Source organism: Chromobacterium aquaticum (genome assembly GCF_021129195.1).
GTDB classification, from domain to species: Bacteria; Pseudomonadota; Gammaproteobacteria; order Burkholderiales; family Chromobacteriaceae; genus Chromobacterium; species Chromobacterium aquaticum.
In genome coordinates this window covers 1-52,996 of sequence record NZ_JAJOHW010000089.1, presented here as the reverse complement: position 1 = coordinate 52,996, position 52,996 = coordinate 1, and the positions used below count along the sequence as shown (strand labels likewise).

Genomic DNA, 52,996 nt, shown 5'->3' with positions numbered 1-52,996 from the left:
AGGCAGGCGCGAGGCAGGATTGGCGTACCGAGAAACAAGGAATCGGTGAGCGCTAGGCGCTCTCCCACCACGCACCCGCCAGCCATGCATGAAGTACAGACGCAAAGCGGGTACGGATGAAGGCGCAGATGCGCCTTCATCCCCCTGTTTCGAACGGGACGCCAATCCCGGTGCCGCTAATGACAGCACCCGGCGATTGTTACCGAGTGGGGTGGCCGGGTCAAGCTAGCGAGGCTTGCACCAGATCTGGTTCATAATCTTGGCTGGGCTTGAATCCGCTGCGCGGATGATGGTTTAGGGCCGGTTCCGCCCGGCGAACGGAAAGGGGAATTTGCGCGGCCAAATTCCCCTTTACCCCAAAGGCCGCCCTGCAAGCCTGGCCTTCGGCTTCCCGCCGGGGCCTGTCAGGCCCGAGGCGCGGCTGAACTCGCACCGCGCTAATGTAACGCGGCGCGCTATTTGGCACTCATTTGCACAAGATTTGGCACCGGCAAATAGCGCCGATAACACCTGAATTTGCAGTTTGATTGTCACCAAAACCGCATAAAGCGGGATGCTACATTGTGCAATACAAAAGGCCGGGCGAGTGCACAAGCACCGACCGGCCTCACCCTATCGCATCTATTCGCCATCCTGCACAGATGCAGGCGTATCCGGCCACGTAACCGATGTCGGGAAACCGACCTGCGCAGGAACATCACGAAGGGCTTGGCGGTACGCCTGCAGAATCGAAAACTGGCTGGTGCTCAGCGTGGTGGGCTTCGACATTTCGATCTCGTCGCGGTGACGTTGTACAAACCACTCGGTCAACTGCAGACGTTGGTCTCGTTGCGCTCGCACCTGTTCCGCCTGCTGCTCGGCGCTGGGCGACGGATTCTGAATGACCTTAGCCTCGTCGTCGGTGATCTCGACACTCCCTGCCGGCAAATACACATCGCAACCGTTCGCAAGGTCGCTTTCGGAAAGGAAGTGCAGCCCACCGGCCGTATCTTGAAAATATGGCATTGCCTTCTCTCCTTATCGGGTTTCAAACCAAGTAAAGCTGGGACCGGCCGGGCCAACAAGATAGGATTGACCTGGCGGCACCACCGCAGAAAACGAGAGGTATGTTGTTAACCCGGTATTGTTGAAGTTGGTTTGCGTTTGCGAGCCATTGATTAGCAAGTTCATGCTGTTGCCAGAACCTAAATAGACCGCGACTTGAACAAAGATGGGTTTGTTCGTCGTGTTGTAGTAGGTCGTGTTCAGCGCCCGCGATGCGGTAAGGTTTTGGAGGGTTTGCCCAAAGCCAAATGATTGCAACGAGGCCAGCCCCTGCCCTCCAAGGCCCTGCACCAAGGAAGGTGCCGTTGCCCAAGTACCGGCAGTGGCTTCGGTAACCTGGACGAAGCCCACAACACGGTATGGGGAGTTTGCCGAGACCGCCGATGCAGAGTAGATCGTGCCGGCTGACGTCGCTCCACTACTAATTGTCGCGGGGCTGATCAGTGTGGTCTCACTCAGATCTATACCGCCGGCAATGTTTGCGACGCATGCGACGGGGGTGCCTCCGTTGTACGCCACAATCAGGGCTAGCGTGGCCGCCTGGCCATTGGCCATGCCCAGCGTTGCGCCGGATGGCACGGTTATGGACAGTGCAGAGCCGATAGACGTTGACGCATTCACAGCGCCGCTTGTCAGCGTCGCAGAGCGGAAATCCAGCGTTGTCGGGTTCAACGTCAACGTCAGCGCATTTGCGCTAACGGCAGCAGCGAGGGGCTGGATTTTCGACGAGACAACGGTAGGTAACTGGCCGAGCGCAACGGCTTGACCAGCCTGGGTTGCGTTGCCTACGCCTGCTGGGCCAGGAACCGACAACGCGCCCGTTGCGGCATCGTAAACCAAGCCATCTACGCCGCCAGTCGCCGAGAACACGATTTTGGACCCTTGCAGTTCGAGACGAGAAAAGCTGCCTCCGTCGTCTCGCGCCATCAGTCGCGATCCCGGCCCAGTGTTCGGGGCCAGCACTTCGATGTTGTTGTTGGCTGCAATGTGGACCTTCAAGCCAGATGCAAAGACCGGGCTGGCAAGAGCCGCTTTTTGCGCAAGCACCGCCAGTAGAAACGTCTTGACTTGGTCATCCTTTGTGGGATCGATTGAGCCACTCAGCCCGGTAACCAGGTTCGCCAGTTCGCCCTGGATGGCGTTGAGCCATGCCGCGGTAACAATCGTTCCCAACTCACCGGTCGCAGGGTTGCCGTCATGGAACTTCTCATCAGGCGTATTGATCAGTTGCATGTCTAGGCCTCTTGATAAGCAAAGTAAACAAAGGTGTGTGCTGGCTTCAAGTCGTTAAACACCTCTTCAATGATGGGGTCACCAAATGTCGTCAGCCGCTCGCCAGCCGCGGACAAGCCGGCCTGAAAGCGAAACACTCGTGCCGCGCTATCGCTTTGAACCACCACTCGCCACACCCAAATCACATCCGCGATCCACAATGGGTCGCCTGCCCGGCTCACTCCAGCCCGAAACGGCTGAGGCTCATTGATGGTGATCTGGTAGCCCAGCCCGGCCGCCAAGCGGATGAAGTACGGGATGGACAAGCCGCCGATCTCCGCCAACTTGGCCAGAACGGCCTGCAGGCGCTGCTGATAAGGGGCGCTGGCCGGCGGGGTGATGCCGCAGACGCGCTCCCAGTTCGGCAGCAGTTGCTGTGCCAAAAATGGCGTCACGCCGCCCAGGACATAGCGCGCGCTGACCTGCGCAGCATCCAGCGCCTTGCCTTCCGCGGTCAGCTCAGCTTGCAAGGATCCGCCACTGGGCGCATAGCTCACTGGCGGCAACAGTAGGGACAACAGCTCATTGTGGTTCATGGCATCGCCGTCACGGTGACGGTGCCCACGCGCACCCATTCCACTTTGGTTTCATCCACCACCGGCACTACGTTGGCCGCCGGCAACGTCACCGCGCGGTCGACTACCCCGGACAGGTCGGAGATCAAGGCCTCCATGCGGCTCTTGATTGCGGTCTCTCCCGGTGCCAGCTGGTTAAAGTAGACGCCCAACGCCGCCTCAATCTGCACTTGTGCGGCGGCCAGGGTGATACCGGACAACTTCACCTGGACGGCGACGTTGGTCGTTTTGGGTGTAGGGGCCAACACCAGGCAGTTCTTGGCCGTGACTGGGCGCAGGTCGTCGATGTAGTCCTGTACCGCGTCGATAGTGGCCTCCGACGGCAGCGCGCCGGCCGATGTGATCGCCACGTCGACGGTGCCGAGACCACGGCGAAGCGGATAGACGTAGGCAGCGGTTACGCCCGGCACCTCCATCGCCCAGCGCCGGTAATCGTGGCGGTTGCCGCCGGCCGGCGGGCGGCGGATCAGTTCCAGCAGCCGCGCCAGCAGCGCCGCGTCGTCCTCTTCATTCACTCCGCCGGTCATGGTCACGATGCTGGCCGCGCTGGTGACGCCGGACGGCGCGGCGGTCAGCTCCAGCGCTGCATTGGCCGCGGCGTTGCCAACGGTGCCGGCGGTGTTAGCGACGGCAGTTACGGTGGCAATGCCGGTGCCGTCGATCACACCGGCCGACGTGGTGGTGTACACCTGGTCGCCCAGCTTGGCGGATAGACCAGTCGGCACCGACGCGCCCGGCATGCCGTATGCCTTGATCTGTCCTTGGGCCGCCACTGCAGCCTTGCGAGCCAGGCCGCGCACACGGGCATGCAGCTCCAGGTACTCGCGGTCGGCGGTGTCGGGGAATATCTGGCGCACGATCCACGCCTGATGCTGATACAACCCTTCGACGGCGCTGGCGACGGAGCTGGCGCGGATGAAGTAGTCGCTATCGGGGCCAGTGTCGGCATCCGGCAACTGGTTCTTGATGTCCCGCAATAGATCGTCGCGGATCTTGGCGAATGCGGGAACGGAGAATGCCATCACGCGACCCTCACCGGGTGCTGAAAGCGTTGAACACGGCCGCTGATGTCTTCGACCTGGATGTGCAGCTCAAGCCAGCCGGGTTGCTGGCGAGACGTTGTGGCGGCCACGCTGTTGGCGCGACCGTCCTTGATCAGCGGCGCAAGCGCCTGCTCGGAGTATTGGCGGGCCAGCACAGCCACGCGACTGACGTCCTTCTCGCGCTGCAGCTCGTGCAGGCGCGACCCCAAGGAGGGGTCGGCCCACCAGCTGCCCAGCGGCGTCATCAGCCGTAGATAGACCGCGTTGGCCAGGGTGTCGGTGCGGGATCCGGCGTAGTCGCCGGTTTTGGGGTCAATTAAAGCGTCCATGCCCCGCAGTGTGCGGGGCATGGTGGGGATGGTAATGTTTGATGGGCTTCAGTTACTTAGGGCTTAGGAGCTTTACTCTTCGTTATCAAGCTCTTCAGGCTCCTCAATGTCACCCACTGCCATGATCTTTGCGTTCTTCACCTGGCCGTGATGCTCTTTTGCATTAATGTGGAGAGTAATGACCCTTCGTTTCCACTCTGCACGTTGCAGCTTGTTCATCGCATCTATAGTAAGGCTGGTTTCGTCCGCTTGTGCGACAAAGTCTTCTCCAGACTCAAGGCTCAGGACCTTAATCTTGAAATCCGTTCGTAAGGAGCTGTCAACACCGAGAATTCTGAACCGTCCATCGAGACGTATTTCATTTGAACGACGTCTTGCGTTCTGAACTAATAGATGTGCCTGCTCACCACTCAGTGCAACCCCTTGAATTTCCCCACTATTGGTTGACTCCATGCCCTTGAGCATGTCCATGTTCATGTCGTAGGCAGTACGGTAAATATTGTCTACCTTCGCGTTTTCTTTAATGAGACCTTGCATGACAGTCATGCGCTTGGTCTCCTCACTGGACATGGACTGCATGACCGTGAGCTGCTGCTTCTGCACCTCTGTACCAAGTTCTTCAGATCTAACTTGGCGGCGGTGCTCTAGGATGCTCTTGATCGCGAAGTGGCCAAAAAGCAGCAACATGGCCGCAAGGATTACGATGAGCATTTGTTCGCCGGTCATCTTTCCCATCGCTCCATCAAGAAATTTTTCAGCTAGGGCTTGAAAATCGACATTGTAATCTGAAGAGCCTCCATCAACACGAACCTGAATCTCCAGGTCTTCCTTTTCCTGCTTGGTAAGGTTGTTGATGTTCGGTGTGTTGTACTTGCTTATAGCATACGATCGATAAACTGCAGCTTGAAGAGCCAAGAAGCTTTTCATCATGGCAGGGGTAATCGACTGATCGTACTTGCGACCTTTGGCATACACACGCAAGTTTGGCCACCCTTCAAAGTGGACATTCAGATCCTCAATGTCCAACTTGATCGTGCCATCAACCAGCTGCGTCAGATACCGATATGCGTCATCTTCACTGCGGATGAAAATTCCTGCCTCGCCCATAGCTTTACTTTAAATTCTTATGAAACCCACATAATGCCAAACGAATTGAAGGCAGTGCAACCTGATATTTGACACTAGAGGGGTTCACCCGTCACCCCGCCCGAGTCCCCTGGATGTGTATGATGTGCGCCGCTCTTGCCGCCAGCCACCACATCCTCTGTCGCCGTCAGCGTGCCGTCCACGTGCGCGCCGCTGCCACCACTGATCGCCATCCCGCCGCTGCCGTTGATCTGGCCCTGGGCGTTGAATACCCCGCTGGCCGTCAGCGCCGGGGTGTTGAAGGTGGCGTTGGCGCTGGCGTTAACTTCCCAGGTCTGGCAGTTGACTTTAAACACGTCACAGTCGGTCTCGATCAGGCGGCCGCGCTTCAACACGATCTTGGCCCCCTCATCGGTATAGAGCGCCACCTCACCGGGGGCCAATGACTTCAGCCGGTAGCTGCCGTGCTCGGTGGCGATCACGATGCCGTGAGCGGTCTTGCCGCCCACCGGCAGGATCACCGCCATAGTGCCCGGCGGCGGGTTGCTGGTCAGCCCGTAGTGCTGGAACAGCTCGTTGTCCTGCAAACGCTCGCCGGCCAGGCCGTCAGCTTGGGCCAGTTGCACCGCCGGGCCGCTGCTGACGCGTGTCAGTACACCGCGGAACGCCTGACGCACGCTGGACATTGCCCGACGGATGCGTTTGTCGATTTCGTTGATCATTTGCTCACGTCCACGGCTTCCAGCCCCGCCGATCCATTCTTGCCGCGGCGGTGCTTGCGTTTATGCGGGTGGGCGTCCAGCACCCATACCTTGTCTTCCTTCAGCGTCAGCGTTGTGACGGTGCCCTGGCCCCGGCCGCCCTGGAACTTGCGCGCCATCAGAAAGAAGGTCGCATCGATGCCGTGGGCGTCGCTGATCACATGAATGCGCTGGCCAGGCTGCCACAGCACGCCGCTGCTGGTGCGGTGCCCGGCCACCTTGGCGGTCAGCGTAAAGCCCTTCAACCTGGAGTCGGACAACAGCTTGCGGCCGCGAGCGCGCGCCGCCTCGGTGTTCTCGGCCTCGTGGTCGACGATGATCTTGGGGCGGTAGATCTTGACGTCGGGATCCCGCACCGTGCTCTTGAGCGCGTGCTTGCCGTTTTCCGTGGCGGTGCCATGGCGTTGGCCCAGCACCGTGAACTCGGAGTAACGCTCCGCCATCGAGCGCACCCGGCTCAAGCTGATCACATTGTTGTCCTTGCCCTCGCGGCGCATCACCAAGCTGGCCACCGGCGGGGTGTTGTAGTCCGGGCCGCCGATCACCAAAGTGCCGTCCGGCTCGAACCACGGCCACAGCCCGTTCGCCTCAGCGGCATGGACCAGGGTTTCCCAGGCGGTGTCGCCCGGCTCTACGTTGATTTTCTCCGACGTCATCGACCGGGCGGCGTCGATGCGTATCTTGCTGATGCCCAGCGGCTTGACCACATTGGCCACCACCTCGGCCAGCGTCGCTTGCTTTGCTGTGAAGATGGGGCTGGAGCAGTCCACCAGCACCGCCGCACCGTCGCGGCCGGACAGACTCAGCGTGTGGCTGTTCTTGTCGATGGGATCGGCGATCTCGTCTATCTGGCCGGTCAATACCGTGTCGCGCCCAACCCGAACCACCACGCTGGCTCCGGCTTCCACCAGCGGCGGAAACTCGCCCTTGGGCAAGCCCAGCGACACCTGCCACGCGTCGGCCGGGATCATCAAATCAGAGTCGATCTCGTAGCTGGTCCATTGCTGGTGGACCCGGCCACCGATCAGCACGCTGACCGCGTTGTCCCCGGAGGGGCGTTGGTAACGGCTATCGGGCGTAGGCATTGAGTACGTCTCCCACTTGCAGCGCGTTCGGGTTGATCAAATGCGGGTTTAGCCGCGCCAGCTCCTGTGCCCGCGTGTAATCGCCATACCAGCGGAAGGCGGCCAGGTGCAGATTGCCAGGCGCCTCGACGGTCCTGGTGATCAGCGGCGGAAGCGCCTCAATCACCGCCGAGGCGGCGTCCTGGGTGCCCAGGGCGGTGTCTTTCAGCGCCTCGGTGACGGGCCGGAAAACTTCGACGGGGAACAGCTGGCGGTGTGTTTCAATGGCTTGCTGAATGGAGTCACGCACGTCATTGGCAATCCGTTCGATTTCGGGCGGGGATAGGGTTGGCTTCTCCGCCTCGGCGGCCAGGATCTGGCCAGCCACCTCGGCCAGCGTGGTGGCCACCGTCGTCTGCACCACGGCCGTCAACAGCGCGACATCTTCCGCCTTCGCCGGAATCGGCTTGGCTTCAGCCCCGACACTGCCGCCAGACTCTCCGCCACTCCCTGCCGTGTCTGCGGATCCCGACGCCACCGCGCCCGGCAACTGGACAACATTGTTGAGTTGACCCGTCAGGCTTTTCCAATCCGACATGATCACGCCGGCATCGAAGCTGCGCAGGTCCGCCATGCCGCTGACCAGGCTGACCACGTCGCTGGCAAAGGCGCGCGGATAGTCGATCAGATCCAGCGTGGTGCCGATGATGCTCTGCAGCTGGCTGCGGATCGCGCCCAGCGTGCCCGTCATCACGTCGCGCAACGCATTCAAGCGTGACAGGCTACCGGTGACGCCGCTCAAGGCAGAGATAGCCGAGGCGAACACATCGATGCCATTGAAACGGGCCGTTTCCGCCAGCATGCTGACCGCTTCGGCCTTTTGAACCGGTAGCTGCTGGACGAAGAAAGGGTTGCCGGGCGTAGCTTCGACAAAGGCCAGCTCCACCGTGCAGTAATCCGGGCTGTCGGCGTCGTGGCCGATTTCGTAGCTGAGGAGCTGGGCCTCCTTGATGCTGCCGAAAACAGGGTGGATCAGCTCGCCGTGGCCTGGCTCGTCCAAGACTTTCAGGAAGGATTGCAGACGGTTTTCGTAGTCCTTGCCGAAGAACGCGGCGGACATCGTAATGCGTCGGGCCTTGCGGCCCAGGTCTTCCACGTCCGCGCCGTCCAGGTAGGGGTATTCGTGGCTTGCCGAGTCGCGCTGAGCGCTGTCCACGGCGCGCATGCAATCGAAGGTCACGCCGCGGAAACTGGCGTCAAGCAGGGTGTCGGCCCAGGCCATCAGTTCCTCCTCGCTTGTGTGCTGTTGCTTTGGTTGACCACTGCGACCAGGTCACCACCATTAACCCTGAATTCACCCGTCAACTGGATCTGCATCGGTTGGTTGACGGCCTGCTGCATTTTCTGTGCCGCAACATCCAGTTTGGTTGCGGCGTTCATGGTGGTCTGAAGCATGTTGAGTTGTGGGATTGGAGCAGCAGAGCTTGGGGCATTGCGTAGGTCAATCGGCGGGGCTTTGGCACGAGCCTCGTCTTGGGCATAGCGTTGAAGCCATTGCTCGTTCTCAGCCGCATAGCCTTTACCAAATTGATACCAAGGCTGATAACGCTTTCGTGCGGCGTCTATCTGAGCTTGCGAGTACTGGGCACGGAGCCGCTTCCAGCGCGCATCACCATGTTTAAGCTCATCGTCTTCTTGATCCGTGGTGAAATTGGCCAGCGATACTGCGGTCAAACCGAGGCCAGCGCCAGCGACTGGTAGGTTGCGCGCTGCTGGGCCTGTCTTCGGTAAAATCCCTCCAGGTAGCTTTGCACCGCCGCCGCCCTTACCCAATAACAGCATGGGTAACGCCGCTGCACCGGCCGCCGCGCCAAGAGCACCTATGGCTACCGTTGTCCCTGCAAGTACCGTGGACAACCCTGGATACTCTTGCGCATAGTCCGCCAACTTGCCGGCTACATCTCCAATCGTGCTACTCAGCCCATCAAAAGCCTTCTGCTCCGCAATCGTTTTCTCATTCCTTGCACGCTCAGCTTGAAACGATGCGGTGCCCTGTATTAAACCGAAGTTTGCATCCCCAGTACCCGCAGCATTGGGCAGCTTTGCCACAATGCCATTGACGTACTCTCTATTCCCCATATACCCGACCAAGGCCATCAATGCTTGTCGGTCTTGAATGAGGGTGCCAATAGCCGAACCTTGCAAAATATCAGCTTGGGAGTCCAAAAGAGCCTTTCTTTCATCCCCCTTTGCCGACTTTAGTTTTCCTTGAATGCTCTGATATCGTTTGTCATGAGCGACAACTTTATCGACCAACCCAACAAAGGCGTCTAGAGAATCCATTCCTTTCTCTCTTGCAGCCGCCAGCGTTCCAGCAAGGTCAATTCCTTTTTCCCCCTTTTTCTTTGCTTGAAATGTGGTGGAACTTATTTTTGAAGCGTCTTTAGCCGTATCTTGGCTGTTGATTTTGGCAAGCAGATTGACCACGTTGTTGCCGGCCTCATCTTTAGTGCCCGCAGTAATCACGGCAGCCTGATTTAATGCCAGCAGTTTCGCTGCACCAGACATCCCGTTCATGCCAGATTGTTTTGCAGCCGCCATCTGCTGAGGTAACCACTTGGCCATGTCTTTCAGCTCAAATCCGCCGGCTTGGCCGGCCATAATTGACATATCCAGCAGTTTCGGCAGTTCATGCTCTTTGATTTTGAACGTCTGCATGGCACGTATGGCGATATTGCCCAATTCATTGGGGTCCGCCCCTGTACCCGTCGAGTACTTCTGTAGAACAGGCAATAATTTAGTTGCTGATTGCTGGCTCATAGCACCAGAAGCGATCAGATTATCCAGGGTCTCAGCGGCTCCTTCTCGCGAGCCTCCGCCAATCCTTACCGCCTGTTGAATCGCTCCGTCCAACTCTCGCATACCAGCACGCCGCCCCCCGATATCACGCTCTGCGTAGGCCGTATTGGACATCATCGCCAGACGACGGTCATAGTCCATGGTGCGCTTCACCGGCTGCCCGACAACATAGGCTCCGGCCGCAACACCGCCAGCAACCGCCGTCAACACTTTGGCCCCTGTCGATAAATTGCGCTGCAATTCGCTGACACCTCGCATCTCGCGGCGCAGTTCTTTGACCTGGTCCCGCATGGCGCTGTAAGCGCGGGTTTGCTCCCGCGCCGTCATGGTGCCGCTGCTTGCCAGGCGCTTGTAGGCGGCCTCGGTCTGCTGGATCTCACGCTGAATGGTGCGCTCCGACCTGACGCCCAGTTGCTCCCGCGCGGCGGTCATACGCTGGCTTTCGCGTGACAGGCCAATGACCGCTTTCTCGGCGCGCTGGGTGTTCTTCTCAAGATCCTGCATCGCCCGCGCAATCGGGCGCGAGGCTTCGTCGCGGGCCTTGAGGGTTAGGCCGACTTCAGGTTCTCTTGCCATGTTTAACCGGGCTTCCTTTTGCGCTTGGATTTAATGCTGCGCTGCTCAACACTGCCGCGCTGGCGTGTCTTGCCGCCGTACAAACTATTGACGGCGGCAAGGTAGCCTTCAAACTCGACGGCGTTCAGCTCCCGGATCCGGGACTCGGGGATGCCGTGCCGGCCGAGGACGACGACGGCGAGTCGGAATCCGCTGAGTTGCTCTTCGGCCGCATCCGCTTTTTTTTGAGACGATCCCTCGCCTCGGTCATCACGTCGTAGTCGTCATCAACCATTGTGCCCAACAGCTCGTAGGTGATCGCCTCGCGCGGGATGTCGCCCAGCTTCACCAGGCTGGCCGCCAGCATCATGGTGTTGAGACGCAAGTTGGAGCCGCCGCCGCTGGTCTCGATTGCGTCGATGTTGTCGCTTACCGTCGGCAAGCGCAGCTCGAATGCGTAGTGCATCTGGCCGGAGCCGGCCGGATACTCGACGCCGTACTGCAGTTCGCCTTTTTCGGTCATTGTGGTTATTCCTTCACGTGGCGCAGCGCCTGCAGCTTCAAGTCGCGGCGTGCTTCGTTGTCGACGGAGTACTTGTCGCCGGTCTCGGTGGTAAAGCAGTCGAGATAGCTTTCCCGCTTGCCGCCGTTGCTGTTCGGATAGATCGTCAGCTTTGCGCCTTCAATCGCCTCCCAGTCCAGGTCGCCGCTCAGCGGGATGGCGACGGTCACCGACAGGTCGTATTCGGCGATGCCCTTGGCGAAGCCTTTGGCCCGGCCGGTCTTGTTCATGGTCTTGACCAGCTTCCGGCCGGTCTTGGTGCTGATGCTGACGTCGATGACTTCGACTTCCTTGCCGTCGACTTCCAGCACGATGGCCCCTGCGTATTCCTGAAGCGCCATGATGTCCTCCTGGTTGATGCGAGGCGGCCTGCGCCGCCCCTGGGTGTTTACAGCAGCAGGTCGATGCGGCCGGCGAACACGTGCAGGCCGTTGACCACGTCCACCGGGATCTTGGCGTCCAGGCGGTTCACGTCCTGGCTGTCGCGCTCGACGATCAGGCCGTCCTTGTTGGCCTCCACCGCTTCGACGATCTCCAGTTCTTCCAGCTTCAGCAGCACGTCGAACAGCTCCGAACGCACCTTGTCCGGGGTGCGCTCGGACAGCTTCTCGCGCGGGAAGCGCAGCGAGATCCGCTCGCGGCACGCCTTGCGCACGTAGTCCAGGGTGCGGATGGTGGTGATGTCCAGCAGCGCCACGTCGTCGACGCCCTGGGCGTCCTTGGTGTAGGTGCTGATGGCGCGCACGATCTGCACCCGGTCGCCGGGGCCGATCTCCAGCGGCGTCATGCCGTTGTAGAGGGCGTTTTCCTGCTCGGTCCGGGTCGGCCGCTGGTCGATGCCGGTCACGTCGATGCCCGCCAGCTCCAGCGTGTTCAGCGGCCGCGCCGGATCCTCTTCGCTGGCCAGCACGGCGGCGTAGGCGGCGGCGATCTCGCAGGGCAGGCGCAAGGCGCCTCGATGCCACGCGCCAGTGATGCGGCCGCTGTTGATCTGTCCGGCCAGGGTGGTGCCGCTCGCCAGCGAGCCAGGCCACCCAAACACGCCGATGGCTCCACGTTGCTCCATCGGCCCGGACACGAAGTCAAGGTGACTGCGGATCACGGTCAGCTGCGCTTGACTCGACAGCGGGGCCACGATGATGTTGTGTCCGCCGCCGGCCATTGCCGCCAAGGTGGCGGTATAGTCCGGGTCCAGGGTGCCGCCGGCCAGGGTCACCACCGCTACGGAGAGGCCGGGCGCGGTAGCGCTGGCCACCAGCTTCAGGTCATTGCCGATGGTGCCCTTGTGGACGCACGTCACGGTGACCACGCCCGACGCCACCGCGCCGGTTGCCGGCAGATCCGTCCGGGCGGCCAGCGCCGCGCCCAGGGCCGTCGCCACGGCGGCGGCGGTGTCGCCGCTGCTGACCGCGACATCGACCCGAGTCGCGCCGACCCACAGCTTCAGCACGCCGCTGCCGGTAGCTGTGCCGGTCAAGGTCACTGTGCCAGAGGCCGCCACACCGGCCGGATCCGCGATGGCGACGGCGGTCAGCTGCAGGTACGGGTAGGCCGTGATCGCGGCGCGGGCAATCAAGTGCAGCTGAGAGCCGCGGCCAAACAGCTGCGCCGCCTGCTCGTCGCTGAACACGTCGGCGGGCACCATCGCCGCCTGGGTGCCTGCGGCCAGTTTCTGGCCCAGCACCAGCACGCGCTGCGGATTGCCCGGCAGCGTGCGCACCGCCAGCTTGGTGTTGAATTCGAAGTACTTGCCGGGCTTGCGGATGCTGGCCGGGATGCTGTCGAAGCTGATATTCGGGCTGGCCATCATTCACCCCCTTTCTTTGCGGTGGTTTTGGCGCTGTCGGCGGCGTCGATCTCGATCAGATCGCCATCGGCCTGGATACGCAGGTAATAGGCGCTGTTCGGCACGTCCACCGTAGCGGCGTCGGTGATGAACTCACGCGGTTTGTCTTCCCTCGGCACCTTGATGCCGGGCGCGGCTTTCACTTTCATGGATCGCTCCTTGTGAGAATGTCCGAGGCGTCGGGCTGGCCGTCGTCCGGCATCAAGTGGTAATTCAGGCCGGTGCGCAGCCAATCCGGATCCGGCTCGCCGGTCTTGCCCTGGTAGCCGGTGAACACCGCGTCCGGGTCGTCAACCGTATCCGGCGCGCCGGCAGCCGGAGGCATCGGCCAGCGCAGCTGCGGCAGGGCTTCTTCCATCCAGAAGGTCGAGAACTCGCAGGCGAACACCGAGAACGCGTCGTTCTCCAGACGTGAGTTGAACAGGGTGCGAATCCGGCCGGGCTGCAGCGGATGAATCGGCAGGCCCAGGTCCTGGGCCGATAGCAAGCGGCGCACCGCGGTGACCAGCCGATACGTCCCGACTTCCGCCACGGCAGCGCCACCACGGCGGCTCGCTGCTTCGCTGCGCACGCTGCGGTCGCCGACCATCACTACGAAGCTGGCGTCGGCTTTGTATTTCCACTTCGACGCCGAGTACGGCTCGGTCTTGGGAACGCCGCCGAAGGTCACCCACGCTGCCGGGAAACGCCGGATCGCTTCCTCCAGCCCGTCGTCCAGTTCGCCGCCATAGCTGCCGACTTCGCGGACCATGCGGCCGAGGCCCAGGCGCAAACGCGCGATGATGGCCTCTTCGGTTCTGGCGATGATCATCAGAATAGCCCTCCGTCGCGAGCGAACACCCGCGTGCCGCTGGCGAACTGCACGGTGTTGTCGGTTGGCATGGGTGCGCCGTCCGGCATGCCGCCCAGCGTGACCTTGCCGGCGGCCACCAGCTCCAGGAACCTCACCGCATCGCGGTAGCGGTCGCGGATGTCGTCGGTCACCCGCGTGCCGCTACCGCAAAGGCGATAGCGGGCGATATCGCATGCGTAACCGGTGAGGATCTTCGGCGGCAGACCCAACGGCAGCCGGTAACGGCTGCTGATGTAGCCGTCGATCTCGACGCCGGCCGCTTCCAGCGCACCCGCCAGCACCGTCTCGTCGACTGCGCCGGCAAAGGCGCGGTCAGTCAGCGCAATGACTTCCCCTTCGCCGAAGCGCGCCACCATGTCGTCGCGGGTTGCGTACATCATTCGCCCCCGCCGACGCGGAGCAGCTGCAAGGACAGCATCGGCTCCTGGCACAGCATTTCGAATTCGGCGACGGTCAACTCGCTCAGCGGGATCCGGGTAACTTCGCGAGTAAACAAGCGGCCGGCGCGGCGGAACTGTTCGCACTTCGCCACCACCTCGACGGTGTCGGGGGCAAACATCCCCGTCACTTCAGGCGGCAGCGCGGGCGGCTGGTCTGCCGCTTGGGCGTCGGCCTGCTGCAGATCGCCTTCGGTCGCAGCGCCAGATTCCTGGATGCTCGGCGGCAACTCCGGCTGCAGCACGCCCGGCGGCTCCACCGCCTGGGCGGCGGGCGGCTGCAGCTTCTCTTCGGCCGCCCCGCTCGGCGCGGCCTTGGTGTTGGTTTTTGCCATAACGCCCCCTTAGGCCACGCTGCCGTCGGAGCCGTAAGCCAGCTGCCAGAATCCGTAACCACCGGCCGCGCGGGCCTCCGCGCCGAACTTGTACTTGCGGCGATTAAACACGTCGTCGGCCTGCGGATCGGTCTGCTGGACGAATACCGGCTTTTTGCGCTCCTGGTAGATGAAGGGCTTGACCGGCTTGGTGGTGTCGAGCAAGAACCAGGCGTCGTCCGAGGTCAACCAAGGCACCACCACCAGCTCGGCCGTACCTTTGTATGGGTTGGTCTTGCCATCGTCGAGGCGGTCGTTGCTCAGCAGCGCCCGGGCGATGTCTTCCAGGGCCGGCGGCACAAGCAACACGTTCGGGGTGATGTTCAGCGGGCGGCCTTCGTCGTCCTTGAACTTCTTCATCGCCGTGCGCGCAACGCCGTAGCTGGCCTGGGCGGCCGCTTGCGACGCGGCGGACAGTTTCTTGGTGCCCTTGTTCGATACCGAGGCATCAGCCACCGGGTGATCGACGTCGAAGAAGTACTGACCGTCGTAGCACAGGCTGTTGAACGACTTATTGACCAGGTCGAACACGATCTCGTCCGGCAACTGCTTGGCCGAGAAGCCGGCCATCTGCGCTTGCGGCGCGTAGATGCCGAGGTTGTCGTCTTCGATGTCGTTGCGGTCCACTTCGACGGTGGTTTCAAAGTCGTCGTTGGTGATGCTGTAGCCGAAGGCGGACAGCGCTTTGACCGCTTTCTCGCCGATCCACTTCTGCATGCGCGGGAAGTTGGCCAGCCACTTGTAATCGTTGGAACGGGCTGTCGACGGCACCAGCATGGCGATTTTCTGCCACTGGCTCGGCGCGCTGTCGAAGGCTTTGTTGAAGGTGGTCTTCAGGTTGACGAAGATCGCCTTCAGCGTAGCGGCGTTGATGATCATGGGGTTTGCTCCTTCCAGTCGCTGGGGTTTAGATGCCCTGGATTTAGATGACCCACACGCCGTCGACGTCGACACCGAGTACGGTGCCGGCTTGCGAACGGGTGTTGGTGCCGTTGGTTTTGGCCACGGTCTGGTTGTCGACGATGTAGCAGGCGCGGCCGACGCTTGCTTGGGTGACGGGGTCACCGGATTCGTTGGCCCACTTGAACGCCTTGCCGCGGCGGATCGTCATGCTGATCGCGCCGTCGGCTCCGGCGGTGTTGTCGGCCAGCACTTCGGCGCGGCCGAGGTAGGCCAAGGTCGTCGCCGTCGCGCCGTTGGTGGCGAATCCGGTCGCGCTGGCGGCAACCAGCGCCCCGGCCGGGATTTTTTGGCCGGCGGCCACCGGCACCACGATCAGCGAGCCATCCTTCATCGGGGTGTTACGGTCTTGAGTCGTAGCGGTCATGACGTGCTTACTCCTTCATCGCGGCGGCCACGGCGGCCGGGTCGTTGCCAAACATGCTGCAAACCGCCAGCGTATCAACGTCCAAGCCGGTTTCCGGGTCAGCCGCGGGCGGCTTGCCTTGGGTTTGGGTAGACGACAGCGCGGCGATGCTGGGGGCGCTGGCAAGATAGGACTGCAGCGCGTCCAGATTGGATTTGCCCAGGCCGCGCGCCCATTCTTCCTGTACCGGCAACAGCCGGCCGTCGGACAGCGCCACCGTCACCAGGTCTTCGACGACGCGGCCTTGCTGCTGGGCAGTCAACGCGGCGACTTGCTCCTGCAGTGCGCGCATGGTCTCCACCGACACGAAGCGGGCGGGGTCGACCTGGGTTGCCGACAGCGTAGCGATGCGTTGCTGCTGGCCGGTGAGCATGCCGAGCAAGTCAACACTGGCGGCGGCGGTGCCTTGGCCGGCGGACAAGTGGTCAATCAGTTTCTGAAGCTGTGCTTTGGTGTCTTCTACCGTTGCGCCTACCGGCAGATTCAACATCCAGCGCAATTGCTCCAGCAGTTCGGCGATATCCATGGATTCCTCCTGGATGGTTGGGGGGAGAGAAACTGTCGCTAAGAGCGACAAGGCGGCGACCGACAACTCCGGCAACTCATCGAGCGCCGGGTTATTGGTCAGAGCGACATGCAGCAGGCCCGTGATGCGGCCTTCCTTGTCGTATTTGAAGACGGGAGAGAGGTAGCCATACTCATCGGACTCGAGCATCGCGGCGGCGGCCGTCGTCCATTCGACGTCGATGGCGTAGAGTCCATCGTCCCGCCACTCCAGCGTGCGGAACCAGCCAGCGGCAGGCGCGGGCTTGCCGTTCTCGATGCTGCGCAGGGTTTGATGCTCATAGTCGATTACATAGCGCGTCCTCCGGTCGGTGGCTGCGGCAATCAAAATGGCGGCCTGTACGCTATCCATCTTCCAGGCGGGCACCTCGGCCGGCCGGCCGTCACGGGCGCGGAAACTACCGGCCGGGATCAGCTTGACGACGCGAGGCGCCTTGCCTTCCGTTCCGGCTTGTTTGAGGTCGACCGTCAGAGCGGCGATGAAATGTGTCAGGTGTGGCATGCCCCCATTTTGATGGGACACTGCGAGAGGGCTTAGCTGAGGGTCTTCAGTGGAAATTGATGCAGCGCATTGACCGGATCCGGCGGCGTGTCACAATACAATTCCCATTGTCATAGGAGAGTATTAAATGAGAAGAAGTAAGACGGTGATCAAGGCCATGTTGCAAGGTATCGTCAAAGCAGAAGGTGGCAATGAAAAGGAGGTACGCACGTTTATTGCCGAGAAGACTGGAGCAGGAACCGAAGAGCAAGACTTTCATTTTGCTTTATTGGAAGAAGCTGGTTTTTTATCCAGCCGTGCAGACGGTGATCGTATGCGGCTTGTCATGGGTGTAACTTACACACTGACTTGGAAAGGGCACGACCTACTTGATGATCTCGAAGCAAGTCCACTTTTCTGATGTGACCTGGCAAATATCACCCAACAGGCTACCCTCCAATCCCGCTACAGGGCGTTTAAACCCTGTTTAATTTCAACGATGCGGGGTTTCGGTGCATCACCGCACCACCAGCCATACTAAAAACGCGCCAGAACGGCGCGTTTCGTTTTGGGGTCAACCGCCCGTGGCGGCTCTCAGATAGTCCTCCACCGTCGCCTCGATCTCGCGCATGTCCTCGTCGCCCAGCACAAGAAAGGGTCGCGCCGGGATCTTGCTGCCGGGGTGGTTGACCTTGCGCACCGGATGCCGGCCGCCTGCCCAGGCCAGCGCGCGCTTGTTGCGCGGCCGGATCTCGTGGGCCTTGGTTTGCCCGCCGAACTGCTGGATCGCGGCGTACTTCACATTGGTGCCCACCACCGCGTTATCGTTGCTGCTAACTTGCGTGATGCTGCTGGCCAGCCGGCCGGACGCCTGCAGGATTTTGCCGCCGCGCACCTTCTTCTCGAAGCGCGCCGCCGATACCTGGCCGCGTTTTGTTAGTGCTCCAGCACGCGACATCCAGGACGCCGGCTTCAATCCCTGCCAGGCAGGCCGGCCCTCACGCGCGAAGTTCTCTTCCACCGCGCCGGCCATGATGCCGGCGATGGCTTGCATCAGCGGCACGCGGTGCGTGACCGCTTTCTCAAGCCGCTGCAGCGCGGCGAGAACGCCGCTGTTGTCCACCTTGATGTCTATCATGCGGCCTCCTTGTACTTGCGGTATTGCTTCGCCAGCTCCGGCGGGTATCGGCTCAGATCAGGCTCATAGGCGGCAACGCCAGGATTGAAGCCGAAGCCGGGATCCGCGACGAAGCGCTTGCCGGTAGCCGGGTCGTTGAAGGCGATTACCTTTCGCGTATTGCCTTCGCGGTCTATCGGCTGGTCCACTTCTTCCAGCCGCCCCTCGCTGCTCGACGCCAGCAGCTCCAAACGCTCCATGTCCCGCGCGCTGCGAGTGCGCACCCTGCAGCGGCAGTTCCAGCCGTTGGGCGGATAGAAGCGGCTCCAGAACGGGTCGTCGTAGCGAAAGACGCGGCCGTGCAAGCTACGGTGCGCCGGCCGGGTGCGGTTGTCCATGACGGCCACGTACTCCCAGTACGGCCGCAACTCGGCGCTGGCCAGTTGCTCCTGGAAGCGGCCGGCCATATAGGACGACTGCAGGTTGGTGCGGAAGATGGTTTCGAGCCGGCGCGGGTTGAGCCGCTTGCCCAGGATCTCGCCGGTTGCTTCGTCGACGATGCGCCCCTTGCCCCACCAGCCCTTGGCCTCCAACAGCGGCTGCAGCCGGTTTTGGAAGTCGGCCAGGGTTTCGCCATTCTCAAGCGCGGCCGTCAGCGCTTCGCGCACATCGGTCAGCACGTCCAGCCGAGTGATGCCGGACACGGTAAACGCGCGCGCATGCGCCTCGGCCCAGACGTCCTGCCACTTGAAGCTGATCGCGTAGCCCTTCTCTTTGAAGTAGGCGATAGCCTCCTCGGGCGGCAAACCGATAGCGTAGCTCAGATCGACCGCGTCAGCTGTCGGCATTCAAGCGCCCCCACACATCGGCGACGAACATCGCGCGCGCCAGCATCTCCGTAATCGCGTCGTCGGACAGCAGCGGGAAAGCCGCCGTCAGCGCCTCGACTGCGTCATCCGGCGTCGCGCCGCTGCGCAGCGCTTGGATCACCGGCTCAAGCAGGGTGTTAGCCTCGCCGCTCAGATCCGGCAACTCGATGTCGTCCAGCGCCGCCTGATCGGGATACACCACTTCGCCCTGGGCATTTGTCAGGACCGCGCGATAAGACAACGCCGCCTTGGCCTCCTTGGGCCGCAGCTCCGGCGGCAGGGACATTTCCGGGCGCGGCGCGATCAGCACGTCTTCGTTGGCCTGGGGCGTGGGGATCGCCAGCTTCTCGTAGACCCAGGCGGTGGGCACTTTCAGGCCCAGGCCCACCAGCGACGGCAACGCGTCCGAGTACAGCTTCAAGTCTTCCGGCTGCCGGGTATCGAACACCAGGCGCGGCATGCGTCGCGGATCCACCTGACCGAAGTTCAGGACCGCCAGCGGATAGAGTAGGTCTCGGGTCAGCGAGCCTTCCAACTGACGCGCGTCACTTACTGTCAGGTCGTGGCGCACTTCGTTGTGTATCGCGCCGAGGGCGTTGGTCGAGGTCTTGCCGTCGGCCTGGCTGGTCAGCGTGCCGCCGAGGATGGCTTTGGACTGGGTCCGCTCGCACCAATCCATCATCGCCTGGAACGGCTCATGGCTGCCGTTGGCGGCGTTCTGGAACTCGATCAGCATGCTGTCCGGGATGATGCCGGCCGCGTTGTGACCGATACTGGCCACCGCCTGCAGAAGCGTGGCCTTTTCTTCTTTGCTGGCCCCCGGCGGGTACTTGCCCAGCCGCAACGGCAAGCCGTAGATCTCCAAAAACTCGGCCCAGTCTCGGACGCTGAAGTTCTTGAACAGATAGGGCCAGGCCAACACGCGGTGCAGGCCCGCGCGGTTCAGATAGCCGGACTTGGCTTTATGGCGATGGATCACCCAGCCGAACCTCCAAGGGTCCGCCCCTTCGGCAGAGCCATCGCGCAACCGCAGCGCGTTGCCGTCATGCGGCAGGGTCTGGAACCAGCGCTGCGGCCGATGCGTCAGACTCCGCGGCAGCCAGTCGCTGCCCAGACGTTGCCACTCGATCTCCAGCGCGGCAAAGGCGTGACCGATGCCGTCAAGGCAGTCCAGCACCACGTCGTCGAATTCGGCCATGTCCGCCAGCCACTCCTGCAGCTGATCTGCCTGCTTTTTCTCCGCGGCGCTGGCGTTACGCGGCGGCGCGATGCTCCAGTCCAGAGTCAACAGAGCGCGCTTGCGCTTGGACATCTCGGCGAGGATGTGGCCGTCCTTCTCCTCCATGTCGGTGAACAGGTCGGCTTGCGCGGCCAGGTTGCCTTGTTCGGCGTCCTCCAGGACCCGGGCCAGGCGCTGCGGCGTCAGCCCGCGCGACGGGTGCTCGGCGAACTCGCGCGTAACCCAGCCTACGCGGGCGGTCTGAGGCTCGTGCAGGACTTCTTTTTGAATCGGTTGACCGAATTGGTCCACAATTTGCGCCATGTTTGTCACTCCTACCATGCGCCGGATCCGGCGCTGAACCCGCTGTCGTTGTCACCTCGGCCACCACGGGCCACAGGCGTGAACTCGAACACGGCATTGCCGCGCGTCGATGCGATCATCCACAGGATCTGCAGCGCGTTGAGGCCGTCGTAGTGATGGTTGGTTTGCGGCTCCGGCCAGGTGTCCAGCTCGGCCAGCAGATTGGTCAATGCCGGGCTGATCAGGATCCGCGGCACGAAGGCGTCGCAGATGAACGGCTCCAGGGAGTCGATGCGCACCTCCGGCGCGGCCAGAGACGTCACGCCGACCAAGGGCAAGGGCACGCCCGCGTTCAACGCGTCCTGCATCATGGTGTGGCGCATATGCTCATAAGCGTTGTTGTTCTCAAAGCCCCAGGCTTGGCAGCGCTGCTCGCGCTGCGCCTTGATCAAGTCCGACAACAACTTCGACGGCACCCGTCGTTTAATCTCGGCTTCGACCACATGCAAAATCTTGGTATGCCGGTCCCAGCCGCCGCACAAGATTGCGGACGGGTCCGACGACTCGCCGCGGCCCATCGACGGGTCGCACGCGCCAAACATGGTCCAGTCCGGGAGGCGCTGAACCCAGAACTGGACGTTGCCAAACACCTTGTCTTCGTCGCTGCGCGGATCGCCTTGCATCTCGGTCTTGAAGGCGGTGCCATTTTTGGCACGTTGCCGCATCAGCCAGTACAGCGAGCGGACGCTCGGCCACGACGTCACCGCGCCGGCATCCATCAGCACCTGGTTGCCCAGGTAGAAACGGTAGGACGGCAGCTCGGCGTCGGACAGCTTGCGGCCGGCCTCGTTTGCGGCCTCCGCGGCCTTTTTGTCCTCGTTCAGCATCAGCGCATGGCACTGCTCCCACAGATCCATGTGGGTGGGCAGCTTTTCGATGGCGCGGAAGTGGTGGACGATGTGGCCGATAGTGCGCTTGGCCCGGCTGATCGGGTCGTCCTTGTTCAACACGGTGCCGACGCCCAGGTACTTGACCGAGCCGTCCGGCGGTCCCAGGTAGTCAATCGCCTTGCCGAGCCAGTTCCAGCGGTTTTCACGCTCGGTCGGGCTTTTGGCTTCGGCGTCGGTGATCAGGTCGTCGCCCAACAGCAGCTTGGGCCGGCTTGCACCGTGAAACGTCCCGCGGATCGCTTGCTCCGCGCCGAAGGGTTCTACTTTCACCCCGGTGCGGGTGACGAACTCGCCGACCTTCCACATCGGGCCTCGGCCGGTGGCTTCAGGGAAGTCCAGCGCCAGTTGCGCGTTGACCGTCAGCTCAGTCTTGACCACCTCCAGCAGCTTGGTCGGCAACTTGGTTTCCGCGCCCAGCAGGATGATGTAGTCGATGAAGGGAGGCGGCGGGCCGGCCCAGCCCACTTCTTTGCGCACTTCCGGCCGCTGCATCAGCCCTTGCACCGCGCACCAGGTCGGCCCGATCTTGGTCAGCAGGGAGGACTTGGCTTCACCCCGCGGCGCGATCCACCACTCGGTCACGCCGCCCGGCTCGCGCAGCAGCTGCGGCAAGCGCTTGCATAGATGGTCCTGGAACAACGACGGCGTGCCGCGGATGTGGTGCGGGAAGTAGGTATAGGCGAAGAACTCGAAATCGCCATCCCGCAGCACCCTGCGGCGTCGGGCTTTGATCGCTTCAGGCGACGAGTCCAGCCCGGCCTGGTGCGCCTCAATATCGCGCTTGAGCTGCGCGGAGAGTTCGCGCAGCTCGTCGAAAAATTCCTTTGTGGTGAACGCCTGGCTCATGGCTCCACCAAACCTGCCATAAGCTCATCCAGTAAGGCCAGGAAGTCTTCGCAGTTGGCCAGCGGATGACCGAGCGCGTCCCTAAACCCATAATATTCAAAATGGGTGATAATCTCCGCTTTCGACATACTTTGAAAGCGAGGAAGTGGCAATGGAGAGAACTCGGGTTTCATCTTCGACGATCCGTTCAATTGGTTACAATGAAGCAACTTCCACCTTGGAGGTTGAGTTTCTAAACGGCCATGTCTACCAATATTTCAGTGTGCCGTTCGACCGTTATCAGCGCCTGATGGCGTCAAACTCCAAGGGCAGCTTTCTAGCAAGCCGTATCAAAGGCAATTACCGTTACCGGCAAGTGCGTTGAGGCCTCGCTGGCGTTGCCGAGGTATCGCGCAACTCAGCGTTCAGCGCTGGATCTCGGCACCCAGCAGCGCCATCGCCATGACGGCATGTCCGTCGGGATAGTCCGCCATCACATCGCGCAGCCGCTGCAGCGCCTCGGCGACGCGCTTCTGATCATCCGGCTCCAGATCCGCAATTGCGTCCTTGATCAGCAAATAGGTCTGTTGTTCCGCATTCATCTCGTCATCCATACAGTTTCGCCAGCTCGTTGCCGAACGGCTCCAGCACCTCGACAAAGGCCGCAGCATGCTGCGGGTGGTTGTCGCGGATGTACGCCGCCATCTTCTGCACTACGTCCATGGCCGTCGCCAGCTGACTGGTTTCCGGCAACACTTTGCGGCTGGCCGCCACGGTCTTGTTGAACGAGTCGGCCAGGCTGGCCAGCATCGCGACCTTCTTTTCCGCAGGCAGATCCCCGTTGGTGTTGATCGCGTCCATCGTCGTCTGGTACTGCGTCAAAAAGCCGGCCAGCGCCGCCCGCGCGACGTTCTCGATGCCGTCGCCGGCCAGGATCGCCGCTGCGCGCAGTTTGTCCCAGTCGTCGCCGGCCTCGGCCGCTTCGCGTTTCCAGCGGCTCGCGGTAGACATCGACACATCGCACTGCAGCGCCGCCACCTCCAGCCCAATTCGGTCAAACACATAAAGGCGCCTGACCTTGTCGCGGGTCTCCGGTGCATGCGCCATTACGTCAACGCCCGTTTAACCACCTCGACGGCGATGGCGGTGCCGACGGCCACGATGCCGCCGCTGATCGCCCCGGTCTTTGCGGCTTGTTGCTCGACGTGGCGCAGCCGCTCGTCCATGCTGTCCAGCCGTTCGTTCTGCTGTTGTTGGCTGGTCACAATCATGTCCAGCTTGCCCTCGATGCGCCCCAGGGCGCGGGTGACTTCGTTGTTGTCGCTCATCTGGCATTGATCCTCTCGTGAATGGTTTGGCACTCAAAACAGCGGGTGCAGCCCTTGGCAAAGGTCTGGCGGTTGTCCGGTATCGCGTCGCCGCAGTCTTCACAATGACTGAGGCTCGCGCCGGTTTTTTGCTGTGCTGCCTGCCGGGCCAGCGCCTGCTCGCGCTGACGCAGCTCCAGTTCTTGCGCCTGGTCGAAGATGTCCGTCATTGGGTCGGAGCACCTCCATGGAGATGGGCCAGGGTGCCCAGTTGAGCTTCAAGCTGTTGGCACCACGCGCCATAGTCGGCGGCGTGGGCGATCAAGTCCGCCGGCTGTAGCCCGGCACCGGCGGCCCCGGTTTGACCGGGATTTGCAGCATCTCCGGCGTTGGCTGCGGGCAGACCCGGATCACGCTCGGGGTAGCCGAGGGCTGAGCTGTAGAGCCGCAGGCCGCCAGGGCCGAGGCCAGTAAAACGATCACCATCAGATTGGGTCGCATCGGCAATCCTTTGCTTCAGTTGGGTCTGGGTGGTAGCCAACTGGGAACGGGTTTGCAGCAGCTCCCAGCCCAGCTTGTTGGCTTGTTCTGCGAGCTTCTGCTGGCCGGCCAGCGCGGTCGCCAGCTCGCCGGCTTTGGCATCGGCCGCGCGAGACCGCTCTTGCTCGTGAGAGAGCTGGACCGCCTGCAGCCTGCTGGCGGCGGCGGTTGACGCGACTTTCTGGCCGGAATAGAAGCCAGCACCAAAGACCAGGGCAATGGCGGCGGTAATGGCCAAGGGCTTGATGAAGGGGCGGATATCAAACATGGCGAGTTCTCCGCTGTTTGCGCGCCTTCCTGGCGGCGCGGCGGATCGCCGCCACGCCGGACTTGCGGCCAGGCATCGGCCAACTGAGGCAGACCGGCGCGGCGCTGGGGATGGGCCGCGGCTGAACGTCGGGAGCTTGGACCTTGGCCGGTGATAGCAAGCGACGCCCCCAGCTCGCCAGGCGCTGCGCGAGCTTAAGCATCCTTGCCCCCTTTGGCGTTGTCGCGACGTGTGGCGATCCAACTACGCGCGGCCGAGTAGCCGCCCACGACGCCGAGGTAGATCAGCCAGATCTCGGGCGTCAATGCACCCATCACGCCCAGATGAATAAACATGCCGGTTGCGGCCGCGCAGGCAACATTCGCCCACAATTTGCTGTGGCTCAACCGGTTGGTTGCAGGGTTTTTAAACAGGTCGCCGAGGCTCATTACTGATACCCCTTGGCCAGCTCGAAGTGCGGGAACTCCTTGAACTGCGCATTGGGACGGCCGTACCAGTTCAGCCCCAGCTCCATTCCAATCTTGCCCATCACTTGCCAGTGCGGATGTTTGGCGTCCCACATCGGCTTGCCGCCGATGGTGGGCACCACGTCGAAGGCGCGAGCGGCCGGCTTGCCCTGGATCATCGCGTTGTGGGCCGATTGTCCGGCGCGGGCATTGGTTACGCGCGGGCCAGGCTTGGTCCGACCCTGGGCATACAACTCGTCCTGCTCAGCGCCAGAACGATAAGTGGTGGTAATGAGGGCGGTGACTCCGGCGGCTTCGCAGCGGCGTACAAACTCGCGACACAGAGGCTGCAAGTCCGGGTGCAGATCCTCGATTTTTCGGCTTGCCATGACGACGATATCCTTCTCACTGAAGCCCGTCACATTGACGGAGAACACCGCCAGAATAAGAAAGCGCCCCAGTTGGGGCGCTGTGAGGGTCTTCAGTGAGTTTTTACTTCTTGGCTATCTGCTTCATCAACTTCTTCGCCATGATCCATGCCGACTCGCTTTGATCTGGGCGCAATTTGCTACAGTAAGTCCACTCGTTCGAATAATCGCCAGACTGGACTTTAGGATTGTTGGATGATGCGATGACCCGATACCAGGCGCAAGCATCTACAGGCTTTTTGGGTACATAGTTTGGCGAGTCAGTTGTTGCCCATCCAATTGCATAGCTGTAAGCCAAATTACGTTGAGCTTGATAATCGCCACGCATCGCTGATTGTTGCATCTGAATTTCTGACTCAGCCACTGCATTTGTCGATACGGCAATCAAGCATACCAATGCTAACTTTGATAAAGCATTGCACATTGCAAACTCCTGCTGTTATATCCATTTTGGATGTTAAAACAGCTTGCCTTGCGGTGTCTCGCTAATCTGGTCCACCTTTTTCAGCACCATCCAGACATTGCGCTCGGTCATCTGGTATTTGCGCGCCAGCTGGTTGACGGCATGCACGGCCGGGTGCTCGCGGGTCAGCTCGTCGAACTCGGCCCGGATCAACCTGTCGCGTACTTCTCGCATCGCTACTGCGCAGCGCGGGATCGCAAGCACTTCACCTCCAAAGTGGGCGGTGAGCTTATCGGCGGCATCGACGCCCACAACTTCAGCCAGCGCTTCATAGCGGATCTGTCCGTCACGGCGCTTGTTCTTGCTGACCGGGAATGTGGTTCCGCCCCAGACTTCCACCAAGCGTGCGGCTTTGGGCAGGCCGATCAGGGTGGCGATCAGCTGGGCCATTTCCGGCAACAAATGCTGCACGTCTTCAAGTTTCATCTCATGTCCCTCCCATGTCGTTTCGCGTCGTAAGTCAGCGCCGCCACCAACTTCTGCAACTGCTCCGCGTCCAGCCAATCCACCTTGTCCACCGTGAACATGCGCTTGGCCATTGCGTCGGCGTAGGCCCAGGGACGCTTGGCTTCCGCCAGCAGCGCCTCGACCTTGTCCATCAGCGCCTTGCGATCCCGTCCCACGCTGGGCCGCTTTCCGGTCTTGGCCGCGGTCTTCGGCTTCCAGCCGCAGCGTTTGAGATGGGCCAACACCTTGTTGACGCCAGCAACTGTCAGGTCTTTGCTCGACGACACGCCGGCAATGCTCTGCAGCATCGCGCGGTAAGTGTCGTCGTCCAGTGCCAGCTCTTTCTTTGCGATGTGGATCTTCGCCAGGGCGGGATTGCGGTTCATTTGTCACTCCGTTAAAACACGTTGCGGAGCCGGCAAGCGCCGGCTCGACACCGGGTTCTATGCCGCTTGTTCCGCAAGGATCTCGATGGAGTCGCAGACCTTGCAGAGATGGTTGATGACGGCCTTGCCGCTGGCCCAGGTGACGCAATAGCCGGTTACGGTCGCGGTCCAAAACGGATCCTCAGCACACATTTTCTTGAAGCAGCGCTTGCCTACGGCCTTCTCCAGTTCGTCCCTTTTTTTCTGGCTGACCTGCGGGCGCACTGACTTGCGTAAAAACTTTTGCTCCGGGTGCTCTTCCTTGCCGGACATCCACTTGCCTTGCCAACTGCCATTCACATAGGTGACAACGCGATAGCTCATGCCTTTGCTACGCTCAACAACCAAATCCACTCGATAGCCATCGCACTGGAGACGGACCCGCCCCCAGGGGGTACTCAGCGCGTCGATCAGCTCCTGCTTCTGCTCTTTGCTTAATTTCATGTGGCACCTCCTTACTGGCCCAAGGCCAAGGGTTTATTGTCGACTCCGTGGTTCAGCTGCGCCTCGCGTCCGGCATTCCAGCCGGCGCGACGTGCATCCACATCGCCACCGCGCAGGTTCTTGCCTGCTTGGCGATCCCTCGGCACCAATGAGCCAAGGTCTGCGTATTCCTTAGCCATGTAGATCTCCAGCGCCTCTTCATTGGCAGCCGTGCCGGCAAAGGCTTCAATCTGACGACGCACAGCTGCAACCCAGGCTTCGCAGAACAGATCAGCGCGGCGAGTACGGCTTGCAGGAACCAGGCGTTTGCAATGGGTTTGCTGGTAGACGCTGCGAGCCTTGCGCAACTGGCGCATCAGCACCGTAAAGGCATAGGTGGCGATTTCAGCGGCCGGCCCGCAGCCGATGAAAGTCCAGTAACCCGCCTTCCACTCCTGGACAAAAATCTTGCGGCAACCAAAGGCGGCAGCAACAGCGCTGGAGAGCTGGCTTTCCCACTTCACCGGCTTGGCTTTGGCTCCCGCTTTCGCCTTGGCTTCGCTTACCTCCGCCATCAGGATGTCTCCATCCTCCACGCCGTATTTGCGCATTAGCGCCTGCGCTTGTCGCAGCGCGGCGGCGGCTTCGTGCTCGTTCGCGCTCTTGGCCAGCGCTAAGCACTTCCTGATCTTTTCAATTGCGGTTTGCTTGTCCATGTTTTCCTCGGCTGCTCATCAGTACCGGGCCACCACGCCCGGCAGACCGCCTTGCGGCGGTTTCGCGGGTTAATCGCACATAGGAGAAGACTCGCCAATTCGGGGCACCCTTTGATAGCTCAAGCCTTTCTGAAATTTCCGTCTGAACATCTCAACTTCCACTCCGTCGGCTTCAGCTTGGGCTTCAGTCAGAAGTGCCCAAGCCTCACTCCCTGGGCCGATCAGATAGGCAAGCCGAGGATCTTGCTGCATCCTCAATAGGACTTGTAAGACAGCTCTAGTCTGTGCGGCCGGCGCAGGTTGCTGCGATTCCAGGTGCTTTCCATCGGTGGCGTCAACAAAAGCCACCCATTGGCCAGTCATCGTGCGCGGCAACCCGTAAATGCCAGCCTCCCCGCGAATAGTGCTCACCTTGAAACGATCACCATTCAGTAGGAATTGCACGGCCGCCGGCTGGGCGCTGGTGGCTTGTGGAGCGGTGGCAAGCTGGCGCTCCAAGTCATCAACGCGCGCAGCAAGCTGCTGAGAAAGTGCCATCTCAGCAGCCAGTCGTTCACCCGAAGCACCTTCTACCGGCTGCGCGGCCTCGGCGGCGTCAATGGCCTCAGCGGCCATGACTACGGCCTCCACGAAGTCCTTTTTCCCTGAGCGGGAGTGTTTCAACAACCCTTTCAACGCCGCCAGCAGCTGCTTTTCCAATGCAGTCATGCTGCTACTCCTTCCACTTGTTTCCGGACGCAGAGGCGTCCTACTTGGCATAACCACTCAGCAAAGTCAGGAGTGGTGTGTTCGCGCTCTGCTTTTGTCACTTCCGGTCGTAGGCGTAGCTTTTGCCTCCGACTGCTCTGTGCGATGACGTGCGACGACTCGCCAAGACGGAAGGGGATTGGGGGAAGCCCTGCAGGAGCAACCCCGCAGATGTATAGGCGAGTAGCTTTTTCCGCCTTGTGTCCCCACCACCATTGCGAAACAACCAGCGTCCAGCCCCCCCAGGCATCGACCTCTCCAGGCTCAGGCAGCGGTTTTTCTTTCCAAAGCAGAGATGTGGCCGGGTGCTCCAGCACACCGCCGTACTGGCGGATCTGGTCCACGACCCAGAGCGCCAGTTCTTTCTCGCCATCTCTTGGATTGGCAAAATGGCGCAAGCGCCCCCATGCCCGGCATGGTGGATGTGCAACAATGGGGAGATCTCCAGGGAACGTACGAGCGTCACGCTGGGCGTCGTAGACATCAACTCCCCGCATCGTTTTGTAAACGCTGTCGGCTCGGGCAAACAACACGGCAACGGTCATCGGATAGGAAGTGCTGGTGGTCATGCCGCGGCACCTCCCAAAGCTTTCTCCGGAGGCGTCACAAACACGACGTCTTCGTGAGAGGTGCTTGCGCACCAGGACAGCCACTGATCCAGGGCGTCAGCCGCCCCACGCTGGTCATCCGCTTCCGGCACGCCCGGCACCAGTAGAACCCCGTTCTGGAAGCCATGCCTCGCGACCACGTTCAGAATTGACTTGAGCGAGCACTTCGGGCCGCGGGCGATGACGATGCTGCCTTCCGGCTCCTGCCCCTGGTCGCCCCACTCAATCAGGCCCGAGGCCCAGCACCAGGCGACCTGCGGCGTCATGTCGTAATACGAATGGGCACCGCAACGAGGGCAGGCCAACACGTCCCCCAGTTCCGTCGGGCGGCCGATGCGCTCGGTCTCACGATGCGGGTAACGGCAACGGGCGCATTTCACGATCAGATCAGCCATCTCACACCCCCGCGATATCAAGAGGGATTTGGCGGTACTGATCGGTGTCGCCGACGCGCTCATACACGCGGATATACGACTTCGAGCACTGCACCCGCACCGAGTCGCTGAGCGCCGTCATCGCGCGCTGCCACTTCTCGTCCTGGATGTCCAAGCGGCGCAGGCTGAGAATGCGGCCGGTGCTGATGTTGCCTTCCTTGTCGACGTTGAAGGCGTCGTTGATCAGCGCGCGGAGTTCGCTGCGCGCCCCCTCGGTCCACGTATGTACGCATTCATCTATCAGGGCTTTGGCGGCCTGCAACCCTTCGTCGAAGGTCAGCGTGTCCTGGTTGGCACGCTTCACCATGTAGCGGCCATCGAAGGACACCAGGCTGACATTGCCCTTGGCTCCGCCAAGCTTGGCGTCGTAGCGCTCGGCCGACAGCTCGATAAACGCCCCGATATCGGCGAAGACGGTTTCCTTGAACGTGGCAAGCGTCTGGCTCACCACTTGCGCCTTCTCGATGATCTCGGCCACGAGTTGGTCGCGCTCGAGGTCAATGGGCTTGATGGCCTCAATGGGGATCAGGCGCCCCTTGGCGTCTTGTTTGTAGCCCTGCGGAATCGTGTTCATGTCTTGCTCCTCAGTAATCGCTTCACTTTTGCCAGCTCAACCCGGTTCCGGCTCAACCAATCCGGGGTGAATGACGGTTCATCTGCTGCTTGCCAAAACTTGCGTACTGGCGTCGTTACGGCGGGCTGCGGTGGCGGTTCCGGTGGCTCCGGCACCGGGGTGTCGGGAGGGGCCGGCTCCGGCTGGACTGGCTCCGGAGGGGCTGGGGCGGTGAAGGCCGCCAGCTCGTCCTGGTAATCCAGCCAAACAATCTGCCGCGCCTCCTTCCTCGTCTTCCCCATCGCCACCAGCCGCTCGACCTCGTCGGCCAGGCGCTGCTTGGTGGCCGCGTCCAACTCGATCTGCGTCATGACTCGAGTTCAGACCAGACCACCCGGCAGCCCTCGCACTTGAACTGCGCGGCGCGATAGGGGCCGAAATGCGCTTCCCGCCCGAATGAGTAGTAAGCCGCTTCGCCGGACTCAATCAGCGCTTGGCAGCGGCCGTCTTTCAGCACGGTGATCGTCGGTCGCGCCGGGGTGAAGTCGACGCGCAGCACGGTAAAACCGCGGGCGGTCAGTTCTTCAATGGCTCCGGCCAGGCGCAGCGCGGCGGCGAGCATCACTTCGTTGACGCATTGACGCTGAGCCGGGGAATAGATCTGTGTTTGAACGGCATGCATGTCAGTCTCCTTTGCGGCGGTTTTGGCACTGCTGGCAGGCGCGCCAGTGAGCCATCTTGAGCGGATTGTGAGTCGGTGCCGGGCCGGTGGCATGGCTACGGCAGAGGTCTGCGGCGATGGTCTGCCCGAGGTAGGGGCAAGCCACGGCTTGTTCCAGCAGTTCGATCACGGCCTTGGCGATCTTGTCGGGCCGTCCGGGGTATTTGCCGGACAGCACCAGGCTGATCGTGGTCAGGCTGTACCCCAGCCGAGCGGCGACGGATCGCATGCTGGTGCGCTCGGCCTCGGCGCGCAGCAAGTCCAGCCAGTGGGTACGGGTTTCAGAGGTCTTCATGGTTGATCTCCTCCTGCCACACCACTTGGTCCAAATTCGGGTCGTAAACGTAGGCGTTGCGGCCAACGACGGGCGGACGTGGACCGGTGTAGCGCTGCGACAGGAAGCGATAGCGCGGCGGGCCGGACTTGCTCCGTTTCCGGGTCTGCAGCACATAGCCGGCCTGGACCAACTGGCCGATGTACACGCTGGCTGTGGTGTGTGCGACGCGGCGTTCCGGCGTGCTGGCCAGTGCCGCAAGTTCACGCGTCGAGAACTCGCCGCCGACAATGCGCATGGTTCTCCAGATCGCTTCGGTGGCCAGATCCCGCTGGATCGGTTCCCCTTTGGCGTTTAAACGCGGGTACTCGATGCCGCAGTCTCGGATCAGGCGGAAGTGCTGCTGCTCGTTGTTTCGGACGCGCTGATTGATGCGTTCGACGTAGCCGCCTTTGACCAGGGCGTTGATGTAGTGCAGGATCCCGCCGCGGCTGGCCTCGGTGTCGCTGTATATCAGCAGCAGCGTGAAGTCGTCGCGCCGCGCGCGGATCGCTTCCCAGATCCGCTGAAAGCTGCCGCGGCCCCCGGCGCTGATCATCGGAGCCGGGCGCATCACAGGCCCCCGCGGCGTTTCGGCGCGTCGCCGGTATACAGATCGCGCTCGCCCCACTTGGCCAGCGTCATTTCGGACTCGGCCAGCATCATGGCTTCTTCATGTACGCGGGTCAGGTTCACGCACACCCGGCGCACCGAGCCATGCGCCACCTCAACCAAGCGCGCCAGCAGATCCTCGGCAATGCTCACGCTCGGGCAATAGATCGGGGCCAACAACTCGGCGTCGGCCAGCGACACCGGCAGCGCCGGAATCCAGGCCATCACCCGGCTGTGGAAACGCTCCCACCGCTTGAGTTTTTGCGGTATGGTTTCCTCGCCAACCAGCAGCAGCGTGCCCTGGCTGCCCTCGTAGATGTCCCGTACAAGTTCGATCAGTCCATCGGAGCGCAGGCAGAAGTCGAATTCGTCGATGATCAGCGGGCGGCGGCTGGCGGCGATCTGTTCGCACACCTGGTCGAGCAGATTCGGGATGGTGCCCGCGGGCTTGATGCCCATCTCGAACAGTATTTTCTCCAACAGCGCCTTGCGGTTCCAGGCGCTGCGCATCTGCACGTAGTAGCCGCGGGTCTGGTTCGCCAGAGCGCTGCAGGCGATGGTTTTACCGCGGCCGGCTTCGCCGTACATCACACCGATGCCGGGCAGGCCATCGACACGCGACAGCAGTTTCTCGGCAGCTACGGCGACCAGGTCCAGGTTGGCGATGTGCGCCACGCGATTGACCATCGGTTGGTGTTGAGTCATGATTTAATCTCCAAGTTGGTCCCGCGCTGTTGCAGCAGCGCGGCATAAGATCACGCGCTCTTGCGCTGATACGTTCTGAATTCGGCGGTCGCCTGATAGGTGTGCCGCCATTTCCTTGCCTTCTCGCTGTCGATGTCCTCCTCTGTCATCGCGTTCAGTCGTTTCCACTCCGCCCAGCGCGCCTCCGGGGTGCTGGGCACGCCCCAGGCGGCGGCTTCTTTGGCCGGCGTAGCGGTTTCCTGCGCCGCCAACTTGCTGACCACCGGTTCGGCCACCACTTCCATCGCCTGCAGTTCCCGCGCGCGTTGCGCCAGTTGCTCGCGGTTGATGCTCATGAAGCCGGGGATTGTGACGGTGTCGCTGTGCTCCAGCGCCGGGGTGCCGTGCAGCTCTTCCCGCACCTCGACCAGCTTGGCTTCCAAACGCTTCTCGCGGCCGGTGGCGCGCTTCTCGCGGGCGCGGTCGATAACCGACTTCGGCATGTAGTCGCGCTTGTTGGCGTCCAGCTCTGCGGTGCAGAGGAAGCGGCCTTCGTCGTCGTAAACCCATACGATGTGCGGGTCGTGGATGTCGTAGCCGACTCGCAGCTGCTCGCCGTGAAACTCTTCCAGCGGGCGGGCGAAGTAACGGTTGCCGAGCAGCTCGATCTCGCAGCGGCGCACCGTGCGCAGCATTTGCGGACGGAACAGCGGGCGGGCCTCGTCGTCGGTGACGCGGTGGGCTTCGAAGCCCTGGGCGACATGCAGCGCCCACTTCTCATTCGGCGTCATGTTGCGGCGGCGGCCCGTCGCCGGGTCGGTGATCTTCGGCAGGCTGCGGTGCGGGCGGTCGTTGTACTCGGCGACCCGTTCCTCGCAGAACGCGACGAAGCGTGCCCAGGCCATCAGCGGCATGGCGGCGGTTTTCTGGTCCTGGGCAATGGCTTTGCGCGACAGCTTGAAGGTGGCAAGCTTGGCTTCGCGGTCCATGTCCCAGCCGATGTATCCCGGCAGGCTCTTGGCGGCGTTGATCCAGATGGTCTGGTGCAATTTCTCGATCACGCCGCGCGCCTGGGAGTTGTACGGCAGGCTGTTCACCATCTCGATGCCAAGGCGGGCCATGAAGCCGGTGGCCACGTCCAGCATCATTTCGTTCTTGTAGCCGGATCCGTTGTCGACGTAGAACACCGCCGGGATCCCGGCTTTCATCGCCGCATCGCGCAAGGCGTCCAGCACAGCGAAGGCGCTTTCTGCCAGGCCGACCGACCAGCCCACCGCTTTGCGGGTGGCGATATCGACCATGGTCGTGATCTCCGGCCGGAACGGGCGGCCGTGCAGCGGGTGCTGCACCTCGGCGTCGAAGGTGTGGCCGTCGGCGCTGTAGATGTCGCCTGGCAACAGGTTTTCAAAGCCGCGGCGGATGAAGGGGCGCAGAGTTTTCAGCTCATGCTCGCCCATGCGGCCGATCTCGCGGCTCACGTTGCCGACTTTGGCAAGGAAGCGGCGCACTTGCCATACGCTCGGTATCTCGGTTCCCGGCTGAGCCTGTGCCCAATCCTTGATGAACTCGCGGTAAGCGTGTTCCACCGTGGGTTTTTCCGGGCGTTGGTAGTAACCGAGGAAGAAAGGCGCCCAGGCCGGCACGCTCATATCGCGCTCGCGCTTCTTCGGGGCCAGCATGCCGGCGCGCTCGTACTCGACGAAGCGCTGCACACTGCGCACGCTCGGCAAACCGTCTTCGCTCTTGCGGCCGCGCTCGTCGCGGGCCATCTTCAGCATGCCCACCAACTGCTCGTTGGCGGCACCCACGCGGGCCATGTCGATCAGCACCGCGGCGGCTTTCTTCATCGGGTAGCCGGAGCGCTGCATCAACATTTCCAGCGCCTGCAACACGCCGCGGCGAGCGTCCGCTTTGAGCGCCTGAGCCTCGGTTTCGATCAGCGGCAGTTGTTCTTCACGTTGGATGGGAAGGACCGGTGCAGACAGCGCCGCCACTTTCTTGGCGGCTTGGGCGCGGATCGCGGCGAGCACCTCGGCGGGTGGGCTGTACTCGCGACGGGTGCCGCCTTTGCCCTTGGTCTCGACGAAGGACCAGCATTCACGTTCTGCTTTGGCAATCAGCTTGCCTTTTGAGGTCGGCAAGCCTTCTACCTGTAAGGCCGACAGCTCTGCGGCGCTGTAGTGGGACTTCAGGGCCGAGTTCATTTGTTCAGCCGCTTCATTCTGTTCATCAACTGGCCAAGCAGCTTTTCGTCCATCTGTCCCTCAATGGATTTTTGCTTGGCTTTGATGTGACGATCCAACACCGCCATGGCTCCGAACTCGGCACACAATGCTTCGTCGGCGGTCAACAGCTTGCGGCCGGCGTAATGCGCCATCCACTCCAGCGGGCTGTAGTCGTCGCATACCGCCATCAGCGCCATCAACGCGTCGACGGGGATCCGGCGCTCCGCTTGGCTGGGGGCCGTCCACAAATCAAGATGGGCCTTGCTGATGTTGCGGCACAGCTTCTCGCTCATTTGATCCGCGACACGGTCGCGTGACAGCCCGCGGCCGAACGCGCTATCAAGGACCACAACCAGCGCTTGGCGAATCGCGGCGTCAAGGATGTTTTCGCCCTGGACGGCGACGATGCCGCTGGGGGTCTCGATGGCGAACACATCGAAGTTGAGGGGGAGCTGGTCCTCGTTCAGATCAACTCGGTCATTACGCTTGCGACGGCTCATGCTGTACTCCTTTGCCGCTTCAGTTCACTTGAAGCACTATCAAAGCGAACAATTCGTTAGAATTAAGGGGTGCGAATTACGCTGACCGTTTTGTCATGAACGGTTTTTGTTCGCCTCGATATACTTGTGGGCGTAACGAGGGCGAATGCGGCGTCCTTCCGGCGTCCAGCGTTCCGGCCAAAGCTCGTGGACGGGTATGCCCAGGAATTCGGCAATGGCGACTTCTCCGGACAACACAGGACGAATCAAGGCGTTGCGGATGGTCGAAAGCGGAAGATTGCGATCGCGCGCCAAGGCGTTCATCGTGCTGCCGGCTTTGCGGATCGCCGCCTTGATGTCCTCTTTGTGCCAGCCCGTGCGCTGAGTCGAACTCATACTTGGCTCCTTTTGATAACCGGTTACCGCCGGTTTTTTGTTCGGGCGTTAATCCCGAAGGTCACTTTTAACCAAGATTAAGTGTTCTTAAGTGTTCCGTCAAGAGCGTTCCGTTGCGGAACACTAAAAAACACTCACCACTTGCGTGCCTCCGAGCTTTTTGGCGAGCAAGCCATTGATTTTTATTGATAAATTTAAACTGTTCCGTGTGGACGCGAAAATCGTTCTTACGGAACACTTTTGAGGCGCAAAGCGTTCCGTGAAAAAATTACTTTCTGCCAGCGAGATTGGAGCGATGCGTCTTCCTGGCCTGCCGACTTCCAAGCAAGCTGTGATTGCACGAGCGGCTGCTGAGGGCTGGTACTACGAGGAGAAGAAGGGGATAGGCGGCACTCGCCGCGTTTATGAAGTTCCCGCTCAGTACTTGTCTGCAGTAGAGGTGGCAGTCCCTTTATCGACGGAGCTAACACCAACTGGGCAAATAGAGGCTGCACAGGAAGAGAAGGTTGCTGGCACGATCATGCCAGGAGGGCGTAGCGTCGACTTGGAGACGATAAAGTTTGTCGATGCCGTCCTTGAAGAGTGGCTACAGAAAAAAGGGCTACGTCTCAAGCCTGAGCGGCGGGCGGGCATTCTGGCCGTACTGTGCGACTATCTGGCCAAAGGCGCGACGGAGAAGGATTTGCAGGAAATGTTGAAGGTGCTCTCCGCCTAGAATTGGCGGCGCTTATAAATGCGGCTATGCTGATGGCTTTGCAGTTAGCATAGCCGCAAGTTGGAACTAGACGAGGTTAAGCTTGCCCTGATGCGTGCCTTGGATGATGCATTTGAAGAGACAGCGCAGGCTCGACTATGCAAAATCCCGCACTGCCCATACCAGAAGAATCGCCCTCCGGACAAAGAAGCAGCAAACGATCCGCGCTTCGACTAGGGCGATGGTCAGTTATTGTCGAAAGCTGATCATTCCGGTGACAATAACAACGCAAAAACCTCCACAATCACACCAGAATTTATCATTTTTGCGCACGGCGTCCGCGCAGCAAGATTTCGACAGATGCCGCGCCGCTATTGGCTTTGAGCAGTGTTCACCCCTCTATTCTGGAGTGACAAACTAACCACTACCCCACAGCTAACGTCGCGGTGCTCGAACAAGCAGCCGCTTAAGACCTCGGGCCTGCCACCCGACGGCAGGCTTGAAGGGAGTGGGGGTGCGTCGGATACCTGGTTTTTTTCGGGGCTTGGGGGCTAAGTCCAAAAGGCCGGTGCAGGATCGTGCGCAACTTTGCAGAGGCGGGCAGCCTGATTTGGTCTGCGATTTGAATGTCATAATTTTGCTGCGTTGCGGTATACTTCACTGCCCATTTCGTCGGTTTATCTTTACTACAAGATAGGGCATTCCCCATGACGTCAATCTCTCTCTCGCCGCAAGCGGTGGGCAGCGCTTTCTCCCTGGAAAAAATGATCGTCGCCCGCGACAAGACCATGGCGGCGGTGCGGCGCATCGCCGCGCAGATCCGCCCCGGCATGACCGAACAGCAGGCCAAGGATTTGGCCAAGGCGGAGCTGGAAAGCATGGGTATGGACCGCATCTGGCACGGCATCATCATCCGCTTTGGCCGCAGCACGCTGAAAATCTTCAAGCAGCAGATCGACCCGGACAATGTGCTGCTGGACGACGATATCTTCTTCATTGATCTGGGCATCGTCTGGGACGGCCACGAGGGCGACGCCGGCGATACCTTCGTTGCCGGCGACAATGCGCGCAAGCAGGCCTGTGCCGAGGCGGCGCGCCAGTTGTGGCAGGAGGTGGCGGACAAATGGCGGCGCGAGCGCCTGGCCGGCCCGGCCTTGTATCAGTACGCGGCGGAGCGCGCCGAGGCAATGGGCTGGCGGCTGAACCTGGACATCAAGGGCCACCGGGTGTCGGACTTTCCGCACGCCATTTACAAGGCCGGCAGCTTGGGCGATTTCGCCCAGTGCCCGGACACCGGCTTGTGGATTCTGGAAATCCAGATTGCCGATCCGTCCGGCGAGTTTGGCGCTTTCTATGAAGACTTGCTGGTGAGCGAGGGCTGATCCGGGACGGGCGGCGGTAAGCCGCCCGTTGCCGTGGCCTAGGGTGGGTGGAGCCGTAGGCGATACCCACGCGGACACGATGCCGCGTGTGCTTTCATACCGGGCGGTGGTGGGTATCGCTGCGCTTCACCCGTCCAAGCTTCCGCGCAGCGGATGCAACATCAGCACGACCTTCGCCAAATCCTATTCCTCCCGGTGCGCGCCCGGATAACGCACGCTGGTCTCCGGTATGCCGCAGCCCCACAGCGAGTAAGGGTCGGCCATCTCATTGACGCCTTCGCCATAGCGGTTGTCCGCCGGGCGCAGATGCGCCAGGCAGCAGGCGCCCAGCTCGGTGGCGTAGAGGCCGTGCACGGTGCTGAGCACGCGGTGGCTCATGCTGTGCTGGGAGGGGAAGGCGATGGTCTGCTGCGTTTCCACGCGGCTGTAGTCCGGGCTCATCTTCACTTGCACCACGCCGTTGAGGGCGCTGTCGCAGGCCATGGACGAGGCCAGCAGGTTGAGGCGCGGTTCCGCGCCGGATTCCGGCGTGAAGCCCAGGTGGATGAAGCCGGCGCCGGCGGCCGGGGCGGTGCTGAGCCGGAACCAGTCGATGTCGCCGCCGGCCCGGATGCGGCCGAAGCCGCCGTTGCCGCCGGAGGCGTTGCCCAGCAGCGCGAACCACAGATTGCCGTCCGGCCCCGGCACCATGCCCACCGGGGTGTTGCCGTGTTCGGCGGGGATTTCAATGGCGGCGGGCGCGCCGCCGTTGGCCGGGATGCGGTAGAGCTGGCTGGATTGGTCCAGCGTGGCGTAAATGTCGCCGCTGTCCGGGTGGCGCTGGACGAAGATGGGGCGCGGCGGGCAGGGGTAGAGGGTGGCGGCGGCGGGGTTACGGCTGTCGACGCGCACGATGTGGTGGCTGTCCTTGCAGGAGGTCCACAGGATGTCGCCGTCTTCCACCACCACGTGCGGGCCACGCGCCAGCTGCGGCAGCGGCACCCGCTTGAGGATTTCTGGCGGCGTGGTCAGGTCAGACGCTATCGGGTCTATCAGCAGCAGTTCGGACTGGAATTGCAGCGTCACCCACAGGCAGCCGGGGTGGGTTTTGGAAACGGTCAGCCCATGCAAGCCGGTAAACGGGTTGTCGATGACGTGGGCGATGGCGGCGCGCGGTTGGCCGCTGTGCGGGTCCACCCGCATTTTGACCAGCGCGCCGGACGGCTGTTGGGAGATCAGCAGCAGGTCCGGCCCGATGGCGGCCACTTCATGGGTTTGGCTGGAGGCGGGCAGCGGATATTCGATCACGCTTTTGAGGGCGAGGCGGAGTGCGTTCATGGCGGTTCACCGTGGGTGTGGAATCCCTTTGGCATAATAGATGCCGCCAATGACATTTGCAAAAACGACCCGTGCTTTGATCCAGCTCAGCAGCGGGCGGGCGCGCGCCCGGTCACGCTTATGCCTATGGGGTGTTATGAGGATGTTCGCGAACGAGCGAAAATATTGCACTGCAAGGTAAAACTAACGATTGTTTTAACTAGAACACGACTGAAATCAAGGGTTTGATCAGGCGAGGGGTGGGGGCTATGTGGCGTGCGCACATCACAATGTACGCTTTTGACCTGTATCAAACACATATTTTCGTTTTAGAATATAAAATGTGTTCGTAAAATAACATTTGTGTTCGGCTCTGGCGTTTTGGGCGCATGCCCGTTCGGAACCGCGCACTATGCTTTAAAAGGCGGCCCTCGATGGGGTTTGCCTGTGTCGGCCAAAGGAGCACAAACGCATGCCAGATACCCAAACCGCCGTGGACACGGCCTCGCAAGAACACGCCATGTCTCCCGAATCCGTGGTGGGTTACCTGCACTCCACGGAGAGCGGGGCCGGGGTGGATGGGCCTGGCATGCGCTTTGTCTTCTTCACCTCGGGCTGCCAGTTCCGCTGCCTATACTGCCATAACCCGGATACCTGGAAGCTGCACAATGGCCGCCAGGTCACGGTGGAGCAGGCGATGGCGGAGCTGGAGCCGTATGCGCGCTTTTTGAAGTTCGCCGGCGGCGTGACGGTGTCCGGCGGCGAGCCGCTGATGCAGGACGAATTCGTCGGCGCGCTGTTCCGCGAGGCCAAGCGCCGCTTCGGCCTGCACACGGCGCTGGATACCCAGGGCTTTTTGCATGAGCGGGTCAGCGACGAGTGGTTCGACGCGGTGGACCTGGTGATGCTGGACATCAAGCATTCGGACCCGGAGCGCTATCACGCGCTGACCGGCCAGCCCTTGCAGCCGACGCTGGATTTCGCCCGCCGCCTGCAGCGGTTGGGCAAGAAGATGTGGGTGCGTTATGTGCTGGTGCCGGGTTTGACCGACGGCGACGAGGACATCAGCAGGCTGGCGGATTTCGTCGCCAGCCTGGGCAGTGTGGTGGAGCGGGTGGAAGTATTGCCCTTCCATCAGTTGGGCATGGACAAGTGGCAGAAGCTGGGCATGGAATACCAGTTGGCGGATACGCCGATTCCCACGCCGGAGCAGGTCAAACGTGCCCGCGAGTTGTTTTCCTGTAAAGGCTTGAAGGTGACTTGAACGCCTTCCGGCCGGTGGTTTTGGCTGGCAGCGTCGCCCGGAGCGGCGCTGCTTGTTTATCGAATTATCTATCATGAATCGCTGATATATTATGACGACATCTTCTGAAATTCTGGTGATCAACTGCGGCAGTTCCTCGCTGAAATTCGCGCTGCTGCCCAAGGGCTCCAGCGAGCCGCTGCTGTCTGGCCTGGCCGAGTGCCTGGGCCTGGCGGATTCGCGCATCATTTTCAAAACCGCGGAAGGCAAGAAGACGGAGTCGCTGAACGGCGGCAGCCACGCCGAGGCGATGGAAGCGCTGACCCGCTTCATGGGCGAGCATGAGTGGCTGGACAGCGTGGCCGCCATCGGCCACCGCATCGTGCACGGCGGCGAGCGCTTCCAGGCGTCCGCGCTGATCACCGACGAAGTGCTGGCCGGCATCGAAGAATGCTGCGCGCTGGCGCCGCTGCACAACCCGGGCCACCTGGTGGGCATCCGCGCCGCGCAGAAAGCCTTCCCCAAGCTGCCGCAGGTAGTGGTGTTCGACACCGCCTTCCATCAGACCATGCCCAAGCCGGCCTATATGTACGCCGTGCCGCAGCGTTTCTACAAAGAATACGGCGTGCGCCGCTACGGCATGCACGGCACCAGCCATCGCTTCATCGCCGGCGAAACCGTGGCCGAGCTGAAGCTGGACCCGGCTAATCACGGCATCCTGATCGCCCACCTGGGCAACGGCGCGTCCGCTTCCGCGGTGAAGAACGGCAAGTGCATGGACACCACCATGGGCATGACCCCGCTGGAAGGCCTGATCATGGGCACCCGTTCCGGCGACATCGACCCGGCCGCGGTGACCTTCATCGCCCGCAAGGAAGGCCTGGATCTGGACGGCATCGACAATCTGCTGAACAAGCAGAGCGGCCTGCTGGGCATTTCCGGCGTGTCCAGCGACTGTCGCGCTCTGGAAGAGGCGGCGGCGGAAGGCAATGTGGACGCGCAACTGGCGCTGGACATGTTCGCTCACCGTCTGGCCCGCCTGCTGGGTGGCCTGGCCACCTCGCTGGAGCGCATCGACGCGCTGGTGTTCACCGGCGGCATCGGCGAGAACTCCAGCCTGCTGCGCGAGAAGACCCTGAACCACATGAAGGTGCTGGGCTTCGCCGTGGACGCGGCCGCCAACGAGCGCGCCGTGCGCGGCAATACCGGCGTGATCAGCCAGCCGGGCAGCACCACCGCGCTGGTGATGGCCACCAATGAAGAGTGGATGATCGCCAAGGATACCGCCGACCTGGCCGGTATCTGATAGGACCTCGCGGCGCAAGCCGCGTCTGTATCGCGCGGCCGGCGTTCCGTCGGCCGCCGCCTGATTCTGAACGCCGGGCCGCCTAGCGGCGGCGCGCGCGTCGAAAGCAAAACCATGACATCGCAACAACCGAAACGAGTGTTTTTCCTGGCTTCCTATGGTTCGGACGCCGGGCTGACCTCCATGACTCTTGGCCTGGTGCACGCGCTGGAGCGCGACGGCATCAAGGTGGGCTTCGTCAAGCCCATCGCCCAGGCCGCCAGCGCCAGCGCCGGCGCGGAGCTGTCCAATCACTTCGCCCGCCAGCTGTGCAATATCGACGCGCCTGCGTCCATCCCGTTTGCCCGCGCGCAAGCCATGCTGCGCGAAGGCGAACTGGCCACGCTGATGGAAGACGTGGTGCGCCTGGCGGAACAGGCGCGCGACAATCACGATGTGCTGATCGTTGAAGGCCTGGTGCCGGACGCGGACGCGCAAACCACGCTGCGTCTGAACGCGGAAATGGCGGGCAGCCTGTCCGCCGAGCTGCTGCTGGTGTTGTCCGGCGCCGACCGCGACGCGCGCGGCATCGCGGAATGCGTGCAGCTGGTGCAGAGCCAGTTCAGCGCCGACGGCAACGGCAAGCTGGCCGGCCTGCTGCTGAACCGCGGCGCGGAATGCGGCAAGCTGGACGCGCTGCGCGCCGAGCTGGCGGCCCTGGGCTGCGTCACGCCGCTGTTGGGCTGCGTGCCTTACGACGCCAAGCTGGACGCGCCGCGCGTGCTGGACGTGGTTAGCGCGCTGGGCTTGAAGATCGAGCACGCCGGCCAGATCGAGCAAGCGCGCATGCGCGAAACCGTGGTGGCGGCCCGCACCGTGGAGAAGATGGCCGAGCGCCTGCTGCCGGGCACCCTGGTGGTGACGCCGGGCGACCGCAGCGACGTGGTGTTGGCCACCTCGCTGGCCATGCTGCGCGGCGTGCCGCTGGCCGGCCTGCTGCTGACCTGCGGCGAACCGGTTTCCGGCAGCATCCTGCCGCTGATCCAGTCCGCGCGCCAAGCCGGCCTGAGCATTCTGTCCACCGAGCGCGACACCTATGAGACCAGCACCATGCTGGCCAATCTGGACCGCCACGTGGCGATGGAAGACACCGAGCGCATGCAGGCGATGATTGATTTCGTCGCCGAGCGCATCGACACCTCCGCGCTGGTGCAGAAGATAGGCGAGCCGCGCGAAGTGCGCCTGCCGCCGCCGGCCTTCCGCCATCGTCTGATCGAGAGCGCGCGCCGCTCGCAGAAGCGCATCGTGCTGCCGGAAGGCGACGAGCCGCGCACCATCCAGGCCGCCGCCATCTGCCACGAGAAGGGCATCGCCCGCTGCGTGCTGATCGGCGAACCGGAGCGCATCCGCCAGGTGGCGGAAGCCCAGGGCGTGACCCTACCGGCCGACATCGAGATCCTGGCCCCGAAAGAGGCCGCCGGCCGCTACGTGGCGCCGATGATGGAGATGCGCAAGAGCAAGGGCCTGACCGCGCAGCAGGCGGAAGAGCAGCTGGAAGACAGCGTGGTGATCGGCACCATGATGCTGGCGCTGAACGAGGTGGACGGCCTGGTGTCCGGCGCGGTGCACACCACCGCCAACACCATCCGTCCGGCGCTGCAGCTGATCAAGACCGCTCCGGGCGCGAGTATCGTGTCCAGCATCTTCTTCATGCTGATGCCGGATCAGGTGCTGGTTTACGGCGATTGCGCGGTGAACCCGGACCCGAACGCGGAGCAGTTGGCCGACATCGCCATCCAGTCCGCCGATTCCGCCCGCGCCTTCGGCCTGAGCCCGCGCGTGGCGATGATCTCTTACTCCACCGGCACTTCCGGCAGCGGTTCGGACGTGGAGAAAGTGCGCGAAGCCACCCGCATCGCCAAGGAAAAGCGTCCGGATCTGATGATAGACGGCCCGATGCAGTACGACGCCGCCAGCGTGGAATCCGTGGGCCGCCAGAAGGCGCCGGACAGCGAAGTGGCCGGCCGCGCCAATGTCTTCGTGTTCCCGGATCTGAACACCGGCAACACCACTTACAAGGCGGTGCAGCGCTCCGCCGGCGTGGTGTCGGTGGGCCCGATGCTGCAAGGCTTGCGCAAGCCGGTCAACGATCTGTCGCGCGGCGCGCTGGTGGACGACATCGTCTATACCATCGCGCTGACCGCGATCCAGGCGGACGCATAATACGCGAGCCCAGCCTGGCCTGATCCAGGATGGATCCAAGTGACAGCCCCCGGCGTTTTGCGCCGGGGGCTTTTTTCTTGATGGCTGGAGGTGCGGGGGGCGCTGTTGGGCGTGCAAATTAATGCTCATGGTATTGTGGTACAATGGAGGCGAGGTTGAACTTCCGATAAACACTTAATTAGAAAGGGAACCTGCTTATGCTGAGCCTGTTTTTGATTACTGTTTTTCTGATTATCAGTCTGGTCCATTGTTATTGGGCATTGGGCGGCACCGTGGGCATGGGCGCAGCCGTGCCGGAGGTGGATGGCAAACCGCTGTTCCAGCCCTCGCGCACCGGCACCTTGATGGTGGCCGGGGCATTGGCCCTGTCGGCGCTGGCGGTGGCGCTGCACGGACATCTGAGCCGTTTCTGGCTGGCTGAGACCGTGCGCTGGGGCCTGCTGGCGCTGGGCGCGGTGATGCTGCTGCGCGGCATCGGCGAATTCCGCTACGTCGGCTTGTTCAAAAGCGTGCGCGATAGCCGTTTCGCCCGCAACGACACCCGTTTCTATTCCCCCTTGTGCCTGCTGCTGGGGGCGTCCTTGCTGTTCCTGGCCTGGTAAGGCATGCAAAGCGGGCGGCGCGAGCCGCCCGCTATCCGCGCTTCCCGTCAGCGCTTGCTGTTTTTATAAAGCAGCTGCGCCTTCCAATCCTGCCGCTGCGGCTGGCGCGCGATGCTGACGCGGAAACGTTCGCGCGGGCCGATATTGGGCTGCCATAAATACAGTTGTCCATCGTGGGCGCCGCTGTTCCAGGCGGTCAGATAGTAGTCGTTCTGCCGCGCCCAGTCCTTGAAGCTGACGATATCGCCGTCCCGCAGGCAGCCGTCCGGCCGGTCCTGGATCTGCAAGCGCAGTTCCGTGGAGGCGTTGAGCGGGCCTTGCTTGGTGTAGTAGGCGTATTGATTGGCGTCCAGGCCGCCCCACCAGGTCCAGAACCAGCCGGGACGATCGGCGCGTTCCACCCGCAGGTATTCGCCGGAGCGCAGGCAGCCGTTGTCGCGCATCGCGAAGTTGTTGGACAGATTGAAGCGGGCGGTCGGGCCGCTGCCGGCGCCGGTTTTCAGCCAGCCGTCGTTGGCGGCGGCGCTTTGCAGCCATTGGCCATTGCCCAGGTTCTGCAGGCCCACCTGGCGGTAGCTGCCGGCTTGGTCGGTATAGGACTGGGTGGGGGTGGCGGCATCGGCCCAGGCGAAGGCCTGTACCGGGTAGTGGTCGCTGTAGTCGGTGTAGGCGTAGGTGTGCTTGCCGACGGATTGCACCGTCCACTGCGGCGACGGCGCGTCCAGCGCCAGATTGTGCCAGGCCGCCGGCTGACGGTGGGCTTTCAGTGTCAGGATGTAGTCCAGGTATTCCGGCGCGTCGTCGCCGCGCGCGCCGTAACGCTCCAGCGCCAGGCCGTTGCGCGCGGTGTCGAAGCTGTCGCTGACGCCGGCGTAGCGCGGCTCGCTGGCTTGCAGGATGTCCAGCATCGCGCGGTATTCCGCCGGCTTGCGGCGGTCCACGTTCATGTCGCCGGCGATCAGCACCATTTCGTCCTTGGGCAGCTGCCGCGCGCGCAGCCAGTCGGCGATCTCGCGCAACTGGGCCTGGCGCACCGCCGCGTGGTCCTTGCAGCCGCTGTCTTCCGATTGCAGATGGGTGCCCAGCACGTGATAGTACTGGCCGCCCACTTGCAGCTTGGCGTAGGCAAAGCCCTTGAGCGCGTATTGATCCCAGCTGCAGCCGGCGTTGCGGAACAGGTATTGCCGCTTTTCCACTATCGGCCAGCGGCTGACGATGGCGACGCCGCCGTCTTCCGGCCTGGCGCCGTCCCAGCCCTCGGTGCCGTCCCAGCCGCTCTGGCTGCGGCCTATCACCGGGGTCTGGTGCGGGAAGCGGGCTTTCAGGCCTTGCAGCAGCGCTTCGGAGCTGCTGTTGTCCTGTAATTCCTGAAACACCGCCACGTCCTGGTGTTGCAGGATGGGAGCGGCGGCGATCAGCCGCGCGCGCTGTTCCTGGCCGTAATTGGGATAGAGCGATTGCGGCAGCAGCATCGCGTTCCAGGTGGTGAGCCTGAGGTCGTCGGGATAGGCGGCGAGGGCGGGGGTGGCCAGCAGCGCGGCGCACAGTGCCAGGCAAGCTTTCATCATGTCTCCGGGGAGTGTGGGGAGCGCAAAGCTTGAATGGCGTGGTTTACGGAATTGCTATGTCATTTAAATTTGATCTGGCGTAGAATGAGCGCCTGCGCCGTCACGCTTGTGCGGCTTGAATCTCTTCTGTGTTTTCCCGATAGGAGCGCGCCGGAATGAAGCTGTAATGCCCGTCACTCGTTTGCCCAGCCAGGGCCGTTTGCCGCATTGCCGTTTCTTTCGCTGTCATGCTTCGTCTTCGCTCCCCGATGGGAGCCGTCCATGTCTCTATGGACGCGGCCTTGGCTGGGTGTTTCCCATTCTCTGAACAGAACAGGATTCCCCATGTCGGAACACGCTTCCCTCGATATTTTTTCGTATAATCAGGCCGCCTGGGATCGTCAGGCCGAGCAGGCCGGCCCATGGTCGCAACCAGTGGACGCCGCCGCCATCGCCGCCGCGCGCGCGGGCGATCATCGGGCACGGCTGACGCCGGGACCGCTGCCGGCCGGCTGGCTGGATCAGGTGGCCGGCTGGCGCATTCTGTGCCTGGCCAGCGGCGGCGGCCAGCAAGGCCCGCTATTGGCGGCGGCCGGCGCCGAGGTCACGGTGTTCGATGCCTCGGAACAGCAACTGGAGCGCGACCGCCTGGTGGCGCGGCGCGAAGGGCTGAGCCTGGCGACCGAGCTGGGCGATATGCGCGATCTGTCGCGCTTCGACGATGGCGGCTTCGACTGCGTCTTCCACCCGATTTCCAATCTCTATGTGCCGGATGTGCGCCCGGTGTGGCGCGAGTGTTTCCGGGTGCTGCGTCCGGGCGGGCGCTTGCTGAGCAGCTTTTTCAATCCGGCGGCCTTCATCGGCGACCGCGATCCGGAATACGCGCGCCAGGGCCTGATCCGGCCGCGCTTCCCGGTGCCATATTCCGATCTGCGCGATCTGGCGCCGGCGGCGCTGGCGGCCAAGCGGGCCGGCGGCGAGGCGCTGGTGTTCGGCCATAGCCTGGCCGAGCAGATTGGCGGCCAACTGGAGGCGGGTTTTTTGCTGGCGGGTTTCCACGAGGAGATGCAGCCGACGCCGCGCTTCGTCATCGACGGCTATTTGCCGGCCTTCATCGCTACCTGGGCGAACAAGCCGGGGGCTTAGAACCCGTTTACGATCTGCTGCGCGTCGGCGATTCGGCGTTGAAACCGAGCTGTGTCAGCCTTTCCCAGAACGGGGTCGATGTTTATCGCGTGCGATGAACATCGCAGCCCTTGTTAATGGCTGCCTGCTTTCTTGAGTCCCTCGGCGACCATGCCCGGTTCATAAATGAATTTCATCGCCTTCATGAAGGGCATGCCCCACAGGTCCGCGTGCGCCGCGCCATTAAATGATTGCGCAAACACATGCTCCTCTTGCATCAATACATTCCAGACGATTCCGCTAAACCAGGCGCAATTGTGGATGGGAGTGTAAGCGCCATTCACCGGATTGGTTTTGGACATTCCCATGGCCTGGCCGGCAAAGTAACTGGCCATGTTCAGCTCGGGCACTATTACTTCTTCAAGGATCTTGATTTGTTTTCTCGGGCTATTCAAAGGCGCGCATCTTTGAAGGCTGAATTTTCTGTCGGACTTGTCCATATTGCCGTTTTTAACATAGCCCTGGCCTTCGCGATAGCTATAGGAGGATGGGCTGACGGCGCCGTTTCTATCGTGGAAAACATTGATCCAGGTATGGCCGAACTTTCCCGATCCGAACGCCGTGGTCAGCTGGTTCAACACCGCCTTGGCACGTTGCTCGGGCTGGTTTTCAGGGAATTTCCTGGCAATCTCGTCCGCCATCTTAATGATCGGACCCATGTCTGTTTTGTTTGGTGTCCGGTTGGTCCTGATGCAGATTTGCGGGTAGGCGATGCTGAGATCCCCATTGGGCATGAATTGGTCCGCCAATATTTCCGCATAGGCTGAGCAGGATAGGCTGGCCAGCACCAAAAAACTGATAGCCGAGTGTTTTGTTTTCATTGTTTCTTCCTGGAAATGGATTAATGCTGATTGAGGCAATAAGCGCGGGGTAAAACAAGCGCTTTATGGTGCCATGAATCAGACCAGGGAGAATTTACTCTTAAGCCATCTGAATTTTAATGGGACGGGTACTAAATCAATTCTGGTAAATATATTATTGATTTTTACCATTGCTTTAGCCGCGCGGCCGAGTAAGCGGCGCGGGTTTTAGAACGTGTTTACGATCTCGCGAGCTAAGGCGAGACAAGGCGAAAACGAGCGAAAAAGCGGAATGTACAAGTGGTACATGAGCATTTTGAGCTCGTTTTCAACGCCGTATCACCGACGCGCAGCAGATCGTAAACAGGTTCTTAGTTGCGGCGCAGCTGGCAGGCCAGGCTGCGCGGCACCAGCAGCCTCTGCTCGTTCAGGATGTCGTTGCTTGGGAAGTAGCGGATTTCGCGGATGCCGTCGTCTTCGCGCAGCAAGGTGATGCTCTTGGCGGCGGGGATGTAGATGATGATCTGGCCGGCTTGGTGACAGACGATGCTGTAGGCGTTGAAGTCGCTGTCGCTCAGGTGCTCGCTGTTTTGGCGCAAGGAGCGCGGCAGTCGCTGGTCGTCGCGGCCTTCCGCCTGGCTGGCAGCGAGCAGGAAGGCGAGCGTCAGCGGAATCAGGCGCTTCATGGCGGCGGCGCTTATCCGGCTGGACGCAGCCGGCTGTTCAGATAGCGTTCGCCCTGGCGGCGCAGCGGCGGCGGCGCCAGCCGCAGCCATTGATTGAAATGCAGGCCCAGCAGGGTGTTGTTGCCGGCTTTTTCCTGCAAGGCGATGGCCAGGCTGTCGTAGATGGGGTCGTCGTCGTGGAGGTCGTCGGCGCAGGCCTGGGAGAAGCTGTCGCCGTCCGCGTTCCAGCGGCAATCCGCGCCCAGGCGCAGGCCGTAGCCGTGGCTCAGGCCGGAGGCGAGCAGGCGCGCGTATTGGCGCTCGAAGCCGGCCGGGTCGAACAGATAGCTGTCGCTGTGCAGCCAGCGGCCGTCCAGCCGCGCCTGCACCATGCCGTGGAACAAGTGGGACGGTAGGCACAGATAGACCGGCGCCGGCACCGCGTGGTGCAGAATGTGCTTGTCCAGCCGCACGAAACGCAGCCGCGCCGGGATGCCGGCGGTGGTCAGCAGCGCGCGCAGCAGGTCGCCCTGGGCGTTGCAATGGCCGCGGCCCAGCGCCAGCGTGCGCTCCGGGCTGACGGTTTCGAACTGGGCGGTGAAGCCGAAGCGCACGCGGTCGCGCACGAAGTCGTGCAGTGCGCGGCAGTAATCGCGGTCGTTGTCGGGGGAGGCGTCGCGTTGCACCTGGCGCAGGGCTTCGCTCAGGCTCGGCCCGGCGCTGGACGCGGGGCGGATGGGGAGGACTTGGAGGCTTGGATGCATGGCATGCTCTGGCGGCAGGTGTTAATCATATTGAATATTCTGGACCGGAGATTGTCAATGCACAGTTTGATGACGGCAGGCCGGAAAAGCCGCCGGCCCGGAGGATGGGCCGGCGGCGCGCAAAGCGCCGATCAAACGTGCAGCAGCAGGAAACGCCGTTCCCACGGGCTGATCACGTCGAAGTACTCGCGGTACTCGGCTTCCTTGATCGCGCTATAGGTGCGGATGAAGTGCTCGCCGAACAGATTGGTCAGCGGCTCGCACTTGAGCAGCATGTCGATGGCGTCGTCCAGGTGGCGCGGCAGTTGGTGCGGCTGTTCATAGGCGCTGCCGCTCAGCGGCTCGGACGGCATCAGGCCCTGTTTCATGCCCAGGTAGCCGCAGGCCAGGCTGGCGGCGATGGCCAGATAGGGGTTGACGTCCACGCCGGCCAGGCGGTTTTCCACTCGCCGCGCCTGCGGGTCCGAGTGCGGCACGCGCAGGCCGCAGGTGCGGTTGTCGTAGCCCCAGGACAGATTGATCGGCGCCGAGGTGTAGCGGCTCAGCCGGCGGTAGGAGTTCACATAGGGCGCGAAGAAGGGCATCGCCGGCGGCAGATAGCTTTGCAGGCCGCCGATGAAGTGGAAGAACTTCTGCGAGGGCTGGCCGTCCTTCAGGCTGAAGATGTTCTTGCCGCTGTCCTTGTCCACCACGCTTTGATGCAGATGCATGGCGCTGCCGGGCTGGCCCTGCATCGGCTTGGCCATGAAGGTGGCGTACATATTGTTGCGGATCGCCACTTCGCGCACGGTGCGCTTGAACAGGAAGACCTGGTCCGCCAGCGCCAGCGGGTCGCCGTGGTCCAGATTGATTTCCATCTGGGCGGTGCCCATTTCGTGGATCAGGGTGTCCAGCGCCAGGCCCTGGGCCTCGCACCAGTCGTACATTACGTCGAAGATGCCGTCGTATTCGTTGACCGCGTCGATGGAGAAGCTCTGCATGCCGGCTTCGGTGCGCTTGGTGCGTCCCACGGGCGGGCGCAGCGGGATGTCTTCGTCCGGCTGGATTTCCACTAGGTAGAACTCCATTTCCGGCGCCACCACGGCCTTGAGGCCTTCGTCTTCGTATAGTTTCAGGATGCGCTTGAGCACATTGCGCGGCGCCAGGTCCACCGGGCGGCCGTCGAAAAAGGTACAGTCGTGGATGATCTGGGCGGTGGGTTCCAGATTCCACGGCACCGGGCGCAGGGTGCTGGCGTCCGGGATCAGCCGCATGTCGGGATCGGCGATGGAGGTGAAGTCCTGGTCCGGGTAGTCGCCGGTCACGGTCATGGACAGCACGGCTTCCGGCAGGCGCAGGCCTTCGGCGGGATTGTATTTGTGGCGCGGCACGATCTTGCCGCGGGCAAGCCCGGTCATGTCCGGGATCAGGCACTCCACTTCGGTGATGCGGTTGTCGTCAAGCCATTTATTTATTTGTTCTGCGTTATTCATAAACCCTCTGGTTTCATGTGTGCGCGCCGGAGCTGCTGTCGCGCTGGGCGGCATGCCTCAGCGTATGCGGCCGCTGCGCTTGTACTAAAAATAATCTACGGTCCAGTGTTCGGCAGCCGGGGCTGCGCGGGCAGGCGGGACGGGGCTGGAATCGGGCCCAGTGATGGGTTGGCAATCCGGTTGCTCCTCTCGGTCAGGCAAAACGGCACAATGCCGGTTTGAAGGGTATTGATCGTTTTGGTTTTGAAATGTTCAATATTTTGAACAAATGCATGCTAGTACCGGCGCATGGACATTCGCAATGATTATTGATTGGAGTCCGCTCTGTTGTTGGTTTGCGGCAACAGGGAAATCTGACAAGGGGACTGTTAAGACCTCTTTATGAGTATTAGAATTGACCGATATGGAAAACGATACCGAGCAGTTGAAACCCGCCTCAGATTCCAAGCCCAATCCGCCGCGCCGCCGCTGGTGGCGCTGGCTGGCGCTGCCCATTGTGCTGCTGGCCTTGCTGTGGGGCTTCTTGGGCTGGCTGGCGCCGGGCATGATCAGCGACGCCGCCGCCAAGTGGGCAAGAAGTATTGGCCGCACGCTGAGCATGGGCGAGGTCAGGATCACGCCCTGGGACATGTCGCTGGAAGTGCGCGACTTGAAACTGAGCGAGGGCGACGGCCGGCCGCTGTTCGCGGCGCAGCGGGTCTATCTGAACCTGGATCCCTCCATGTTGCTAATAGGCCGCTGGCAGGCAGAGGAGTTCTCATTGGACCAGCCGCGGCTGGCGCTGACGCGCAACCGCGCCGGGCAGTGGAACTGGGCCAGCTTCGTCGCCGACGCCGCCGGCCCGGCCAAGCCGGAGGGCGGTTCGGACAAGCTGCCGCGGCTGCTGATCAAGGCCTTGAACATCCGCAACGGCCAGGCGCAGCTGTCCGATCAACTGGGCGGCGGCGAGCGCTTTTCCATGGTGCCGCTGAATCTGGCCTTGGTGGACCTGTCCACGCTGCCGGAAAACGGCAGTTATACGATGCAGGCGGCGCTGACCGATGGCACCCGTTTCAATTGGAAGGGCAGCATCAATCTGCAGCCGCTGAAGTCCGACGGCGAGGCGCAGATGGCGGAGCTGCCGCTGGCCTCGGTCTGGCCCTATGTGCAGCCGCATTTCAATACCGCCGCGCCGGAAGGGCGCTTGTCGGTGTCGGCGCGCTACCGCTTTGAAATGTCCGGCAAGACGCCGGAGCTGACGGTGTCGCCGTTCCGCGCCAGCCTGCTGCGTTTCGCGCTGAAAGCGCCGGGCGGCGGCAGCGAGCTGACGATTCCGGAAGTCCGCGTCGAAGGCGGCGCGCTGGATCTGGCGCGCTCGATGCTGAAAGTGCAGTCCATCGAGCTGGATCAGGGCCTGGCGATGGCCGGACGCGATCGTGACGGAACGGTGGATTGGCAGAAGGCGATTCCGGCCGCGCCGGCCGTCGCCAAGCCGCAGCCGGAGGCCGCGCCGCTGCCGTGGCTGGTGAATATCGAGGCGATCAAGCTGCGCAATTGGCGTCTGAACTATGTCGACCATGGTTTCCGCCAGCCGCTGGCGCTGGAGGCCAGGCTGCCGGCCTTGTCCGGCCGTTTTTCGCTGTCGCCCGACCATGGTTTCTCGCTGAGCGGGATGGTGGCGCGCCTGGAAGAATTGAAGCTGGGCGCTCAGGGCGCGGAGCCGGCCTTGAGCCTGGCCAGCGCCGAGCTGGCGTCCAGCCAGCTATTGCAGCAAGGCCGCCGCATCGAACCGGGCAAGCTGACGCTGAGCGGCCTTGAGGCCAAGGTGGAGCGCGACCGTGCCGGCCAGGTCAATCTGGCCCGCTTGTTCGAGCCCGCCGGCCGCGCCAAGCCGGCCGCCGCGCCCGCGCGCGCCAAGGATGAGGCGGCGCCGGCCTGGAAGTTCTCCTATCCGGAAATGGAGCTGCGGGACAGCCGGCTGAGCTGGACCGACCGCAGCCTGCCCAAGCCGGTGAGCGCGGCCTTGTCCGATCTGGGCGGCACGGTGGAGGTGGGCGACGGCCAGCGGCTGGCGCTGGACCTGGCCGGCAAGCTCAATGGCGGCAAGCTGGCGGCCAAGGCCGATATCGACGCCGCCGTTGGCGCGTTCAAGGGCAAGCTGCGCGCCGACGGGGTGCAACTGGCGCCGTTGGCGCCCTATGCCTTGAGCGGCACGCCGCTGCGTTTCGGCGGCGGCGCGCTGTCGGCGGATCTGAACCTGGATGTCGGCG

Annotated in this window: 65 protein-coding genes and 1 other RNA gene; 10 read left to right on the top strand and 56 right to left on the bottom strand. The window is 62.2% G+C overall.

Annotated elements, in window-relative coordinates; translation table 11 throughout:
* Window positions 1-621 precede the first annotated feature (621 nt).
* The 20 genes from LQT98_RS14060 to LQT98_RS13965 form a co-directional block, all read right to left on the bottom strand.
* Complete coding sequence (locus tag LQT98_RS14060; protein WP_231462999.1) at window positions 622-1,005, bottom strand: phage tail assembly chaperone; 384 nt, start codon at window positions 1,003-1,005, stop codon at window positions 622-624.
* Window positions 1,006-1,017: 12 nt separating this feature from the next.
* Window positions 1,018-2,277, bottom strand: coding sequence for a hypothetical protein (locus tag LQT98_RS14055; protein WP_231462997.1), 1,260 nt, complete (start codon window positions 2,275-2,277; stop codon window positions 1,018-1,020).
* 2 nt (window positions 2,278-2,279) lie between these two features.
* Window positions 2,280-2,852, bottom strand: a complete 573-nt coding sequence (locus tag LQT98_RS14050; protein ID WP_231462995.1) for a YmfQ family protein — start codon at window positions 2,850-2,852, stop codon at window positions 2,280-2,282.
* Window positions 2,849-3,913: a baseplate J/gp47 family protein gene (locus LQT98_RS14045; protein WP_231462992.1), complete on the bottom strand. Its 1,065-nt coding sequence runs from the start codon at window positions 3,911-3,913 to the stop codon at window positions 2,849-2,851. Before LQT98_RS14045 ends, LQT98_RS14050 begins: the two co-directional genes overlap by 4 nt.
* The gene (locus LQT98_RS14040; RefSeq protein ID WP_231462990.1) at window positions 3,913-4,263 is read right to left on the bottom strand and encodes a phage GP46 family protein; all 351 of its coding nucleotides are present in this window, start codon (window positions 4,261-4,263) and stop codon (window positions 3,913-3,915) included. Before LQT98_RS14040 ends, LQT98_RS14045 begins: the two co-directional genes overlap by 1 nt.
* 72 nt (window positions 4,264-4,335) lie before the next feature.
* The gene (locus LQT98_RS14035; protein WP_231462988.1) at window positions 4,336-5,370 is read right to left on the bottom strand and encodes a hypothetical protein; all 1,035 of its coding nucleotides are present in this window, start codon (window positions 5,368-5,370) and stop codon (window positions 4,336-4,338) included.
* Window positions 5,371-5,444: 74 nt separating this feature from the next.
* Window positions 5,445-6,071, bottom strand: a complete 627-nt coding sequence (locus LQT98_RS14030; protein ID WP_231462986.1) for a phage baseplate assembly protein V — start codon at window positions 6,069-6,071, stop codon at window positions 5,445-5,447.
* Window positions 6,068-7,195 carry a phage baseplate assembly protein gene (locus tag LQT98_RS14025; protein ID WP_231462984.1) on the bottom strand — a complete coding sequence of 376 codons (1,128 nt, stop codon included), beginning with the start codon at window positions 7,193-7,195 and terminating at the stop codon, window positions 6,068-6,070. The genes LQT98_RS14030 and LQT98_RS14025 overlap by 4 nt, the downstream gene beginning before the upstream one ends.
* Complete coding sequence (locus LQT98_RS14020) at window positions 7,179-8,456, bottom strand: DNA circularization protein (RefSeq protein ID WP_231462983.1); 1,278 nt, start codon at window positions 8,454-8,456, stop codon at window positions 7,179-7,181. The genes LQT98_RS14025 and LQT98_RS14020 overlap by 17 nt, the downstream gene beginning before the upstream one ends.
* Window positions 8,456-10,609 (bottom strand): phage tail tape measure protein, encoded by a 2,154-nt coding sequence (locus LQT98_RS14015; protein WP_231462980.1) that lies wholly within the window; start codon window positions 10,607-10,609, stop codon window positions 8,456-8,458. The genes LQT98_RS14020 and LQT98_RS14015 overlap by 1 nt, the downstream gene beginning before the upstream one ends.
* A gap of 124 nt (window positions 10,610-10,733) precedes the next feature.
* Window positions 10,734-11,111 (bottom strand): hypothetical protein, encoded by a 378-nt coding sequence (locus tag LQT98_RS14010; RefSeq protein WP_231462978.1) that lies wholly within the window; start codon window positions 11,109-11,111, stop codon window positions 10,734-10,736.
* A 5-nt stretch (window positions 11,112-11,116) separates the two neighbouring features.
* Window positions 11,117-11,491 (bottom strand): phage tail protein, encoded by a 375-nt coding sequence (locus LQT98_RS14005; protein WP_231462976.1) that lies wholly within the window; start codon window positions 11,489-11,491, stop codon window positions 11,117-11,119.
* A 47-nt stretch (window positions 11,492-11,538) separates the two neighbouring features.
* Window positions 11,539-12,957, bottom strand: a complete 1,419-nt coding sequence (locus LQT98_RS14000; RefSeq protein WP_231463033.1) for a phage tail sheath subtilisin-like domain-containing protein — start codon at window positions 12,955-12,957, stop codon at window positions 11,539-11,541.
* Window positions 12,957-13,145 carry a DUF2635 domain-containing protein gene (locus tag LQT98_RS13995; protein ID WP_231462974.1) on the bottom strand — a complete coding sequence of 63 codons (189 nt, stop codon included), beginning with the start codon at window positions 13,143-13,145 and terminating at the stop codon, window positions 12,957-12,959. The genes LQT98_RS14000 and LQT98_RS13995 overlap by 1 nt, the downstream gene beginning before the upstream one ends.
* Window positions 13,142-13,807, bottom strand: a complete 666-nt coding sequence (locus LQT98_RS13990; RefSeq protein WP_231462972.1) for a DUF1834 family protein — start codon at window positions 13,805-13,807, stop codon at window positions 13,142-13,144. Before LQT98_RS13990 ends, LQT98_RS13995 begins: the two co-directional genes overlap by 4 nt.
* On the bottom strand, window positions 13,807-14,229 hold the full coding sequence (locus LQT98_RS13985) for a gp436 family protein (RefSeq protein WP_231462970.1): 423 nt from the start codon (window positions 14,227-14,229) through the stop codon (window positions 13,807-13,809). The genes LQT98_RS13990 and LQT98_RS13985 overlap by 1 nt, the downstream gene beginning before the upstream one ends.
* Window positions 14,226-14,621, bottom strand: a complete 396-nt coding sequence (locus LQT98_RS13980) for a hypothetical protein (RefSeq protein WP_231462966.1) — start codon at window positions 14,619-14,621, stop codon at window positions 14,226-14,228. Before LQT98_RS13980 ends, LQT98_RS13985 begins: the two co-directional genes overlap by 4 nt.
* A 9-nt stretch (window positions 14,622-14,630) precedes the next feature.
* Entirely contained in the window at window positions 14,631-15,539 is a 909-nt protein-coding gene (locus tag LQT98_RS13975) for a Mu-like prophage major head subunit gpT family protein (protein ID WP_231462963.1), read from the bottom strand.
* Window positions 15,540-15,582: 43 nt separating this feature from the next.
* Window positions 15,583-15,987, bottom strand: a complete 405-nt coding sequence (locus tag LQT98_RS13970; RefSeq protein WP_231462962.1) for a hypothetical protein — start codon at window positions 15,985-15,987, stop codon at window positions 15,583-15,585.
* 7 nt (window positions 15,988-15,994) lie between these two features.
* Window positions 15,995-17,092 carry a phage protease gene (locus tag LQT98_RS13965; protein WP_231462961.1) on the bottom strand — a complete coding sequence of 366 codons (1,098 nt, stop codon included), beginning with the start codon at window positions 17,090-17,092 and terminating at the stop codon, window positions 15,995-15,997.
* Window positions 17,093-17,219: 127 nt separating this feature from the next.
* On the opposite strand from LQT98_RS13965, the gene LQT98_RS13960 reads away from it, so the two are divergent.
* Window positions 17,220-17,492, top strand: coding sequence for a DUF2513 domain-containing protein (locus LQT98_RS13960; RefSeq protein ID WP_231462959.1), 273 nt, complete (start codon window positions 17,220-17,222; stop codon window positions 17,490-17,492).
* 153 nt (window positions 17,493-17,645) lie between these two features.
* Here the strand turns inward: LQT98_RS13960 and LQT98_RS13955 are convergent, their stop codons facing one another.
* Genes LQT98_RS13955 through LQT98_RS13935 form a run of 5 tightly spaced genes read right to left on the bottom strand, consistent with a single transcriptional unit; the run spans window position 17,646 to window position 22,548 of the window.
* Window positions 17,646-18,209 (bottom strand): phage virion morphogenesis protein, encoded by a 564-nt coding sequence (locus LQT98_RS13955; RefSeq protein WP_231462957.1) that lies wholly within the window; start codon window positions 18,207-18,209, stop codon window positions 17,646-17,648.
* Window positions 18,206-19,036 carry a phage head morphogenesis protein gene (locus LQT98_RS13950; RefSeq protein WP_231462955.1) on the bottom strand — a complete coding sequence of 277 codons (831 nt, stop codon included), beginning with the start codon at window positions 19,034-19,036 and terminating at the stop codon, window positions 18,206-18,208. The genes LQT98_RS13955 and LQT98_RS13950 overlap by 4 nt, the downstream gene beginning before the upstream one ends.
* Window positions 19,023-20,600, bottom strand: coding sequence for a DUF935 domain-containing protein (locus tag LQT98_RS13945; RefSeq protein ID WP_231462953.1), 1,578 nt, complete (start codon window positions 20,598-20,600; stop codon window positions 19,023-19,025). Before LQT98_RS13945 ends, LQT98_RS13950 begins: the two co-directional genes overlap by 14 nt.
* Window positions 20,601-20,611: 11 nt before the next feature.
* Window positions 20,612-22,375 (bottom strand): hypothetical protein, encoded by a 1,764-nt coding sequence (locus tag LQT98_RS13940; RefSeq protein ID WP_231462951.1) that lies wholly within the window; start codon window positions 22,373-22,375, stop codon window positions 20,612-20,614.
* On the bottom strand, window positions 22,372-22,548 hold the full coding sequence (locus tag LQT98_RS13935) for a hypothetical protein (RefSeq protein ID WP_231463035.1): 177 nt from the start codon (window positions 22,546-22,548) through the stop codon (window positions 22,372-22,374). Before LQT98_RS13935 ends, LQT98_RS13940 begins: the two co-directional genes overlap by 4 nt.
* Here LQT98_RS13935 and LQT98_RS13930 point away from each other — a divergent pair.
* Window positions 22,527-22,739, top strand: coding sequence for a KTSC domain-containing protein (locus tag LQT98_RS13930; RefSeq protein WP_231462949.1), 213 nt, complete (start codon window positions 22,527-22,529; stop codon window positions 22,737-22,739). The genes LQT98_RS13935 and LQT98_RS13930 overlap by 22 nt on opposite strands.
* 40 nt (window positions 22,740-22,779) lie before the next feature.
* On the opposite strand, the gene LQT98_RS13925 is transcribed toward LQT98_RS13930, so the two are convergent.
* The 25 genes from LQT98_RS13925 to LQT98_RS13805 form a co-directional block, all read right to left on the bottom strand.
* Window positions 22,780-22,968 (bottom strand): hypothetical protein, encoded by a 189-nt coding sequence (locus LQT98_RS13925; RefSeq protein WP_231462947.1) that lies wholly within the window; start codon window positions 22,966-22,968, stop codon window positions 22,780-22,782.
* Complete coding sequence (locus LQT98_RS13920; protein WP_231462946.1) at window positions 22,961-23,461, bottom strand: DUF1804 family protein; 501 nt, start codon at window positions 23,459-23,461, stop codon at window positions 22,961-22,963. The genes LQT98_RS13925 and LQT98_RS13920 overlap by 8 nt, the downstream gene beginning before the upstream one ends.
* On the bottom strand, window positions 23,461-23,682 hold the full coding sequence (locus LQT98_RS13915; protein WP_231462944.1) for a hypothetical protein: 222 nt from the start codon (window positions 23,680-23,682) through the stop codon (window positions 23,461-23,463). The genes LQT98_RS13920 and LQT98_RS13915 overlap by 1 nt, the downstream gene beginning before the upstream one ends.
* Window positions 23,679-23,891 (bottom strand): TraR/DksA family transcriptional regulator, encoded by a 213-nt coding sequence (locus LQT98_RS13910; RefSeq protein WP_231462942.1) that lies wholly within the window; start codon window positions 23,889-23,891, stop codon window positions 23,679-23,681. The genes LQT98_RS13915 and LQT98_RS13910 overlap by 4 nt, the downstream gene beginning before the upstream one ends.
* Window positions 23,888-24,469, bottom strand: a complete 582-nt coding sequence (locus LQT98_RS13905; protein WP_231462940.1) for a hypothetical protein — start codon at window positions 24,467-24,469, stop codon at window positions 23,888-23,890. Before LQT98_RS13905 ends, LQT98_RS13910 begins: the two co-directional genes overlap by 4 nt.
* 194 nt (window positions 24,470-24,663) lie before the next feature.
* Complete coding sequence (locus tag LQT98_RS13900) at window positions 24,664-24,897, bottom strand: hypothetical protein (protein WP_231462936.1); 234 nt, start codon at window positions 24,895-24,897, stop codon at window positions 24,664-24,666.
* Window positions 24,897-25,304 carry a M15 family metallopeptidase gene (locus LQT98_RS13895; protein WP_231462934.1) on the bottom strand — a complete coding sequence of 136 codons (408 nt, stop codon included), beginning with the start codon at window positions 25,302-25,304 and terminating at the stop codon, window positions 24,897-24,899. The genes LQT98_RS13900 and LQT98_RS13895 overlap by 1 nt, the downstream gene beginning before the upstream one ends.
* Before the next feature lie 103 nt (window positions 25,305-25,407).
* Window positions 25,408-25,767, bottom strand: a complete 360-nt coding sequence (locus tag LQT98_RS13890) for a hypothetical protein (protein WP_231462932.1) — start codon at window positions 25,765-25,767, stop codon at window positions 25,408-25,410.
* 33 nt (window positions 25,768-25,800) lie between these two features.
* Window positions 25,801-26,232 (bottom strand): Mor transcription activator family protein, encoded by a 432-nt coding sequence (locus tag LQT98_RS13885; protein WP_231462929.1) that lies wholly within the window; start codon window positions 26,230-26,232, stop codon window positions 25,801-25,803.
* The gene (locus tag LQT98_RS13880; protein WP_231462928.1) at window positions 26,229-26,639 is read right to left on the bottom strand and encodes a gp16 family protein; all 411 of its coding nucleotides are present in this window, start codon (window positions 26,637-26,639) and stop codon (window positions 26,229-26,231) included. The genes LQT98_RS13885 and LQT98_RS13880 overlap by 4 nt, the downstream gene beginning before the upstream one ends.
* Before the next feature lie 57 nt (window positions 26,640-26,696).
* Window positions 26,697-27,122, bottom strand: coding sequence for a hypothetical protein (locus LQT98_RS13875; protein WP_231462926.1), 426 nt, complete (start codon window positions 27,120-27,122; stop codon window positions 26,697-26,699).
* 11 nt (window positions 27,123-27,133) lie between these two features.
* Window positions 27,134-27,817: a DUF2786 domain-containing protein gene (locus LQT98_RS13870; protein WP_231462924.1), complete on the bottom strand. Its 684-nt coding sequence runs from the start codon at window positions 27,815-27,817 to the stop codon at window positions 27,134-27,136.
* Window positions 27,818-27,822: 5 nt separating this feature from the next.
* Window positions 27,823-27,885, bottom strand: an RNA gene (locus LQT98_RS13865) — hammerhead ribozyme type II.
* A 1-nt stretch (window position 27,886) separates the two neighbouring features.
* Complete coding sequence (locus LQT98_RS13860) at window positions 27,887-28,525, bottom strand: hypothetical protein (RefSeq protein WP_231462922.1); 639 nt, start codon at window positions 28,523-28,525, stop codon at window positions 27,887-27,889.
* Window positions 28,522-29,133, bottom strand: a complete 612-nt coding sequence (locus tag LQT98_RS13855) for a hypothetical protein (protein ID WP_231462920.1) — start codon at window positions 29,131-29,133, stop codon at window positions 28,522-28,524. The genes LQT98_RS13860 and LQT98_RS13855 overlap by 4 nt, the downstream gene beginning before the upstream one ends.
* Entirely contained in the window at window positions 29,130-29,567 is a 438-nt protein-coding gene (locus LQT98_RS13850) for a hypothetical protein (protein WP_231462918.1), read from the bottom strand. The genes LQT98_RS13855 and LQT98_RS13850 overlap by 4 nt, the downstream gene beginning before the upstream one ends.
* 1 nt (window position 29,568) lies before the next feature.
* Entirely contained in the window at window positions 29,569-30,180 is a 612-nt protein-coding gene (locus tag LQT98_RS13845; RefSeq protein ID WP_231462916.1) for a DUF3164 family protein, read from the bottom strand.
* Window positions 30,177-30,530, bottom strand: coding sequence for a hypothetical protein (locus LQT98_RS13840; protein WP_231462914.1), 354 nt, complete (start codon window positions 30,528-30,530; stop codon window positions 30,177-30,179). The genes LQT98_RS13845 and LQT98_RS13840 overlap by 4 nt, the downstream gene beginning before the upstream one ends.
* Window positions 30,527-30,841, bottom strand: a complete 315-nt coding sequence (locus tag LQT98_RS13835; RefSeq protein ID WP_107732745.1) for a hypothetical protein — start codon at window positions 30,839-30,841, stop codon at window positions 30,527-30,529. Before LQT98_RS13835 ends, LQT98_RS13840 begins: the two co-directional genes overlap by 4 nt.
* A 1-nt stretch (window position 30,842) precedes the next feature.
* On the bottom strand, window positions 30,843-31,175 hold the full coding sequence (locus LQT98_RS13830) for an XRE family transcriptional regulator (RefSeq protein WP_231462913.1): 333 nt from the start codon (window positions 31,173-31,175) through the stop codon (window positions 30,843-30,845).
* Window positions 31,162-31,767 carry a hypothetical protein gene (locus LQT98_RS13825; RefSeq protein ID WP_231462912.1) on the bottom strand — a complete coding sequence of 202 codons (606 nt, stop codon included), beginning with the start codon at window positions 31,765-31,767 and terminating at the stop codon, window positions 31,162-31,164. Before LQT98_RS13825 ends, LQT98_RS13830 begins: the two co-directional genes overlap by 14 nt.
* Complete coding sequence (locus LQT98_RS13820) at window positions 31,767-32,510, bottom strand: AAA family ATPase (protein WP_107732742.1); 744 nt, start codon at window positions 32,508-32,510, stop codon at window positions 31,767-31,769. The genes LQT98_RS13825 and LQT98_RS13820 overlap by 1 nt, the downstream gene beginning before the upstream one ends.
* 50 nt (window positions 32,511-32,560) lie before the next feature.
* On the bottom strand, window positions 32,561-34,693 hold the full coding sequence (locus LQT98_RS13815) for a Mu transposase C-terminal domain-containing protein (protein ID WP_231462910.1): 2,133 nt from the start codon (window positions 34,691-34,693) through the stop codon (window positions 32,561-32,563).
* On the bottom strand, window positions 34,690-35,214 hold the full coding sequence (locus LQT98_RS13810; protein WP_231462908.1) for a hypothetical protein: 525 nt from the start codon (window positions 35,212-35,214) through the stop codon (window positions 34,690-34,692). Before LQT98_RS13810 ends, LQT98_RS13815 begins: the two co-directional genes overlap by 4 nt.
* 93 nt (window positions 35,215-35,307) lie before the next feature.
* Entirely contained in the window at window positions 35,308-35,589 is a 282-nt protein-coding gene (locus tag LQT98_RS13805; RefSeq protein WP_231462904.1) for a helix-turn-helix domain-containing protein, read from the bottom strand.
* Between the two features lie 259 nt (window positions 35,590-35,848).
* Between LQT98_RS13805 and LQT98_RS13800 the strand changes: the two genes are divergently transcribed.
* Window positions 35,849-36,304 (top strand): DNA-binding protein, encoded by a 456-nt coding sequence (locus LQT98_RS13800; RefSeq protein ID WP_107732738.1) that lies wholly within the window; start codon window positions 35,849-35,851, stop codon window positions 36,302-36,304.
* A 686-nt stretch (window positions 36,305-36,990) separates the two neighbouring features.
* Window positions 36,991-37,665, top strand: a complete 675-nt coding sequence (locus tag LQT98_RS13795; protein ID WP_231462901.1) for a M24 family metallopeptidase — start codon at window positions 36,991-36,993, stop codon at window positions 37,663-37,665.
* 183 nt (window positions 37,666-37,848) lie between these two features.
* On the opposite strand, the gene LQT98_RS13790 is transcribed toward LQT98_RS13795, so the two are convergent.
* On the bottom strand, window positions 37,849-38,982 hold the full coding sequence (locus LQT98_RS13790) for a Vgb family protein (RefSeq protein WP_231462898.1): 1,134 nt from the start codon (window positions 38,980-38,982) through the stop codon (window positions 37,849-37,851).
* 451 nt (window positions 38,983-39,433) lie between these two features.
* Here LQT98_RS13790 and pflA point away from each other — a divergent pair, with 451 nt between their 5' ends.
* From pflA to LQT98_RS13770, 4 genes are all read left to right on the top strand, one after another.
* Window positions 39,434-40,225 (top strand): pyruvate formate-lyase-activating protein, encoded by a 792-nt coding sequence (gene pflA / locus LQT98_RS13785; protein ID WP_231462896.1) that lies wholly within the window; start codon window positions 39,434-39,436, stop codon window positions 40,223-40,225.
* A gap of 91 nt (window positions 40,226-40,316) precedes the next feature.
* Window positions 40,317-41,510 (top strand): acetate/propionate family kinase, encoded by a 1,194-nt coding sequence (locus tag LQT98_RS13780; protein ID WP_048410888.1) that lies wholly within the window; start codon window positions 40,317-40,319, stop codon window positions 41,508-41,510.
* Between the two features lie 114 nt (window positions 41,511-41,624).
* Window positions 41,625-43,712, top strand: coding sequence for a phosphate acetyltransferase (gene pta, locus LQT98_RS13775; RefSeq protein WP_048410889.1), 2,088 nt, complete (start codon window positions 41,625-41,627; stop codon window positions 43,710-43,712).
* Window positions 43,713-43,909: 197 nt separating this feature from the next.
* Window positions 43,910-44,314: a DUF3995 domain-containing protein gene (locus LQT98_RS13770; RefSeq protein WP_048410890.1), complete on the top strand. Its 405-nt coding sequence runs from the start codon at window positions 43,910-43,912 to the stop codon at window positions 44,312-44,314.
* A 47-nt stretch (window positions 44,315-44,361) separates the two neighbouring features.
* Here the strand turns inward: LQT98_RS13770 and sph are convergent, their stop codons facing one another.
* Window positions 44,362-45,882 carry a sphingomyelin phosphodiesterase gene (sph, locus tag LQT98_RS13765; RefSeq protein ID WP_231462895.1) on the bottom strand — a complete coding sequence of 507 codons (1,521 nt, stop codon included), beginning with the start codon at window positions 45,880-45,882 and terminating at the stop codon, window positions 44,362-44,364.
* Window positions 45,883-46,206: 324 nt separating this feature from the next.
* Here sph and LQT98_RS13760 point away from each other — a divergent pair, with 324 nt between their 5' ends.
* Window positions 46,207-47,007, top strand: coding sequence for a class I SAM-dependent methyltransferase (locus LQT98_RS13760; protein ID WP_231462893.1), 801 nt, complete (start codon window positions 46,207-46,209; stop codon window positions 47,005-47,007).
* Between the two features lie 113 nt (window positions 47,008-47,120).
* Here the strand turns inward: LQT98_RS13760 and LQT98_RS13755 are convergent, their stop codons facing one another.
* From LQT98_RS13755 to LQT98_RS13740, 4 genes are all read right to left on the bottom strand, one after another.
* Window positions 47,121-47,867 carry a hypothetical protein gene (locus tag LQT98_RS13755; protein WP_231462891.1) on the bottom strand — a complete coding sequence of 249 codons (747 nt, stop codon included), beginning with the start codon at window positions 47,865-47,867 and terminating at the stop codon, window positions 47,121-47,123.
* A 350-nt stretch (window positions 47,868-48,217) separates the two neighbouring features.
* The gene (locus LQT98_RS13750) at window positions 48,218-48,532 is read right to left on the bottom strand and encodes a hypothetical protein (protein WP_231462889.1); all 315 of its coding nucleotides are present in this window, start codon (window positions 48,530-48,532) and stop codon (window positions 48,218-48,220) included.
* A gap of 11 nt (window positions 48,533-48,543) precedes the next feature.
* Window positions 48,544-49,275 (bottom strand): transglutaminase-like domain-containing protein, encoded by a 732-nt coding sequence (locus LQT98_RS13745; protein WP_231462887.1) that lies wholly within the window; start codon window positions 49,273-49,275, stop codon window positions 48,544-48,546.
* Window positions 49,276-49,406: 131 nt separating this feature from the next.
* On the bottom strand, window positions 49,407-50,747 hold the full coding sequence (locus tag LQT98_RS13740) for a glutamine synthetase family protein (RefSeq protein WP_231462885.1): 1,341 nt from the start codon (window positions 50,745-50,747) through the stop codon (window positions 49,407-49,409).
* A gap of 403 nt (window positions 50,748-51,150) precedes the next feature.
* Between LQT98_RS13740 and LQT98_RS13735 the strand changes: the two genes are divergently transcribed.
* On the top strand, window positions 51,151-52,996 hold a 1,846-nt coding region (locus LQT98_RS13735), incomplete at its 3' end, for a DUF748 domain-containing protein (RefSeq protein ID WP_231462883.1).

Bases quoted from the DNA above. Each gene is read 5' to 3' on its own strand.
- LQT98_RS14060 (WP_231462999.1), bottom strand. From the start codon at position 1,005: ATGCCATATTTTCAAGATACGGCCGGTGGGCTGCACTTCCTTTCCGAA.
- LQT98_RS14055 (WP_231462997.1), bottom strand. From the start codon at position 2,277: ATGCAACTGATCAATACGCCTGATGAGAAGTTCCATGACGGCAACCCT.
- LQT98_RS14050 (WP_231462995.1), bottom strand. From the start codon at position 2,852: ATGAACCACAATGAGCTGTTGTCCCTACTGTTGCCGCCAGTGAGCTAT.
- LQT98_RS14045 (WP_231462992.1), bottom strand. From the start codon at position 3,913: ATGGCATTCTCCGTTCCCGCATTCGCCAAGATCCGCGACGATCTATTG.
- LQT98_RS14040 (WP_231462990.1), bottom strand. From the start codon at position 4,263: ATGGACGCTTTAATTGACCCCAAAACCGGCGACTACGCCGGATCCCGC.
- LQT98_RS14035 (WP_231462988.1), bottom strand. From the start codon at position 5,370: ATGGGCGAGGCAGGAATTTTCATCCGCAGTGAAGATGACGCATATCGG.
- LQT98_RS14030 (WP_231462986.1), bottom strand. From the start codon at position 6,071: ATGATCAACGAAATCGACAAACGCATCCGTCGGGCAATGTCCAGCGTG.
- LQT98_RS14025 (WP_231462984.1), bottom strand. From the start codon at position 7,195: ATGCCTACGCCCGATAGCCGTTACCAACGCCCCTCCGGGGACAACGCG.
- LQT98_RS14020 (WP_231462983.1), bottom strand. From the start codon at position 8,456: ATGGCCTGGGCCGACACCCTGCTTGACGCCAGTTTCCGCGGCGTGACC.
- LQT98_RS14015 (WP_231462980.1), bottom strand. From the start codon at position 10,609: ATGGCAAGAGAACCTGAAGTCGGCCTAACCCTCAAGGCCCGCGACGAA.
- LQT98_RS14010 (WP_231462978.1), bottom strand. From the start codon at position 11,111: ATGACCGAAAAAGGCGAACTGCAGTACGGCGTCGAGTATCCGGCCGGC.
- LQT98_RS14005 (WP_231462976.1), bottom strand. From the start codon at position 11,491: ATGGCGCTTCAGGAATACGCAGGGGCCATCGTGCTGGAAGTCGACGGC.
- LQT98_RS14000 (WP_231463033.1), bottom strand. From the start codon at position 12,957: ATGGCCAGCCCGAATATCAGCTTCGACAGCATCCCGGCCAGCATCCGC.
- LQT98_RS13995 (WP_231462974.1), bottom strand. From the start codon at position 13,145: ATGAAAGTGAAAGCCGCGCCCGGCATCAAGGTGCCGAGGGAAGACAAA.
- LQT98_RS13990 (WP_231462972.1), bottom strand. From the start codon at position 13,807: ATGATCATCGCCAGAACCGAAGAGGCCATCATCGCGCGTTTGCGCCTG.
- LQT98_RS13985 (WP_231462970.1), bottom strand. From the start codon at position 14,229: ATGATGTACGCAACCCGCGACGACATGGTGGCGCGCTTCGGCGAAGGG.
- LQT98_RS13980 (WP_231462966.1), bottom strand. From the start codon at position 14,621: ATGGCAAAAACCAACACCAAGGCCGCGCCGAGCGGGGCGGCCGAAGAG.
- LQT98_RS13975 (WP_231462963.1), bottom strand. From the start codon at position 15,539: ATGATCATCAACGCCGCTACGCTGAAGGCGATCTTCGTCAACCTGAAG.
- LQT98_RS13970 (WP_231462962.1), bottom strand. From the start codon at position 15,987: ATGACCGCTACGACTCAAGACCGTAACACCCCGATGAAGGATGGCTCG.
- LQT98_RS13965 (WP_231462961.1), bottom strand. From the start codon at position 17,092: ATGCCACACCTGACACATTTCATCGCCGCTCTGACGGTCGACCTCAAA.
- LQT98_RS13960 (WP_231462959.1), top strand. From the start codon at position 17,220: ATGAGAAGAAGTAAGACGGTGATCAAGGCCATGTTGCAAGGTATCGTC.
- LQT98_RS13955 (WP_231462957.1), bottom strand. From the start codon at position 18,209: ATGATAGACATCAAGGTGGACAACAGCGGCGTTCTCGCCGCGCTGCAG.
- LQT98_RS13950 (WP_231462955.1), bottom strand. From the start codon at position 19,036: ATGCCGACAGCTGACGCGGTCGATCTGAGCTACGCTATCGGTTTGCCG.
- LQT98_RS13945 (WP_231462953.1), bottom strand. From the start codon at position 20,600: ATGGCGCAAATTGTGGACCAATTCGGTCAACCGATTCAAAAAGAAGTC.
- LQT98_RS13940 (WP_231462951.1), bottom strand. From the start codon at position 22,375: ATGAGCCAGGCGTTCACCACAAAGGAATTTTTCGACGAGCTGCGCGAA.
- LQT98_RS13930 (WP_231462949.1), top strand. From the start codon at position 22,527: ATGGAGAGAACTCGGGTTTCATCTTCGACGATCCGTTCAATTGGTTAC.
- LQT98_RS13935 (WP_231463035.1), bottom strand. From the start codon at position 22,548: ATGAAACCCGAGTTCTCTCCATTGCCACTTCCTCGCTTTCAAAGTATG.
- LQT98_RS13925 (WP_231462947.1), bottom strand. From the start codon at position 22,968: ATGGATGACGAGATGAATGCGGAACAACAGACCTATTTGCTGATCAAG.
- LQT98_RS13920 (WP_231462946.1), bottom strand. From the start codon at position 23,461: ATGGCGCATGCACCGGAGACCCGCGACAAGGTCAGGCGCCTTTATGTG.
- LQT98_RS13915 (WP_231462944.1), bottom strand. From the start codon at position 23,682: ATGAGCGACAACAACGAAGTCACCCGCGCCCTGGGGCGCATCGAGGGC.
- LQT98_RS13910 (WP_231462942.1), bottom strand. From the start codon at position 23,891: ATGACGGACATCTTCGACCAGGCGCAAGAACTGGAGCTGCGTCAGCGC.
- LQT98_RS13905 (WP_231462940.1), bottom strand. From the start codon at position 24,469: ATGTTTGATATCCGCCCCTTCATCAAGCCCTTGGCCATTACCGCCGCC.
- LQT98_RS13900 (WP_231462936.1), bottom strand. From the start codon at position 24,897: ATGAGCCTCGGCGACCTGTTTAAAAACCCTGCAACCAACCGGTTGAGC.
- LQT98_RS13895 (WP_231462934.1), bottom strand. From the start codon at position 25,304: ATGGCAAGCCGAAAAATCGAGGATCTGCACCCGGACTTGCAGCCTCTG.
- LQT98_RS13890 (WP_231462932.1), bottom strand. From the start codon at position 25,767: ATGTGCAATGCTTTATCAAAGTTAGCATTGGTATGCTTGATTGCCGTA.
- LQT98_RS13885 (WP_231462929.1), bottom strand. From the start codon at position 26,232: ATGAAACTTGAAGACGTGCAGCATTTGTTGCCGGAAATGGCCCAGCTG.
- LQT98_RS13880 (WP_231462928.1), bottom strand. From the start codon at position 26,639: ATGAACCGCAATCCCGCCCTGGCGAAGATCCACATCGCAAAGAAAGAG.
- LQT98_RS13875 (WP_231462926.1), bottom strand. From the start codon at position 27,122: ATGAAATTAAGCAAAGAGCAGAAGCAGGAGCTGATCGACGCGCTGAGT.
- LQT98_RS13870 (WP_231462924.1), bottom strand. From the start codon at position 27,817: ATGGACAAGCAAACCGCAATTGAAAAGATCAGGAAGTGCTTAGCGCTG.
- LQT98_RS13860 (WP_231462922.1), bottom strand. From the start codon at position 28,525: ATGACTGCATTGGAAAAGCAGCTGCTGGCGGCGTTGAAAGGGTTGTTG.
- LQT98_RS13855 (WP_231462920.1), bottom strand. From the start codon at position 29,133: ATGACCACCAGCACTTCCTATCCGATGACCGTTGCCGTGTTGTTTGCC.
- LQT98_RS13850 (WP_231462918.1), bottom strand. From the start codon at position 29,567: ATGGCTGATCTGATCGTGAAATGCGCCCGTTGCCGTTACCCGCATCGT.
- LQT98_RS13845 (WP_231462916.1), bottom strand. From the start codon at position 30,180: ATGAACACGATTCCGCAGGGCTACAAACAAGACGCCAAGGGGCGCCTG.
- LQT98_RS13840 (WP_231462914.1), bottom strand. From the start codon at position 30,530: ATGACGCAGATCGAGTTGGACGCGGCCACCAAGCAGCGCCTGGCCGAC.
- LQT98_RS13835 (WP_107732745.1), bottom strand. From the start codon at position 30,841: ATGCATGCCGTTCAAACACAGATCTATTCCCCGGCTCAGCGTCAATGC.
- LQT98_RS13830 (WP_231462913.1), bottom strand. From the start codon at position 31,175: ATGAAGACCTCTGAAACCCGTACCCACTGGCTGGACTTGCTGCGCGCC.
- LQT98_RS13825 (WP_231462912.1), bottom strand. From the start codon at position 31,767: ATGCGCCCGGCTCCGATGATCAGCGCCGGGGGCCGCGGCAGCTTTCAG.
- LQT98_RS13820 (WP_107732742.1), bottom strand. From the start codon at position 32,510: ATGACTCAACACCAACCGATGGTCAATCGCGTGGCGCACATCGCCAAC.
- LQT98_RS13815 (WP_231462910.1), bottom strand. From the start codon at position 34,693: ATGAACTCGGCCCTGAAGTCCCACTACAGCGCCGCAGAGCTGTCGGCC.
- LQT98_RS13810 (WP_231462908.1), bottom strand. From the start codon at position 35,214: ATGAGCCGTCGCAAGCGTAATGACCGAGTTGATCTGAACGAGGACCAG.
- LQT98_RS13805 (WP_231462904.1), bottom strand. From the start codon at position 35,589: ATGAGTTCGACTCAGCGCACGGGCTGGCACAAAGAGGACATCAAGGCG.
- LQT98_RS13795 (WP_231462901.1), top strand. From the start codon at position 36,991: ATGACGTCAATCTCTCTCTCGCCGCAAGCGGTGGGCAGCGCTTTCTCC.
- LQT98_RS13790 (WP_231462898.1), bottom strand. From the start codon at position 38,982: ATGAACGCACTCCGCCTCGCCCTCAAAAGCGTGATCGAATATCCGCTG.
- pflA (WP_231462896.1), top strand. From the start codon at position 39,434: ATGCCAGATACCCAAACCGCCGTGGACACGGCCTCGCAAGAACACGCC.
- LQT98_RS13780 (WP_048410888.1), top strand. From the start codon at position 40,317: ATGACGACATCTTCTGAAATTCTGGTGATCAACTGCGGCAGTTCCTCG.
- pta (WP_048410889.1), top strand. From the start codon at position 41,625: ATGACATCGCAACAACCGAAACGAGTGTTTTTCCTGGCTTCCTATGGT.
- LQT98_RS13770 (WP_048410890.1), top strand. From the start codon at position 43,910: ATGCTGAGCCTGTTTTTGATTACTGTTTTTCTGATTATCAGTCTGGTC.
- sph (WP_231462895.1), bottom strand. From the start codon at position 45,882: ATGATGAAAGCTTGCCTGGCACTGTGCGCCGCGCTGCTGGCCACCCCC.
- LQT98_RS13760 (WP_231462893.1), top strand. From the start codon at position 46,207: ATGTCGGAACACGCTTCCCTCGATATTTTTTCGTATAATCAGGCCGCC.
- LQT98_RS13755 (WP_231462891.1), bottom strand. From the start codon at position 47,867: ATGAAAACAAAACACTCGGCTATCAGTTTTTTGGTGCTGGCCAGCCTA.
- LQT98_RS13750 (WP_231462889.1), bottom strand. From the start codon at position 48,532: ATGAAGCGCCTGATTCCGCTGACGCTCGCCTTCCTGCTCGCTGCCAGC.
- LQT98_RS13745 (WP_231462887.1), bottom strand. From the start codon at position 49,275: ATGCATCCAAGCCTCCAAGTCCTCCCCATCCGCCCCGCGTCCAGCGCC.
- LQT98_RS13740 (WP_231462885.1), bottom strand. From the start codon at position 50,747: ATGAATAACGCAGAACAAATAAATAAATGGCTTGACGACAACCGCATC.